General features: G+C 36.1%; 42 protein-coding genes (2 of these 42 only partly in view). 10 read left to right on the forward strand and 32 right to left on the reverse strand.

Annotation, left to right across the window (positions count from 1 at the left end; all coding sequences use genetic code 11):
• Positions 1-375 carry the 3' portion of a Crp/Fnr family transcriptional regulator gene (locus FEU33_RS11995; RefSeq protein WP_244951016.1) on the forward strand. 348 nt of this gene lie to the left of the window's left edge, so the window shows 375 of its 723 coding nt (coding positions 349-723); the start codon falls outside the window, past its left edge; its stop codon occupies positions 373-375.
• Between the two features lie 228 nt (positions 376-603).
• Here FEU33_RS11995 and FEU33_RS12000 read toward each other — a convergent pair whose 3' ends face one another.
• On the reverse strand, positions 604-1272 hold the full coding sequence (locus FEU33_RS12000) for an ABC transporter ATP-binding protein (RefSeq protein WP_208219372.1): 669 nt from the start codon (positions 1270-1272) through the stop codon (positions 604-606).
• Between the two features lie 12 nt (positions 1273-1284).
• The gene (locus FEU33_RS12005) at positions 1285-2841 is read right to left on the reverse strand and encodes an ABC transporter permease (RefSeq protein WP_146549596.1); all 1557 of its coding nucleotides are present in this window, start codon (positions 2839-2841) and stop codon (positions 1285-1287) included.
• A gap of 626 nt (positions 2842-3467) precedes the next feature.
• On the opposite strand from FEU33_RS12005, the gene FEU33_RS12010 reads away from it, so the two are divergent.
• From FEU33_RS12010 to FEU33_RS12025, 4 genes are read left to right on the forward strand one after another with little or no spacing between them, the layout of a single operon-like run.
• Complete coding sequence (locus FEU33_RS12010; protein ID WP_146549597.1) at positions 3468-4592, forward strand: PP2C family protein-serine/threonine phosphatase; 1125 nt, start codon at positions 3468-3470, stop codon at positions 4590-4592.
• A 12-nt stretch (positions 4593-4604) separates the two neighbouring features.
• Positions 4605-5030 (forward strand): ATP-binding protein, encoded by a 426-nt coding sequence (locus tag FEU33_RS12015; RefSeq protein WP_243881093.1) that lies wholly within the window; start codon positions 4605-4607, stop codon positions 5028-5030.
• Between the two features lie 32 nt (positions 5031-5062).
• On the forward strand, positions 5063-6757 hold the full coding sequence (locus FEU33_RS12020; RefSeq protein ID WP_146549598.1) for a methyl-accepting chemotaxis protein: 1695 nt from the start codon (positions 5063-5065) through the stop codon (positions 6755-6757).
• Positions 6758-6807: 50 nt separating this feature from the next.
• A complete protein-coding gene (locus FEU33_RS12025) occupies positions 6808-7197 on the forward strand; it encodes an STAS domain-containing protein (protein WP_146549599.1) in 390 nt (129 codons plus the stop codon).
• 585 nt (positions 7198-7782) lie between these two features.
• On the opposite strand, the gene FEU33_RS12030 is transcribed toward FEU33_RS12025, so the two are convergent.
• Together FEU33_RS12030 and FEU33_RS12035 are read right to left on the reverse strand one after the other, a co-directional pair.
• Positions 7783-8091, reverse strand: a complete 309-nt coding sequence (locus tag FEU33_RS12030) for a metal-sulfur cluster assembly factor (RefSeq protein WP_146549600.1) — start codon at positions 8089-8091, stop codon at positions 7783-7785.
• Between the two features lie 52 nt (positions 8092-8143).
• Complete coding sequence (locus FEU33_RS12035) at positions 8144-8911, reverse strand: prolyl oligopeptidase family serine peptidase (RefSeq protein ID WP_146549601.1); 768 nt, start codon at positions 8909-8911, stop codon at positions 8144-8146.
• Positions 8912-9601: 690 nt separating this feature from the next.
• On the opposite strand from FEU33_RS12035, the gene FEU33_RS12040 reads away from it, so the two are divergent.
• Entirely contained in the window at positions 9602-9973 is a 372-nt protein-coding gene (locus tag FEU33_RS12040; RefSeq protein WP_146549602.1) for a hypothetical protein, read from the forward strand.
• Positions 9974-10054: 81 nt separating this feature from the next.
• Here the strand turns inward: FEU33_RS12040 and FEU33_RS12045 are convergent, their stop codons facing one another.
• The gene (locus FEU33_RS12045; protein ID WP_146549603.1) at positions 10055-10411 is read right to left on the reverse strand and encodes a hypothetical protein; all 357 of its coding nucleotides are present in this window, start codon (positions 10409-10411) and stop codon (positions 10055-10057) included.
• 254 nt (positions 10412-10665) lie between these two features.
• Here FEU33_RS12045 and FEU33_RS12050 point away from each other — a divergent pair, with 254 nt between their 5' ends.
• Both FEU33_RS12050 and FEU33_RS12055 read left to right on the forward strand, forming a co-directional pair.
• Positions 10666-11481 carry a Cof-type HAD-IIB family hydrolase gene (locus tag FEU33_RS12050; RefSeq protein ID WP_146549604.1) on the forward strand — a complete coding sequence of 272 codons (816 nt, stop codon included), beginning with the start codon at positions 10666-10668 and terminating at the stop codon, positions 11479-11481.
• A 144-nt stretch (positions 11482-11625) separates the two neighbouring features.
• A complete protein-coding gene (locus FEU33_RS12055; protein ID WP_146549605.1) occupies positions 11626-12483 on the forward strand; it encodes a DegV family protein in 858 nt (285 codons plus the stop codon).
• 699 nt (positions 12484-13182) lie between these two features.
• On the opposite strand, the gene FEU33_RS12060 is transcribed toward FEU33_RS12055, so the two are convergent.
• The 18 genes from FEU33_RS12060 to uvrB all read right to left on the reverse strand — a co-directional run bounded on the left by FEU33_RS12060 (position 13183) and on the right by uvrB (position 40911).
• Positions 13183-14646, reverse strand: coding sequence for an alpha-amylase family glycosyl hydrolase (locus FEU33_RS12060; protein ID WP_146549606.1), 1464 nt, complete (start codon positions 14644-14646; stop codon positions 13183-13185).
• A gap of 401 nt (positions 14647-15047) precedes the next feature.
• Positions 15048-15389: a DUF1516 family protein gene (locus tag FEU33_RS12065; protein WP_146549607.1), complete on the reverse strand. Its 342-nt coding sequence runs from the start codon at positions 15387-15389 to the stop codon at positions 15048-15050.
• Positions 15390-15846: 457 nt separating this feature from the next.
• Positions 15847-16749 carry a fumarylacetoacetate hydrolase family protein gene (locus tag FEU33_RS12070; RefSeq protein WP_146549608.1) on the reverse strand — a complete coding sequence of 301 codons (903 nt, stop codon included), beginning with the start codon at positions 16747-16749 and terminating at the stop codon, positions 15847-15849.
• A gap of 41 nt (positions 16750-16790) precedes the next feature.
• Positions 16791-17984 carry a DUF418 domain-containing protein gene (locus FEU33_RS12075; protein ID WP_244951017.1) on the reverse strand — a complete coding sequence of 398 codons (1194 nt, stop codon included), beginning with the start codon at positions 17982-17984 and terminating at the stop codon, positions 16791-16793.
• A gap of 13 nt (positions 17985-17997) precedes the next feature.
• Positions 17998-21672 (reverse strand): helicase-exonuclease AddAB subunit AddA, encoded by a 3675-nt coding sequence (gene addA / locus FEU33_RS12080; protein WP_146549609.1) that lies wholly within the window; start codon positions 21670-21672, stop codon positions 17998-18000.
• Entirely contained in the window at positions 21656-25162 is a 3507-nt protein-coding gene (gene addB / locus FEU33_RS12085) for a helicase-exonuclease AddAB subunit AddB (RefSeq protein ID WP_146549610.1), read from the reverse strand. The genes addA and addB overlap by 17 nt, the downstream gene beginning before the upstream one ends.
• A 194-nt stretch (positions 25163-25356) precedes the next feature.
• On the reverse strand, positions 25357-25977 hold the full coding sequence (locus FEU33_RS12090; RefSeq protein WP_146549611.1) for a TVP38/TMEM64 family protein: 621 nt from the start codon (positions 25975-25977) through the stop codon (positions 25357-25359).
• 437 nt (positions 25978-26414) lie between these two features.
• Positions 26415-26645: a CsbA family protein gene (locus FEU33_RS12095; protein WP_146549612.1), complete on the reverse strand. Its 231-nt coding sequence runs from the start codon at positions 26643-26645 to the stop codon at positions 26415-26417.
• 12 nt (positions 26646-26657) lie between these two features.
• On the reverse strand, positions 26658-27827 hold the full coding sequence (locus tag FEU33_RS12100; RefSeq protein ID WP_146549613.1) for a PDZ domain-containing protein: 1170 nt from the start codon (positions 27825-27827) through the stop codon (positions 26658-26660).
• A gap of 195 nt (positions 27828-28022) precedes the next feature.
• Entirely contained in the window at positions 28023-29462 is a 1440-nt protein-coding gene (locus FEU33_RS12105) for a S41 family peptidase (protein ID WP_146549614.1), read from the reverse strand.
• Positions 29463-29539: 77 nt separating this feature from the next.
• A complete protein-coding gene (locus tag FEU33_RS12110; protein WP_146549615.1) occupies positions 29540-30121 on the reverse strand; it encodes a peroxiredoxin family protein in 582 nt (193 codons plus the stop codon).
• Positions 30122-30123: 2 nt separating this feature from the next.
• Positions 30124-30750, reverse strand: a complete 627-nt coding sequence (locus FEU33_RS12115; protein ID WP_146549616.1) for a hypothetical protein — start codon at positions 30748-30750, stop codon at positions 30124-30126.
• A gap of 356 nt (positions 30751-31106) precedes the next feature.
• Complete coding sequence (locus tag FEU33_RS12120) at positions 31107-32393, reverse strand: murein hydrolase activator EnvC family protein (RefSeq protein WP_146549617.1); 1287 nt, start codon at positions 32391-32393, stop codon at positions 31107-31109.
• Between the two features lie 77 nt (positions 32394-32470).
• Complete coding sequence (ftsX, locus tag FEU33_RS12125) at positions 32471-33355, reverse strand: permease-like cell division protein FtsX (protein WP_146549618.1); 885 nt, start codon at positions 33353-33355, stop codon at positions 32471-32473.
• Positions 33345-34031: a cell division ATP-binding protein FtsE gene (ftsE, locus tag FEU33_RS12130; protein ID WP_146549619.1), complete on the reverse strand. Its 687-nt coding sequence runs from the start codon at positions 34029-34031 to the stop codon at positions 33345-33347. Before ftsE ends, ftsX begins: the two co-directional genes overlap by 11 nt.
• 388 nt (positions 34032-34419) lie before the next feature.
• Positions 34420-35628 (reverse strand): DUF4097 family beta strand repeat-containing protein, encoded by a 1209-nt coding sequence (locus tag FEU33_RS12135; RefSeq protein WP_146549620.1) that lies wholly within the window; start codon positions 35626-35628, stop codon positions 34420-34422.
• A 430-nt stretch (positions 35629-36058) separates the two neighbouring features.
• Complete coding sequence (gene uvrA, locus FEU33_RS12140) at positions 36059-38923, reverse strand: excinuclease ABC subunit UvrA (protein ID WP_146549621.1); 2865 nt, start codon at positions 38921-38923, stop codon at positions 36059-36061.
• Positions 38924-38928: 5 nt separating this feature from the next.
• Complete coding sequence (uvrB, locus tag FEU33_RS12145; protein WP_146549622.1) at positions 38929-40911, reverse strand: excinuclease ABC subunit UvrB; 1983 nt, start codon at positions 40909-40911, stop codon at positions 38929-38931.
• A 467-nt stretch (positions 40912-41378) separates the two neighbouring features.
• Between uvrB and FEU33_RS12150 the strand changes: the two genes are divergently transcribed.
• On the forward strand, positions 41379-41951 hold the full coding sequence (locus FEU33_RS12150; RefSeq protein ID WP_186725827.1) for a competence protein ComK: 573 nt from the start codon (positions 41379-41381) through the stop codon (positions 41949-41951).
• Here FEU33_RS12150 and FEU33_RS12155 read toward each other — a convergent pair.
• The 4 genes from FEU33_RS12155 to FEU33_RS12170 all read right to left on the reverse strand — a co-directional run bounded on the left by FEU33_RS12155 (position 41917) and on the right by FEU33_RS12170 (position 48247).
• Positions 41917-42294, reverse strand: coding sequence for a YhjD family protein (locus FEU33_RS12155; RefSeq protein ID WP_146549624.1), 378 nt, complete (start codon positions 42292-42294; stop codon positions 41917-41919). The two genes, FEU33_RS12150 and FEU33_RS12155, sit on opposite strands and share 35 nt — an antisense overlap.
• Before the next feature lie 1318 nt (positions 42295-43612).
• Positions 43613-44711 (reverse strand): peptide chain release factor 2 gene (gene prfB / locus FEU33_RS12160; RefSeq protein WP_146549990.1). Its coding sequence is split into 2 segments (ribosomal slippage): positions 43613-44638 and positions 44640-44711, totalling 1098 coding nucleotides; the frame shifts between segments, so codons are not numbered across the junction.
• A gap of 485 nt (positions 44712-45196) precedes the next feature.
• Entirely contained in the window at positions 45197-47707 is a 2511-nt protein-coding gene (gene secA / locus FEU33_RS12165) for a preprotein translocase subunit SecA (protein WP_146549625.1), read from the reverse strand.
• Positions 47708-47854: 147 nt separating this feature from the next.
• A complete protein-coding gene (locus tag FEU33_RS12170) occupies positions 47855-48247 on the reverse strand; it encodes a hypothetical protein (protein ID WP_146549626.1) in 393 nt (130 codons plus the stop codon).
• 198 nt (positions 48248-48445) lie between these two features.
• Between FEU33_RS12170 and FEU33_RS12175 the strand changes: the two genes are divergently transcribed.
• On the forward strand, positions 48446-49366 hold the full coding sequence (locus FEU33_RS12175; RefSeq protein ID WP_146549627.1) for an LCP family glycopolymer transferase: 921 nt from the start codon (positions 48446-48448) through the stop codon (positions 49364-49366).
• A gap of 204 nt (positions 49367-49570) precedes the next feature.
• Here FEU33_RS12175 and hpf read toward each other — a convergent pair whose 3' ends face one another.
• The 5 genes from hpf to FEU33_RS12200 all read right to left on the reverse strand — a co-directional run.
• A complete protein-coding gene (gene hpf / locus FEU33_RS12180; RefSeq protein WP_146549628.1) occupies positions 49571-50131 on the reverse strand; it encodes a ribosome hibernation-promoting factor, HPF/YfiA family in 561 nt (186 codons plus the stop codon).
• 100 nt (positions 50132-50231) lie between these two features.
• Positions 50232-50606: a PilZ domain-containing protein gene (locus FEU33_RS12185; protein WP_186725828.1), complete on the reverse strand. Its 375-nt coding sequence runs from the start codon at positions 50604-50606 to the stop codon at positions 50232-50234.
• Positions 50607-50908: 302 nt separating this feature from the next.
• Entirely contained in the window at positions 50909-56047 is a 5139-nt protein-coding gene (locus tag FEU33_RS12190) for a hypothetical protein (protein WP_146549630.1), read from the reverse strand.
• 240 nt (positions 56048-56287) lie between these two features.
• Positions 56288-56653: a PilZ domain-containing protein gene (locus tag FEU33_RS12195; RefSeq protein WP_146549631.1), complete on the reverse strand. Its 366-nt coding sequence runs from the start codon at positions 56651-56653 to the stop codon at positions 56288-56290.
• Positions 56654-57161: 508 nt separating this feature from the next.
• Positions 57162-57671, reverse strand: partial view of a phospho-sugar mutase gene (locus tag FEU33_RS12200; RefSeq protein ID WP_146549632.1) — the 3' portion only. Its footprint extends 1200 nt past the window's final position; 510 of the gene's 1710 nt are visible here — the last part of the coding sequence; the start codon falls outside the window, past its right edge — the gene reads right to left on this strand; the stop codon is at positions 57162-57164.

Raw genomic sequence — 57671 nt, forward strand, 5'->3', positions numbered from 1 at the left:
AGTCAAGAACCTGCTTTGTTAATCGAGTGTATAAGCTGGCTGCAATTACAAAATTTGAAAGCGCAAACTAAAATGCGTGATTTACTTTTATATGGTAAAAAAGGTGCTCTATACTCAACCATCATCCGACTAACCAATACTTATGGTATGTTGAAAGAGAATGGCGATATTGTCATCGATTATCCATTAACCAATTCAGATCTTGCCAATTTATGTGCTACTAGCCGTGAAGTCATTAATCGAATGTTAAATGAACTAAAAAAATTAGAAGTAATATCTTTCGATAAAAGTATTATTACCGTCCATAAATTAGATTTTCTAAAACGAGAATGTGAATGTGAAAACTGTCCTTTAAACATTTGCCGTATTGACTAATATTCATCTATTATTATAGGGCTTTCTGCAATAATATATCAAAAAAGCTTGGTACGTTTTATAGCGACCAAGCTTTTTTCTTATAAAGTAAAACTTAGGCAATGGGTTTTCTCAATTCCCACTGTGACTGCGTATTTGCTGAAACAATCAAGCTTTTCATCTCCTGCTTTTCCCTGATTCTTGAAGTGCAGGTCTTGATACTATTCGTGAAAAGCTTGGACTCTTCATCTAATTTTGAAATTGCAGTTCATTGAATTTTTTATGCTTCAACTCGAGTACAATATCACATTCTTTTGCGATTTCTCTTTCATGAGTAATGACGATAACACATTTCCCTTGATCATGCGCTAATTCTTTAAACAATCGAACAATCTCTAAAGAATTTTTTTCATCTAAATTACCAGTTGGTTCATCGGCCACAACAAGTCGAGCTTCACAGCACATCGCCCGTACAATTGCTACACGTTGTTGTTGACCACCTGATAGATGCTGCACATTTTTTTGCGCCAGTTCCTTTGTTATTCCCACTTTTTCCAACATGGAGAACGCATAATCTTTTCGATTTGCCTGATGACTATGAGTAATTTCCATTGCTGATACAATATTATCTACCGCAGACATATATGGCAGCAAATTATAGGATTGAAAGACAATCGATACATATTGATTACGGTAATTCGTCAACCCAATCTTTTTCAATGATTTTCCTTCATATAATATCTCGCCAGTTTTAGGAACATCTAGTCCTGCGATCAAGGAAAGAAATGTTGTCTTTCCTGAACCGCTTGAACCTAAAATGCTATATAATTTTCCCTTTTCGAATGTCAAATTGACATTTTCATAAAGCGCATCAGCTTTATTGTTATACCAATAATTTACGTCTTTTACTTCTAACATCATTTCACCCTCTTATGAGATTAAGATTTTTTTAGGTTGCATACGCATAACACCAATAGATGCGATAATTACTGCTAAAAAGCTAATGGCTAGTCCAAATCCACCTAATTCCACTAGTTCTTTCAGTGATAATGTAATATTCAAATCTTCAATTTGTTTTGCGTTTTTTGCACTGGAAGCACCGAAGTTTGAGAAGGATGATCCTCTGCCAAAATTCCCTGAACGTCCTTGACCTAGATTTTGCCCACCGGCTTGTCCTGGGCCTCCTTGACCAGGTCCGCCTTGATTATTTGAGGTTGAGGCAGTCGTCGTAGCTTGTTGCTCTAATAGTTGTTCGCCAACTATATTGCCAACAAATTTGCCACTCACGCCAGCGATGACAAGGGCAACTATTAAGACGGCAAGTAATTCTGCGAAGAACTGGCCAATAATCTTGAAGCGTTTTTCACCAAGTGATAGTAGTACACCGATCTCATATTTTCGTTCGCGAATCATTAATATAACGATCAGCGCTAAGATAACTGTACCCGCTGCAGATACAAGAATGACGATTTTTTTGGCGAAGCTTTCTACATTTTCTAGCGGTTGAATCATTTGTTGATATACTTGATCATTCGTTCGTAAACTATACGTATCTGTATCAAGACCCGCTTTTTTCGCATCTTTCTCAAATGTATCCATTTTTTCTGGATCAGATAATGTATAAATCACTGAATCTGCACTATCTTTATAGTCATCGCCTTTTACTTTATTGGCAAATGTGTAAGATGTGTAAATGGCATTGTATGGATTTAAAGCGGTCATTCTCATACTTCTTGCATCCGCTGTTTCAGAAGTCTTGTAAATACCTACGACTTTCAATTTATAAACAATGTCTTCATCCTCAGAGTCCGTCACTTTGATCGTATCGCCCACTGAGATATCATTTGCTTTTGCTAAATTGGTCTCAATAACCGCATGATTGCTGTCGACATCATCTTCTGTAATCCCAACACCTTCCGTTATTTTGGCTGTTCCACTTGTAAAATCACTTGCTGTTGCTGTATCATTTGTTCCTTCAATGGTAATATCCCCTGACGACATTCTCATCATTTGCATACCACTATTAGGGCCGCCTTGCTGATTATTTCCTCCATTACTAGAATTGCTAGAAGAAGATTCATCTTCTTCCTCATCTTCAGAAGAAATAGCATCAAAGGATTTGGCATTCACAGAGGTAGATGAGGAAATGCTATAAGACGCTACATTATCCAACTTTGCTAATGTATTGACGGTATCCAGATCAACAGGAGTGATGGAAAAACTTCCTGGATCAGGTCGATCACTTTTATCAGAAGAATCATCACTATCTGACGAACTTGATTTCTTCATCGCATTCTCCATATTTGTAGACAGCGTAACCGTTGCCCCCATGCTTTTCTTGGCATTTTCTGTTGCTTTTAATGAAGCACTTTGTATCGTTAATCCTGCTAAAATGAATATTAAAATGGCTGAGAATACAAAAGTAAGCAAAAGGGTTCTTCCTTTTTTCGCTTTTGTACTATAAAAAGCGCGTTTTATAAAATTCATTTGAAATCCTCCTATTCAATTAAAAGATGTAATATTCTTTTCTCGATCAGTCCAACGTTTCTTCCAATCCGAGCTCGTGATGAATGAAAGATGAATGACTGTATCTCCTTTACAATCAAAGTATATAAATCGAATGTATCAGGAATATGTCAAGGCAAAAAAATACGCTATATTTTTTTAATATAGCGTAGAACGTTGATATCATAAGGATTAAAACTACATAAGAACAAATTTATTTGTATCTTTCAAAGCAATTCATCTGACCAACCAATATCATTTTTAATAGGAACGTCAGAAAAGCACCTATTAATTTCTATATATTTATCAATTCCTCACTTTATAATAATCCCTTTCCCTTTATAAACAGTTCACCAAATATACATATCCTTATCTCTAAACCAATTCTACATTTTATAAGAAGTATTGAAACATGCTTAATATCTATTAAATTTAATACTTATATACTATTTTTCGAATATTCAGCTCCCTGAAACCTGTTCAAAATAATCGTATAGTCCATATATTTTGGAAAATTAAGTAGAAATGAATCTACAGCTATGATAAAATACTCACATGCAAAAGTATGAATATAGTACCTTTTAAGGAGAGGAAGTCGATAGCACAAGATGTCAGTAATCATTATTGGAGAAGTAAAAGAGAATATTCTGCTTTTACGTCGCCAGTTAAATAAGATAGGAATTATAGATATCCATCATGTCCCCACTGTTGAAAGAATGGGTGGACATTTGCCGTATTATTCAAAAAAAACAATTAATTTGATTATTTTGGACTCCATGTTCATAAATAAAAGCCTAAAAGAATTCTATAAAAAAATAGAACTTTTAAATGAGTGGATGGATGTTCCCATAATACTTTTTATTTCCTCTGATCAAGAAAATATGATTGAACAAGCTTTTGATGCTGGCATATTTGATTTCATTTCAACCCCATTAGATTTTATAAATTTTAAAGCAAGAATTCATGCGGCCTTAAAATATCAAAAAGAATTAAGTTTGAGGAAGCTAAAGGAAGAACGTCAACAAATTGATTTATCTATTGCCAAAAAGGTCCAAAAGCATGCATTGACCCCTTCTCTGCATATGGAAAATATTCAGTTTGATGGATTCTACGCTAGATCTAACATATTAGGAGGAGATATGTATAGTTGGTTTAAAATCAATGACAATTTAAGCGCTGTCATTTTATATGATGTTATGGGGCATGGAGTGGCTTCGGCTCTTGTTACAATGTCCATTAGATCATTGTTAAAAGGATTGATCACAAGACTGGTTGACCCAGGTTTAGTAATGAACGAGCTCAATCGTCATGTGTATGAATTATTTGCCGATGAGGAGCATATAAACAGCTTTTTAGTAACAGCTATCTATGTATTAATCGACACTAAAAATGGCACTATCGAATATGCAAACGCTGCGCATCCACCAGGTTTTTTGTTTGATGAATTTGAGAAAACAACTATACTTCCAGCTAATACGCCCATTTTAGGATTATTTCCTACTATCGAAGTACACAAGAAAAAGATGCCTATAGATGGGTGGAATCGATTAATTCTTTACACAGATGGATTATTTACACTAGGGGAAAATCAATCTATTGATGCGAAGCAATTCCAACCATATCTTGAACAGGAAAACATGCATGCCTTGAGGAGCTTTGCACACGATCATGATTTATTTGAAGAGGATCATAGTGACGATATAACAATGGTATCAATGACAATTAAATTATAAGGTAGATGATAGATGATGGAATTTACTCTTAATCTTTTACCCAATCAGAAAGGTATACTGTTTGCTGATCAAATAATGAGTGCCTTTATGAGGCTATATAATCTCCCCTATAATAGGGAATTATGTTTTGTTCTCCATGAACTAATTATTAACGCAGTAGAGGCAATGAAACTAGCTGAAAAAAGTAAAACGGAAAAAATTCAAATTCATGTGGAAAAAGAAATGGAAGAAATTCAAATGACAGTGATCGATACTGCTGGAGGAATACCGCAAGAAAGTTGGAAAGCTATTCTTCTCTACAATAATATAGAAAGTACTTTTTCAGAACGTGGCAGAGGTTTATTTTTTGTAAAAAACATGGTGGATCAAATCTGGTTTGATAATCTGTCAGAAACAAGGTTTTTAGTAGGCGTTTCAAAAAAACTAGGTTGTAGTTAGTCAATAAATCAGTGAAATTTGGAGGAAATGTGATGAAATGGACTATAGGCAAGAAAATAGGAGCACTTATATTTTGTTGTATTTTACTTTTAACAGGGATTCTTTCGGTTGTAAATTTCTACTTAGTAAAAAATAATTTACTAAAAAGTGCGGAATCCAAGCTTGTTTCAGATTCACAATTAAGTTATCAATACTTAGACAAAGTAATTCCTGGCGAATGGGATATAAAAGATGGACATTTATATAAAGGCAATGTAAATATGGTGGGAAATACAGAAGTTGTAGATAAACTTGGAAAGTTAACAGGTGGCGATAAGGTAACCATCTTCCAAAATGACACAAGAATTAGCACAAATGTATTAAAAGATGGAAAAAGAGCTGTTAATACAACAGTAGCTGATAATGTAGGCGATGTTGTATTAAAACAAAAGAAAAGATATACAGGACGCGCTGATGTAGTAGGTAGCTGGTACCAAACTACCTACGAACCTATTTTAAATCAAAAAGGTGATGTCATAGGTATCTGGTTTATGGGTGTATCAGAAAAGCCTTATATAAAAATTGCAGAAAAATCTGCTATAGAGAATATAAGTATTTCATTAGGAATTGCCATTCTAATCATTGTTTTCACTACTTTGTTCCTACATCGTCAAATCGCCGCACCCATCAAAAAATTAAGTATGAATGCGAATGAATTAGCAGATTTAAATTTAAAGACCAAACTTTTGAATCCTAAAGGAAAAGATGAAATTGCTGAATTGGGCAACGCTTTTCAAAAGATGAGGGGACATTTATTAGAAGTCACGAAGAACATAGCGAATAGTGCCAATTCAGTTGCTGAATCTTCTAAAATATTAGCAGAATCAGGTCACTTGACCAGTGAATCTGCCAATCAAATCGCTGTGACCATCAATAATGTGGCAGTAGGCACTACGACCGAAGCAGATCAAGTAGGAAATATCGTAAGAATGATGGAACACACCGTGCAAGAGGTTAAAGATAATTTGCAAATGGTAGAGAACTCGCTAACCAATGCAGTTGACTCGACAGCTATAGCACGCGAGGGAGAAGAAGCCATTAATGAGGCGATTAAACATTTAGGTACACTTACCCAAACTGTTTCTTATGCCACAGACTCCATACAAAAGTTAGGAAAACGATCTGAAGAAATCGGGGGCATTATTACCGTTATTACAGAGATTTCTACTCAAACGAATTTATTAGCGCTAAATGCTGCCATCGAAGCAGCTAGAGCTGGTGAGCAAGGAAAGGGATTCGCTGTTGTTGCAGAAGAAGTTCGAAAACTAGCTGAGCAATCTAGCCTATCTGCTGGACAAATAACGGATTTGATCGAGGATATACAAGCGGAAACATCTGTCACCGTTCGTACAATGGAAAGTAATTTAGTTGCCGTAAAGGAACAAGTAAACATTATTAATAAGGGTGGAGAGGCATTAAAGGAAATCGTCAAAAAAGTAGAAAAAACAGAAATGGGTATTCGACAAATGAAAAATTCATTTGTTCAAGTAAATACGAATTCATTTCATGTCCAACAATCGATTCAAGACATTTCCAATATTATAGAAGATTCAGCTGCCGCTTCAGAAGAAGTAGCCGCAACTGCTGAAGAACAATCAGCGACGATTGAAGAAATTACCTCAAGTTCTGATGAATTAGCCATTATTTCAAACAAGTTGCGCAATGAAGTAAACAAATTTCAATTTTAAAACTGTATAATGACCAATTATACTAGAAAAAAATTTAGGTGGGGAATAGCATGGAAAGCAAACAAGCAACGATAAAAATTGAAAAAAGGTCGGACTATATTTCTACTAGAATAGCAGGCGACTTAGAATATGGGATCATTGAGGATGTAAAAAAAGTACTTCAAAGTCAAAAGCCTGAAACAGAGTATGGTTATATTTTAGATATGCAGAGTGTCACAAATATTGATAGTACAGGGTTTGGGATGATTGTGAATTTTGCCAAAAAGGTACTAAGTAAAGAGAAAAGGATTGTTATTATTGTGGCAGATGAGTTTATAAGGAATCTATTCTCTATTTCTCAATGCGATAAAGTTTTTCCAATCGCGAGGAATGAATCAGAGGCGCTTCATTTGCTAAAGGAAAATAATTGGACTGGAGAGCTATCCATCAATGACTATTGATACTTACCAACTATAAGCTTGTCCTATGTATAAAGCGAAACTTTACGCATGGGGGATTTTCTTCATCCTCCATTTTGCATGAGTTGAATCAACTGGGCTTTTACAAGTAGTAGCCCCTCACTTCTTATTAGATTAGAGTCTTGAAGTGGGGGTCTTGCTGCCTTTTTATGCGGAATAAAAACCACTTTCATTTAAATTTTATAAAATAGGAGTTTGATCAAATCAGAAATAATCCTTCATCGTGTTCACATAATAAAGTGAAACTCCATCAGTGGGGGTTTTCTTCATCCTCCACTGAACTAGAGGAACTCAGGTTAAAAACGCCATGTCCTGTGACAACACCTGAGTGACCAACATCGTGTTGCCCTGAACCACTCGAACTTTTACAGGCAGTTGATCACCCCCATCTATCTTTCTCGTTTCTCTCTAAATTTTGAGATGGTGTCTTACTGCCCGTTAAAGCGGGATAAAATAACTCCTACAGATGTGTTGAAATTTTTGAATCGGCGCAACTGTCAATCCAAAAAACTATAAAAAATCAGCGGAGAAAGATCTTCTCCACTGATAACTGATAGAAATTTTATATTATCGAATCCCTAATGCCATTTTAGCATAGCGAGACATCATATCTTTTGACCAAGGTGGGTTCCATACTACATTGACATCAACATCTTTTACTTCTGGAATGTCAGATAGTACTGTACGTATTTGGTCCACAATCACTGGACCTAATGGACACCCCATAGAAGTCAGTGTCATTGTCACCATGCATATGCCCTCATCATTTAAATCTACATCATATACTAAACCGAGGTTAACGATATCGATACCTATTTCAGGGTCAATAACATTTTCCATAGCACCAAGAATATTTTCTTTTAAATCTTTATCCATGATGTTTCCCCTTTCCGCATGTTGTTTACTTCATCATAACATGCCTATTATCTTATGCCAAATGGTCTGCAAGCCACTTAGTTCCTGCAAGCATACCTTTCCGAGATACTTTATGACCAGCCTTTTTATCAACGATGAAGGTTAGATCCTCAGGGTGTTCCGCATAATCTTGTTGAATGCTTTCATAAAATGCATAAGTAGGCTCGAACGGAACCGTATGATCTTTTTTTCCATGCCAGAATAATACAGGACGTCCTGCCATTGACTCTGGATGTTTACTCATATCAAAGTAACTGATCGTTTTATACATTTTATCTAGTTCTTCTTGACTTAATGGAATCTTGAACCCTTTTTCTTCAAATCCGGCAATCTGCGCTTTTGCCAATTCTACATAGGCTGGTGCACCCATCATGACAGATGCTGTCTTAATCCATGGATACACTTTTAAACATCCCATTGTGACAATGGCCCCCATAGAAGTTCCAGAAAGTCCAATTTGATCGGTTTCTAATAGTCCTCTTTCTTTTAATTGCTTATATAAATAGTCCACTTCTTCAATAGAGGTCAGCACGACTTCCCAAAATCGCAAACTTAGCTGAACTTGATCCAAATCCTCTTCACGTTCACCGTGCAATAAAGCATCCGGCAATAACACTCGAATGCCACGATTGACTAGTTGATATGCATAATGTAGGTTATGCTCTTTTGCACTTTCAAATCCATGTAAAAAAATAACTACAGGTGACTTTGCCGTAACCGTTTCCTCATCATATATATGCAATAAAGGGATGTCCCCCCAAATTTCATGATCTACCTTCATCCTACTCACTCCCTCGTCTCTATACTGTCATGTTATCAAAAAAAAGGAATTGTTACAAAGCTTTGACGAATTACTCATAGAAAGGATAAAGTGAAACTTTCATCAGTGGGGGTTTTCTTCATCCTCCACTTAACTAGAGCAACGGAAGTGAAAAACGCCACGTCCTTTGGCAACACCTGAGGGATCAACATCTTGTTGTGACCCAAACCAATCGGGCATATGCGACAGTCGTTCTCCTTTCTAACTTTTTTACTTTCTGGCTAAATTTTGAGCGAGAAATATTACTGCCGTTCATGCGGGATAAACTCTAAAAAAAGAAAAATTCCTTGAGTGTGGCAAGTTTTTTTTCCAATGTTTTTGAGGGAATGATATTGATAATATGGTTGGAAGGTTGACAGTAAATCACATACTAATTTAGTGTGATTCAAAGTTGTAAAATGATACTATAAGGACATATAAAAAATATAAATAGAGTTGCATATTTTCTAATACATTTTATGTAAATTAATTAGAAATACCTTATAAGCATTGTATTTAATTAGGAGTTCAAGAGAAAGATAATCAAGGGAATCTTTGAAATAAGGCAACCATTTTTTAGAGGAAATTCAAGAGATTCTTCATTCAGCTAACCAGCTTCACTAAAAATTCTTTTGAAAAAAACTCTTACCATGGATAATGAGGAGGGAAAAGATGAAAAAATTATTGAATATTTTATCAATTTCTATTTTGATAACAGTACTTTGTTCAACTACTACTTCTAATGCTAAAACAACTAACGATGATATCGATTTGTTACTCATTCCTTACAATAAAGTAATGACTAAGCTTAGTGCAGAGTACGGGGTCAATATATATGTACCAGAAAAAAACAAAGAAAAATTCTTTAAAAGTGTTCAAGATATGTCTCCAAAAGCATTCGAAAAGTTGCTAAGAGATCAATACAAAGAGTCAGAAAAGTATATGAAAGAATTTTCTTATGATCAGGGAGAGTATAAAAACCCATATCCTAGTTACATTCCGAATGCGGAGAACATGATATCAGCAAGTCTAACGAATCCATAAAATCACATGATCCATCGTTTTTTGTGATAAGGCTGTATGAAAGGTGTTAACCAGCCTTTTCAATGCAGCCTTTTTTGTTGGCTAATTTATCAAATAAAGTGCAACAATCGCTTCTGAATGCTTACTTGCGTTTTGATATACTGTGTCCTGAAAACCTACAAAAGTATTTTTATCCAACAATTTAATTAGCTTTTCAATGTTTTTTTGTGATGCAGCTGGCTTAATAGTTCTATCTGGTTTAATGTTAATATTTTTCCAAAAGTCATCTTCAACCCAGCCATGTTTAAGACATTTAGAAAGCATTGCTTTTAAAGCCCTTAATCTCACTGATTTTGATGTATCTTTTATATTCAGTGAATCCAGATTACTTCCTATTGTAAACAATGAAGCATCTGCTTCCACTGAAAATATGCCATGTTTTCGTGAATCTTTATACATACTGACGATCTCCGATACATAAATTTTTCGAAAGTTAATTGCATCAGAGTAAAATGTGAATATTTCGTTTTGTATAACTCCCCGTACAACTCCCCGTTACAAAATTTTGACGAACACCTAATAGAAAGGATAAACTCTAAAGAGAGATAATTTCCTGATGGATGGCAGTTTTTCAACGCTTCTGTCCTATTCTCTTTCTAGTGACTTTTGGGAATGATACCGATATCAACTTGCGAGCGAAGGGAGTGTTATGAATGGTACAACCCCATTTGATTGTTTTAGATTTAGATGGTACGCTATTAACCGATGAAAAAGTAATTTCTGAAAAGACCAAACGCACGATTTTAAAGGCAAAAGAGGCAGGTCATGAAGTGATGATCGCGACTGGTAGACCTTATCGTGCGAGTAAAATATATTATCATGAACTAGGCTTACATACACCAATCGTAAATTTTAATGGTGCCTTCGTGCATCACCCATTAGATCAGAATTGGCAAACTGTACATAAGCCCATTGATTTAAAAGTTGTCCAAGAGGTTGTTGAATCCTTAAATCGTGATCAATTTGAAAATTTGGTTGCAGAAGTAATGGATGATGTATACGTCCAATACCATGATGAAAAATTACTCAATATTTTTAGTATGGGCGATCCAAAAGTAACAACAGGTGCTCTAAAAGACTATTTAAAAGATAATCCAACAAGTCTACTCATTCAATCTAATGAAAAGAACGTTCCCATTATTCGCAAATACCTAGCCGATACAAAAGCTGAGTTGATGGATCACAGACGCTGGGGAGACCCTTTTCCAGTCATCGAAATTGTAAGACATGGTCTGAATAAAGCTATTGGTCTTTCACATGTTGCCAAAAAATTGGACATTCCTCGCGACCGCATTATTGCTTTTGGGGATGAGGACAACGATTTAGAAATGATCGATTATGCAGGTGTTGGTGTTGCAATGGGAAATGGAATTGGTCAGCTAAAAAATATTGCAAATGAAATTACCACATCTAATAATGAAGATGGGATTGCAGAAGTACTGATCGATCGTCTTCATTTATCACGCTAACGAGCAATAACGTCCCCCACTTTCATATCATTTTGGGATCGACTGCCCGTAAAATATCTAATGGATTCATCTACCACTCAATGAAGAGAATATTCTCCACTTGAGTAAGCTTTCACTTTATCTGAAATATAGGGGGTTTGAAAAATGAAAATTTATGCGGATAGCGCTTCTGATTTGCCAAAATCTTTTTATGAACAAAACAATGTCACCATTATACCACTGCGGGTTCAACTGAAAGGTCAAGAGCATGATGACGTCGTAGGTGTTGATATCCAAGAAGTATATGATGTCATCCGTTCAGGTGAAATGTTAAAAACATCTCAAGTGTCACCTGATCGCTTTTTAAAAGAATTTACAGCGCTCGGTCAGTCTGGAGAGGAAGGCATTTATATTGCCTTCTCGTCTCAACTTTCTGGTACCTACAGCACAGCTATCATGATGGCGGAACAAGCAAAAGAAAAATATCCCGATCTTAAATTATCAATTATCGATTCAAAATGCGCTTCAATGGGGTATGGTCTACTTGTAAAAGAAGCAGTTCGACTTCGTGAAGAAGGCGACACAGTCGATCAAATCACAGAGAAAATTCGTTTCAATGCCGAACATATGGAGCATCTATTTACAGTAGGAGATTTAGATTACTTAGCAAGAGGCGGTCGTTTATCAAAAGCAAGTGCCTTTATCGGTGGCCTTTTAAGTATCAAACCTGTTCTTGATGTTGAAGATGGTAAACTCGTTCCTATTGAAAAATACCGTGGCCGCAAAAAAGTATTTAAACGCATCATCGAGTTAATGGCAGAACGCGGCGATTCTCTTTCTGAACAAGTCATCGCTATCACTCACAGTGACGACTTAGAAGCAGCAGAAGAGATGAAAGCTTTGATTATCCAAAACTTTCATCCAAAAGCCGTAGAAATCCATCTAATAGGTTCAGTTATTGCCGCACACACTGGAACTGGTACCATTGCCGTCTTTTTCTTAAATAAACTATGGAAAGAATAATAGAATCTGTAACTGAATAGAACCTGATCGAAACTCCTGATAAAATATAGTTTGGTTTTATCAGGAGTTTTTGCATGTTCAACAGCTTATTTTCTATTCAATGTTGGAGTGGGATAAACCTTCTAATTGGGGAATGAGCTTCTATATTGCTTGCTGATTTGATTTATTTGCTCTTTCCCATGATTTATTCGCTCCTTCGAAAGCTTTATTCGCTCTCTCCGAAGATTTATTCGCTCTTTCGGAGACTTTATTCGCTCTCTCTGATGATTTATTCACTCCTTCGAAAGCTTTATTCACTCTCTCCAAAGATTTATTTGCTTTTTCAAAGACTTTATTCTCTCTCTGATGATTTATTCACTCCTTCGAAAGCTTTATTCACTCTCTCCAAAGATTTATTTGCTTTTTCAAAGACTTTATTCTCCCTCTGATGATTTATTCGCTCTTTTGAAAACTTTATTTGCTCTCTCCGAAGATTTATTTGCTCTTTCGAAGATTTTATTCTACCCTGATGTTTTATTCGCCCCTTCGAAGGCTTTATTCACACTCTCTCCGATGAGTTTATCCACTCCTTCGAAGACTAATCTTCTCCTCTGACGAAAAAATTCAGTTTCTCATAAAAAAAAGCAGAGCACAGAATATTCTTTTACATCATTCTGTGCTCCGCGTAAAACATATGTGCTTTTTTAAAAGATACTTTCATTATTTTGTGTTTTTATATTTGCGTCCTCTACGTAATATCACTACTATAAATCCGATGAATAGTAGGTAGACGAGACCTAACGCGATCATATAGGGAACATTGAGACCCTTATGATCAGTTACTTGATAAAGCTCTACAATTTCACGTTCTAATACTAAATTATATTTGCCGTTGTCATCTGGGCGGACAATGTCGCTTTCGAAAAGTCCACGTAATTCTTTGTTATTTCCAATCACTGATGAGTCCAGTGCGTACTTTTGTGTTTTATCGGTATTATTGACCATCACAATCCATTTCTCATCATCGGAATAACGTTCATAAATCATTAAGCCATTTTTGTTTTCTAATAATTTATATTTACCCGTACGAAGTGTTTGCGATTTATTGCGAACGGATTGCAGATCATCTAAATAGTCAATAATGTCCTCTTTTGTACGGAAATCCATTGATCCATGCGTTTCTGATGGTTGCACACCATTTTGAGCTATTTCCGTGCCATAAGTAACAATGGGTACACCTGGCATTGTCATTAAAGTACCTAATGCTACTTTAATACGTGTTGGTGGAAACATGTTTGCTTCCGCTGCGGCATGTGTAAAACGAGCGCTATTCAAATCATCGATCATTAATGCTGGCGGCTTATCTGTATCACCATTCGCAAATGCTTTGAATGGCTCTTCTACTTTAGAAGAATCTTCATTAACGTTTTGGAAGATAGATTGATACGTTGCGATCGCTTGTGGATTATAATCCAAATCAAAATTTGCATCGCTTTCTTCATTAGAAATTACATAAAGATGTTTTTGTTGTTTCAAGGCTGCGATCATTTTATTGATAAATGCTGTATCTGCGTCTCCTAATTGTGTTAATCGGATTCCATCAACTTTATACTTTGTGACAAAGTTTACAGCTGCATCTATTAATGCTTGTTGTACCTCTTTTTTATCTGTATTCCAGTTAATCCGATTATCTTGAGCTGCTGTGTACCAATCTTTGCGATTTTCTTCTAATGTCCAAACATTGTCCTTGCTAACATGATTAATAGGGAAATCGACCATTGATTTGATCTTGCTTTTGTGTAGATTACTGATCAATGTTTTCAATTCTTTACTTGTACCAAAATGTTTCTCAATTTTGTTATAATCCACTACTGCACTTCCATCATATGTAGTAGATGAGAAAACGGAGCCTAAAGAAACCATCGTAAAGCCCATATTTTGAATATGGTCTATTTTTACATTGATCCCCTCAAAATCACCACCATGGAATGCTTTCGGATCTTTCGCATTAATATTGTAATCGTTTTCTACACTCTTATTGAAAAAACGGTCAACGAGTACATCATATATACTTTCATTTTCAATTTGAGATGTTTGTTCTTCAGCATGCGCAGTCACCGTTGTAATCGTTGATGCTAACACCGCCGATGCTACTGCCGTACTTATCCATTTTGCAATGTTCACTCTGAAGTCCTCCTCTGCAGAACTTGTCCAAACTAATTTTAACAAACCATTTCAAAACTCTCCATGTTTTCATTCAAGTTTTCATTCAAAAAACAAATAAAACGAAAAAAGTCTACAAAACTGTAAAAAATCCATTTTATAATGAAAGAAATTTTTCCTTTATTTGTTTGGCAACTTATTACTTGTGAATAAAGGATTAAAAAACAGTTGCATCCATTATCCAATTTCATCCATTTAGATATAAGTTTTCGTTATGACTTGCTAGCTTCAATCAACATACATAGAGTTAAAAATAAGGATTTTTTCATTATTAAGACTCACAATCATCCTAGTTAACTCCCAAATAAAAAAACACATTCTAACATTGTGATTGTCAGAATGTGCTGATCTTACAACAAATATTAAAGTGGTAAGCGATAACCCATATAGAGTGTAAAAGCTAGGATAATAATAAATAATATCCATAGAAATCCAATCGCTTTTTCTTTTTCCTTACGCACTAAAATGATTTCCATTAAGCCGATCACTAAAAGACCACCTAGTAATTTTAAACCGTATTCCATCGCTAAAGGACTAGCCATCGTTCCACTAAATACATATCCGCCGGAAAAAAGAATCAAAATGTAGAAAAGACGTAAAATCATATGTGTAATTTTTTGAGCTGTAGATCCTTTTTGCATCATAGCTGACACAAAGAATAGTACGATTGCGACTATAATCGAAGTTAAATGCAAGTGTAACATTTTCTAAAATCCTCCATATCTTTTTTCATTGCCACATTTATCCTATCAAAACAATAAGAACTATACAAATATCAGGTATGCTAGTTAGAAAAATAGAGTAAATATTGTCGATTACAAGACATTAATAACAGACCAATTGAAGAATATTTCCATTGGGCTATAACAAAGATATAAAATAAAACTTCTCGTAGTGAGGGTTTTCCCCATTTTTCCACTGTCTATGAGTGCACCCATACAATTGCTTTTGTAGACAGCTGATTCTCTTCCTCGTATCGGCGAACCACCGCACCAAGAGAACCAATCCAACTCTAAAAATCAACTTTCAAAACCATAAATCCGAAAGAAAAGTTGGATTTCGATCAATAAAAATGGTCATATTATCGTTTTTCAATGTGGCTCTCCTTGAATCTCTTGAGAGTCTTACTGTTTGTCCTATCGAATCAATTCATCAAGTCAATTATTCGAAGCGGTTTACTAAAGTACCGATGCCTTCGATAGAAACTTTGACAATATCGCCGGCTTTCAGAAATTGTGGTGGGTTCATCCCTTTTCCTACACCAGCTGGAGTTCCAGTTAAAATGACATCTCCAGGTTCTAACGTAACAATCTTTGATATTTCTACGATTAACTCTTCCACTGTGTGCATCATATCACCAGTGGAACCGTTTTGTCGTACTTCATCATTGACCTTTGTTACAACTGTTAGATTTTGTGGATTAGGTATTTCATCTTTCGTTACTAAATAAGGACCCATTGGGCATGCACCATCTAAACTTTTTCCTAAGAAGAATTGTTTATGCTTTGTTTGTAAATCACGTGCAGTAATATCATTGGCAATTGTATAGCCAAATACATAGTCAAATGCTAAACTCTTAGGAATGTTTTTGCCCTTTTTCGCGATGACAACAGCTAGCTCACCTTCATAATCTAATGCTGAAGTGATATCAGCATGTACAGATAAAGTTTGTTCATCGGCAGCTATAGATGTTGGTGCTTTCGTAAAGACCACAATATCTTCTGGAGCATGATCCGCTCCCATTTCTTTCGCATGTTCATTATAGTTTTTACCAATACAAATAATATTTTTAGTTGTACGAGGTATTGGTGCTAACCATTCAATTTCTGAAAAATCACGTTTAAATTGTGACGGATCCTCTAATTGTTGCGCCGCTCTTACTAGTTTACGAGTTTGCTCTACAAACTCATAGCCATTGGTCATTCCTTCTACAATCGTCGCCGCATAAGAAGGAAGTACTTGAAGCTCTTTTTGAATGGCTAGTACGTCCCAAACAGCCTCTTCCCTTTTTACTTTTGGCCCAAAGCTTAAAATGTTGTTATAACGAAAAGATAATATTTTCATGAATATCCGGAACTCCTTCTTTTTTTATCATGATACATCATTTATTGATTTATTTCCTCTTTTTTCAGCACAGATTTCCCATAAATTATTCTCTTCCACGCTGCTTCAATCGGTCCTTGCTTAAATAACATGAACCAGATCGTCGCAAAAATAAGTTGGATCGCATAGATACCGACAGCTAACCATGTTGCTGTATCTACCCCAATTTTACCATAAAGACCTAACCCAAAATGATAAAAAATGAGTGTACAAATAATGGATTGTGTTATATATACCGTCAGTGACATTCTTCCAGCCTTTGCTATTGGAGATAGCATCTTTGTTGCATATGGAATACAGCAAAATAAGACCATTACACTCGCATAACCTAACGCTAAAATCGGTCCGCCAAAATATGTTTGAATATAATCTAAAAAAGAATTACGCTCGAATGCGTACGGCAAAAATTTCAAATAAATACCAAGTGGTACCATAACGATTGCGAGTATACTCCACAAAACGTATTTGCTTTTTGCCTTCTCGATCAATTGCCATTTTGAAGCAGCTGCTCCCATTAGCATATAAGGCAAAATCGTGAATAACGCCATTAGCCACATACCGGGTGAAAATTGAATAGATAAATCGACTAAACGCTGCATGAATACATCAGTCCAAGAACCTGCCCCATATGCCTTTACAGCATCTTCCATAGATTCTATATCAATAAATTGAGATGGATCAGTACCTGAAGGATCAGCCAAAGAAGCTAATCCTACTAGCATTGCCATCATTCCATTAATCCCAATATAAAAGATCAACCCAATGGTTAATAAAAATCCCGGTCTTAACCGAATAAGTGCTATGAGTACTAAACCACAAAAAGCATACGTCATTAAAATATCTCCCCACCATATCAAAAAGGCATGGAACATCCCAATGATGAATAGAACAACAAGTCGCTTGATACTAAATTTATAAAAAGAATCTCCTAAACGGGTCGTCTTTGTGTACTGCATCGCAAGCCCATAGCCAAAAAGCATGGAAAACAACGGATAAAAACTTCCCTGTACAAAAACATCTAAAATTTCGTGATATTCCTTATCGATCGGAACCGTAAACCATGTCTTCAAATCTATATGTGGCATAGGCGTACTAAATGCGAACATATTCACTAATAAAATACCAAGTAAACTAACACCTCGCAAAATATCTAACGTATCGATTCTTTGTTTACTCGTTGTCGGTGTACTGTTCAATGAAAATTTCCTCCTACAATTGGACTGGACATCTTGCATCGAAAGAATAAATGATTTTTTCATGTATATCAATCTGCAAAATTTCCTCTAGCGCTTTCTTATACAATGAAAGCTGGACATCATATCGGTGAATCATTTCTTTTTGTAAGCCTTCTATTGTTTTCATATTTGGTTGAATTCGATCCGTTTTATAATCAAGCAGCACCCACAGCCCATTTTGTTCTTGGAATAAACAATCAACAACACCTTGTACAATTTGGGTGTCACCATCATGATCTTCAAGGCTAATCGTAAATGGTAATTCTCGATACATTTCTTTCGCCGTCATAAATCGCTGTCCAATCTCCGTTTCAAAAAACGTGATAATCTTTTCTTCTTGTACAGCGGAGCCTTCTTCTTTCGTTAAAAGTTGACGTTCCACTAATGTCGTAACAAATTGCCGTACTGATTCTTCATCGTGCAGGCCCTCTTGAGGTATATGCTGCATAACGGTGTGCATGGCTGTCCCAACTTCTGCCGCTGTCAATGAGCGCTGTTGCAAAAACGCAGGTCTTGTTGCGACTCGTTGCTGATGGGATGAAGAAGTACTTAAAAATTGTTCTGGTTCTTCTCGTGATTCCAAATTTTGAATACGTTTCAACTCACTTACAGATGTTTTAGAACGTTTAGTAATCGCATGCTCAAATGCATAGGGTGTATCAAAGCGACTTTGGATTTCCTTCAAAATAGCTTCATCAACTGGTTGCGCTTCATATACATCTACATTTTCCTCTATATCCTCATCATTCTTCGCCGTTTTCAACTCGTCCGTATCGATAACCGTTAATTTCCAATGGGATAATTCTGAATCGTTTTCTTCATTCCTTTCAAAATCAGGATGTCTGGCAAAAGCAGGCCCAATCCAATCTAAATAATTTTTCGCCTTTGCTCGAAGAAAGTCTGGAAGTTTGTCCCCTTTTGGTATCTGTTGTGATTCTCTCCATTTCTTCTTCGTCTTTTCCCAGTCTTTTACTGATCCCACCAAATATAATTTTTCTTTTGCGCGCGTCATAGCAACATATAACACACGCATTTCTTCAGATTTCATCTCTAAAGCTTTCTTTTCCACCATTGCTAAAAATGGCAGGGATTTATACTGAAGACGCTTTTCTGGATCAATCATTTTGACAGCCAAACCAAATTGTGGATCAAATAAATATGGTAAATGGAAATCCATCTTATTAAACTCTCTGCCAAGCCCTGCAACAAAAACAAATGGAAATTCCAACCCTTTCGAAGAATGGATCGTCATTAATCGAACAACATTTTCCTTTTCACTAATCGCACGTGCTGCCCCCAAATCATCTCCCCGTAAACGCATCCGTTCTACAAATCTTAAAAAGCGGAATAATCCACGAAATGATGTTTTTTCATAAGCAATGGCTCGGTTATGCAATGCACGTAGATTTGCCTGACGCTGCTTTCCATTAGACATAGCCCCGACCATTTCGTAATAATTCGTATCCGTGTAAACACGCCATATGAGATCCGCTAACGAACCACGTCTAGCTAAATCACGCCAATCTTCTAGTTGCAATAAAAATCGTTGTAGCTTTTCTGCAGTGACTGATTGAAGACCAGATCCTTCATCACGAACAAATTGCTTTAATGCCTCATAAAAAGATGCTTTCGGATTAGCTAAACGAATACTAGCTAATTCATTTTCAGTTAAGCCAACAAATGGAGCCCTTAAGACAGAAGCAAGTGGAATATCCTGAAATGGGTTATCAATGATTTTCAACGTATTGAGCATAATCATGACTTCAAGTGCTTCAAAATAGCCTGTGGAAATTTCCGCGTAAAGAGGAATCCCTGCAGTTTTGAACTCTTCCATGATGTCAACAGACCAAGTCATCGAACGCATCAATATAACAAAATCTCGATATTCAACAGGTCTCTCTTCCTTTGTCCAAGGATCGTATACGACCATATCTGAATCGATAATACGTTGTATTTCTTTGATGATATATCGTGCCTCTTGTTGCGATTTTTTCAGCTCTTCTTCTTCTAAAAGGTCTTGGTCTTTTTCATCTGCTTCTTTTTCAGTTGTGTGTAAAATAACAAACTCAAGCGGCATCTCTTTTGGATCATAAGGAGCCTGTGGTTTTAAAGCCGCAGCTGCGTCATACTCTACTTCCCCAACCTCTTCTCCCATCACTTGTGAGAAAATATAATTCGTCCCATGCAGTACTTCTGGACGACTACGGAAATTGGCATTCAAGTCAATACGTAACCCTGTATCAACTGGATTTTCATGAAAAGTCAAATATTTATGCAAAAATAACGTTGGCTCTGCTAGACGAAAACGATAGATAGATTGTTTCACATCACCAACCATAAACATATTGCCCGTTGAAGTATCACCGCTTTTCACAAGCTGTAAAATCGCTTCTTGTAAACGGTTTGTATCTTGATATTCATCGACCAACACTTCTTTAAAATGCTGACGATAATCAAGAGCTACTGAAGAAGGAACAAGCTCACCATCTACTTCATCTGTTAAAATCGCTAAAGCAAAATGCTCCAAATCTGAAAAATCGACTAAACCTTTTTCATTTTTGGCTTTGCCATATTGTTCACTAAATTGGATAGCTAAATTTACAAGTGTTTCAATAATCGGCTTCATCAAACGAATTTCTTCCAACAATTTTTCTGGAGAGCGTTTAAAAAAAGTATTGATAGGCTCTTCAAACATGGCCTTTGCTTGACTTCTTTTTTCCTTCGCGAGATTTAATAGCTCTTCATCACAGCTTCCCTTTTTTTGTGGTTTCGCACGATCCATTTTGGCCGTTTGAAAAAAGATATAAGCCTCTTCCCAGTTTTTTTCTACAAAACGCCTTGCTTCTCTGAACAAGATTAGATCTTTTTGAGCAGTATCTCCAAAAGCAAAGGGTCCATCTGGTTGTAACGACAACTGATGAACTTCTTCCATTAAGCAGATGGCTCCATCAATATTATGTAAGATAGATTTTTGGATATAGGGTGTAATATCTAAATCATCGATGGTCGTATTTTCTTCCACATCATAGCGCTTTGGCAATGACTTTAGCCATTTCATTGGTTCTGGATTTACTCTAGACGTTTCATATAGCTTATTGAGTAAAACTTCAATCGCTTGGTCATCACGATCAGAAGTAAAACTATCAACTAAGCGATAAATATCTTCTGCGCTTTCACTATCATAGGCAGCTTCCAACACTTCTGCCAAAATATCATCTTTCAACAAAGCCGCTTCGGTATCATCAGCAATCCGAAAACCTGGATCAATATCTAGCAGATAGGCATATTGCCGAACAATATTTAAGCAAAATGAGTGTAATGTCGAAATTTGAGCCTTATTGATGAGGCTAAGTTGTCTACGTAAATGCTTGGATTGTGGATTTTTACGAATTTCTTTTTCCAGTGCATTGGCCATCCGATGACGCATTTCGGCAGCAGATGCATTCGTAAACGTTACAACGAGTAGTTGATCTACATCGATTGGAGCTGTAGTCGAAATAACTTTTTCAATCATTCGATTGATCAGAACAGCCGTTTTTCCTGAGCCTGCTGCAGCCGAGACTAATATGTCTTGTCCAGAAGCCCAAATAGCTTTCCATTGCGCATCCGTCCAAGTTGCATCCTCTGGTTTTTTAGGAATTTGTATCATCTTGTCCACCTTCTTTACGTATTTTTTCGATGATCTCCGTTGGCTTCTCTACGTATAATTGGCGATAATGTTGAGCTGGATCTGTTGTATCAAATTGACAAACACTCTTATATGAGCAAAATTCGCATGCTGTTCGCTGTTTCATCCTAAAAGGACTGATATCTGTATGACCTTCTAAAATTTCTTCTCCTGCTTTTTTATGTTTATTTCGAACAAAATATTGCAATGATTTCATATCATTTGGACTAATGATCGAGGAGAGATTGGGTGAGGTGCTGCCATCCTTTTTCATATACACAGGAACTACTTGAGAATAACCTCCAGATGATGTCAACTGATCATCCATTGCAATAATAGAATCATAATTGTCTAATAGTAAACCACGCATTTTGAAATCCTTTAATCGTTCTTTTTCAGCTTCTTCTACTGTTAAACGATTATCGGGGCTCAGCATTGGATTATGGACGTGGATATATAATATGCCCCCTGCCTCCGCATGAATCGGCAGCCATTCCTCAGAATTAGTAATGGCAACATCTAAATAAGTGAGCATCTGTAATGACAAGCCATAGTACACATCATTTAAATCTAATTTATGTGCAGAAGATTTATAATCCACCACACGAATATAAGGTTTGCCATTGATAGTTGTAGCATCGATTCGATCAATACGCCCCCGCATTTGCATTTTCTTATGATCTTTCAATTGAATAACAAGCGGTGGTAGTGGTTCGTGTGGGCCAAATGCAGCTTCAAGCGCAATAGGCTTAAACCCTGAAACTTTTGCATGTTGGCTCAGAGATTGCAATGTGCGTTGTACGATATGCGTTAATTTACGTGCAATATAACGATAACGTGCCGTACTAAGTAAAATCTGATGATACAGCAATGGTGAAATTTCCTCCACGGCTTTTTTCGCTAATAATGCACATTGCTCATTTGACAATTGTGCCCATGTCAGCTTCATGCGATCTGTTTCTTCCGCAATCCATTTCAACGCTGCATGAAATAAATCACCAATTGTTGGCGTTTCTAAACGATACTCCGCTCTTTCCTCTAGTTGCAAACCATATGTCGAAAAATGGGCAAATGGACAACGATAAAATTTTTCAATACGAGAAATACTAGAGGTCAGTGTCGATCCATACAATGCTTCTGTCATTTCAGGTGTAAGTTTTTCCGCCTTGTTATGCGTTTTTAAAGGCCTCATTAGTCTTTCTAACACTGTTTTCCAATAGGGATCTTCTTCATAATAACGTTGCAACGCAAGCCATTCAGAGCCTATTTGATGGTCTTCTTGATGTAAACGGAGCTGTTTCATCAAATAGGCTAAGGAAGTCCGTGGGTGCATGATATAAGATAATGCACTCTGTTCTTCTAGTGATTCACTAGGATCAAGGAAAGCAATGGTTTTCTTGATGTTTTCCAACTGATCTTCTAAACGTTTTATATAAAGAGATGGCAATAGCGCTTTACTTTCCTCATCTGCCAACGCATAGGATACAATCAGTCGATCAGATGCCATTGTAAAAGCATGGTAAGTAATAAATTCTTCTTCTAGTAATCTTGTCTTTGAGGTTGGAGCAATTTCATATCCAGTTTGCAAAAACCATTCACGTTCGGAATCCGCCAGTAGCCCCTCATAATCCATACGTTTCGGATAAACGCCTTCATTGACACCAATCACAAAAACAGCTTTCATCTTTGACAAACGTGCAGTATCTGCATTGGCAACAGTTACTTGATCTAGAGATGGTGGAATGCGTGAAAACTCTAATGTATCAAAGCCTTCATCCAAAATTTCATAGGCTTCGTCCAATGTCATGGTTTGATCGCCAAATAGCATCACAAACTGATCTAATATCTCTATCCAATGATTCCATGCTTGTTCATGCTCACTCGCTTCTAGTAAACGCCCTTTATCCATTTCGTAATCTTTTAATGCCTGTAATTTATCAAAAACTTCTAAACCCTCTATGAAATTATATAAAGCTGTAACCATTTCTCTTCCTGTTTTTGCTTCTTTTAATTGATCTTCGAGGTCTTTTAATGGTTCGCGGACTTTCGCACGCATGGCTTCAATTTCTTGTTGATAGGCACGTTCTTCATCTGTTTGTCTTTTGGTGAATAACTCTAAACCACGATATTTTTTATAGTACCAGCGCTTTTCTTCAAACCAGCGTTTTCCATAAATCCCTTGTGCAAGCACAAAATTTTCAAGTATATCTGCTCGTTCTCTCCAAACCTGAATATCCGAAGTAACAGGGAAAAACAAATCGGTTTTTATTGCCCGGAAAATAGGCTCATACTTCCAATCAGAGCGAATCGCTTCCAACACAGATCGACTGAACTCAATAAGTGGATGATGAAGCATCGGCTTTTTCTGACTGACAAACACAGGTATATCATATTGAGGAAATATAGTTGCGATCAATGGATCATAGACATCTGTTTGACGATATACGATCGCCATATCTCTGTAACGCATCTTCCCTTTTTGCGTCAGATCTCTCATTTTTCGAGCGATGGCATGAATCTCTGAGCGTCGATTAGCCGCTTCAATGATTTCTACACTGCCATCACTTTCTTGTTGAACTGGCGGGAACACTTCAAATTGACTTTCAATATGCCGTAAATCAGCTGTATGAAATCGATATTGCTCTGTACAATGATCAGTCGGTTCTACTTCTATACCATTTTCAAAAGCTATCTCTTTCAATCTTACATATGTGCGAGCAGATTGATAGAACAACGCCTGTTCATCATCTGCATCCGTTTCTGACTCCATCGGCAATACAACTGTCACTCGATGAGCAACTTTTAATAGTTCCTGAACTAGTTCAAATTCTCGCGTTGTAAAAGCTGTAAATCCATCTATATAAATATCCGCTTGGCGAATCATTTCTGAGTGAACTAGCTGTGCGGTTAATAGCGGATAATATCCTTCACTATCAATATATGTAGTTCCCAAAGTATTTTCGATTGCTTGTACTAATAGATGTAGATCATGGACTTTATCTTGTAACGTTTTTGGTGCGTCTATTTGTTGGAAATTTTCTTCTAATTGTGATAATGCAGCACTGTCTAAACTATATCGGCTAAACTCTTTCAATAAAGATTCCATTTCAGCCGTGAATCCCCGTTTATCCGCTGCTTTACGAAATAGAGCAAATTCTTCTTTATGATTTTCTAATAATTTGCGAATAAGCATACGGTATCCGAAACCATTTATTTCTTTTCGACTGATGCCGCCAGTTTCTTGTAAAATCCGCCACGCTAAACGTTTAAAGGTGGTAACTTGTGCTCTTATGATCCCTTTTACATCATAGTCATGCGTCATATCATACTCTGTTGAAAAAGACATTTGATCTGGGACAATTAAAAAAATGAAGGAGCTAATCGGTTGCTCTTTCACCTTTTTCATGATCTCTTGTTGAATAAATGTCGTTTTTCCAGTACCCGAACGTCCTGTTATCATACGGAGTGACATCTAATCCCCTCCTTTCGTATTTTATTCCTGTATGGGCAGGAAGTATGTCTCTTACTTCAAAACACTAGCAAAAGTAGAGAAACAATTGCCTGCAGCATTTCGATTGGATCAATGACACCCAGTGAAATCGAGCACTCACTGGTTGAAATTTCACTGTATAACCTTATTATATCACCAAAAAAGAACAAATGTTCTTATTTATTTCTACTTTTCGAATACTCCCGCATATTTTTTTCTACTTTTGCATTCATTCTTGCTTCCACTTGTTTACCGCCCCACCATAATAGGATGATAATCAAAACGATTAGGCATGTCCGAATCGGCTTTGTAATTAAAGCGTGTAGATCTGAACCAATCCAACTGATGATGAAAATCATGATGAATTTTGCAAGCATAATCGTGATTAAATAATTCTTTTTCTTTAAATTCGATAAACCGGCTACTATATTGACCAATGCGGATGGCGTAAATGGGAAACAAAGCAATAAAAATAAAGGTGTAAATCCTTGATATTCTACCCAATGGATTAATTTTTGGACCGCATGCTTTTTCGTAATCGCACGAAAAACTTTACTTTTTCCAAATTTGCGTATAATCAAGAAAACGCAATATGACCCTAAAACAGCCCCACTCCACGAAAATAAGAATCCCCACCATAATCCATATGCACTTGCATTAGCTACTACAAAAGCGGCTAATGGCAAAAATGGTAAAAATGATTCCAAAAATGGTAACGCAATGGCTAAGAGAGTACCAATTATGCGATATTGTTGTGCTAATGTTTGAAAATTTTCAATGGATAACCAATCTGGCACTCCTATTGCCTCCTTCAAATCTTCCATCTAATGATTTTTATCACTCTTCTATTAGGAGCGCTTTAAACACCTATAAGTTTCAAAAAATCGCAAGTATATCATACGTTAGTTCTTTCCATCCATTATACAATAGATACAGGATTCTTTAGAGTGCAAAGAACTGTTTTTTCTCCAATTTTTCGTTTCTTTTTTAAGTTGCAACCGTATTGTGAACAAAATCTTCACATATAAAAAAGCACCCCAAAAGTTAGATTGTTTGATCTAACTTTGGAGTGCATATCATGGAGCCACTAAGAAGGGCATTCAGCTCCAAAACATAATACAAATCAGCCTTTTTAGTTCATAAGATAAAAACGAAAGAAAGGACGAAATTTTATCTGTAAAAAGGTGATACTATCGTTTTTTGTAGCCGCCATATTATTTAGATAGCGTATTCTTTAATGCTTATTCCGATTCACCATTTTATTAGCATACCAGAAACCAACCGTTAGAGAAACCGCATCTACAACATACAAAGCGGGTGGGTGGGTGTAACCTGCATAAATGGACACAGCCATTAATGCTACCGAAAGCGCTAGACCTACATAATGTTGAAATGTAATTTGCGTAAATAGTACAACTAATAGACCTGGTAAAATAAGTGCCATCAAAAATTTGATTACCGACATCTTTTTCACTCCTTATCTTACAACGAGCAAACCGATCCTAAAATGATCATGACGATAAATAACATGTTGTCTTAAACGAACTTCACCATCTTGATCAAGTACTTCTAGCCGACAATGAGCAGCATTTACTTGTAACGCCTCATAAAGTTCTTCTTCTGTTTTAACTGAAATACCATTCACTTTACGAATACATTCACCAACTTGAATGCCCATTGCTTCAGCAGGAGAATCCGGTAAAACCCCAACCACCATAACACCTGAATCTTGTGGTGTTACAGCATAGCCGCCATGTCTTTCACTGATCGAATAAATAATGGAGATCAATGCTCGTCCAACAACTGCTACGCAAACGGCAGCAATCCCCATAACAGGGAAGAAATAAGCGATGATTGCTTCGATTAATACAAGTGCCCCTAATAATTGCACGGTTTTGCCCAATTGAGGATAAAAATGTACTGGAAGCATTTTGCGAGAACGTTGTTGGAAACCAATGATTATCGGTACAAGGATCAGTGAAAATGAGTCGCTCCCCAATGTAAACTGTGGCCAATATGGCACAAACTCTTGGATTGCACCTCCTGGTAATACAAAGAAAATAGGAAGCAGCCATAATCGTTTGGCCAAATAAACAGCTGAAGGTAAGCCACGTTCTGTTTTTAATATTTTCGGAGACGCAATTTTAAATGCTTTTTTGGCAATTAAATAACCTTCTGCAATCAATAAAAGACCGATCATACATGGAATCGTGACGAGCATTCCTATATGCATCGATGCACTTGTTACATCCCAACTCAAGAAACGCCATGAACTATCAGTTATATATGTATACCACATCATGATAAATGCAATCCCTAAAGGGTAAGCTGCAGAAGCTAAATGATAATAGAATGTGAGTAAACATAAAACACCTACAGCCGCACTTAACACGATAAATTGAATTGGCACAACTAAGCCAACCACAATACTAATGATCGAAATGACCAGTCCTAATAGCCAACCTTCCTTGAACATTAATATAAAATCAGACCAGCCCCAGAAAATTCGTATATTAAAAGATTTTCTTTCTCCTTTTACCCGGCGATACCCAATTAAAATAGAGAAAATTATAGCGACATATAATAACGGATTTAAAAAGAAACGGCCGATGCCTTTTACTAGTTCCATAATGATGTCCAAAAACATTAATTTGCATCACCTTTCAAATTTTTGCTATATATAGTGTTCTTTTCATTGTACCAAACGACCGTTTGAAAACGAAGTCTTTTCCTCTATATCCGAACTAAATAACTATGTTTGGGTCACTTTCATAAAGCAAAACTTCACACAGTGGGATTTTCCTCATCCCTCACTAGGTGTTAGTTAAATCAAGCAAGCTTTTTACTGATTTATTTTTTGATTTAAAAATCCTACTGCCATTTTTAATTGTAAATCATTATTCAAATCATCTCTATATTTTACCATTTCCTCACGCAATGCAAATAGAAAAGATTCATCCATTTCCTTATTGTTATTCTTTAAATCATGTTTTTTACTATATTCACTAACTGATTCTGCGGTTGTTCGATCAAAATAGCCATCTACTCGATTGATTGGATAACCTTGTGCTTTTAGTACTTCTTGAACAGCTTGAATACTTTCAGAAAAATCTCCCTCCACAAAATGCCCTGCCATTGGTGGTAGGTTCATATGATATAGTGCATTTTGTTCTACCTCTAAAGTTGGTTTAATGCCCTTCCCATGAATCCATTCACGCTGCGGGGTTAACCATTTATGAGTAGAAAGCTTTAGCTCCCCGCCATTTGATAATGGCCATGTTTCTTGTACAGTTCCTTTACCAAAACTTTTTACGCCAACAATAGCCGCTCGATTCAAATCTTTTAAAGCTGCACTCAATACTTCACTGGCAGAGGCACTTCCTTCATCCTGCAATAAAACAGTCGGTAATTTTTTTAGCTGCTCATTATATTTATATGCCATATCCTTTTTCACTAATTGTAAGGGTTCCTGATATCCAACTGCATCTTCCATATAAGCAAATGTTGTATTTGGTTTGACCAAACTACCAATAATTTGCGCGACACTCTTTAAATAACCTCCTGGATTGCTCCGGACATCAATAATGAGTGCAGAAACATTTTGTTTGATCATTTCATTAGTGTTTTTATACCACTCTTCTGCTGTTTTTTCTCCAAATACTGAAATAGAAACATAGCCAATATTTTTCCCTTCAGAAACTAGTACTTTACTGGTAACGGATTTCTGTGCTATTGCAGCCCTTGTTATATTTAGTTCAACATGACGTTCCTCAGAAGGTCTATAAACAGTGATTTTCACATTCGTGCCTGCTTCACCGCGAATAAGAGCTAAGAGTTCTGTTAATGTTTTACCATCCGTACGCTCTTTTCCGACTTGAACAATCTCATCATATGATTTTAACCCCGCCTTTTCAGCTGGTGAATCCTTCATAGGAGATACAATGATAAAACGTCCTTGACTTTCTGTAATTTCCGCACCAATTCCTACCCGTTCATCCGATAATTGCTCCCTATGCATCTTCGCTTCATCCTTCGTATAGTATGTACTATACGGATCTTTCAGCGCCCCTGCCATCCCATTTATAGCACCTTCAACCAGCTGATTTTCAGATGTTTCATGAACAGATTCTTTACGAATTAAATCATATGCCTCCTCAACAGATTGCAAAATACCCTGTTCCTCTTTTACGGCCTTGTCCGTTTTCTGGTACTTCCAAAAGGCAAAAATCCCAATACAAACTAAAAGTATTATACATAAATAAAGCCACCATTTTCTTTTCATCTCGTCCCTCCTATATCCATTTAAATGTATGAATAGAGGACAAAAATTAAAACTTGAAAATGGTGGATACGTCTTTATTATTTTATAGAAGCGATCGTTTTTATCATCATTTCTTGATCCATTGGCCCCTTAATTATCTTTTGGATCACTCCCTTTGTATCTATGATAAATGTAGTGGGAATCGTCATAATTTCATATTGTTTTTGCTGTTCTCCTTTTGTATCTAATAGAACTGGATATGTCATTTCATACGATTTTATAAAATCACGAATATAATCTTCATCTTTGTCCGATTTGGTTAAATTCACAGCAAGGATTTCAACATGATCTTTCTTCGCATGTTTTTTATAATATTTTTCCATATGAGGGATTTCTGCTTTGCACGGTGGACACCAAGTGGCAAAGAAATTTAAGATAACTTTTTGTCCACGATAATCAGAAAGTTTTATTTCTTTTCCATCAAGTGTTTTTAAAGAGAAATCTGGAGCCATTTGATTAATTTCAATCCCGCTTTTGGTTTTATTATTGACCTCGGTTGAAACTTGAGTAGAAGATGTATCCATTTTCTCCCCTTCAGCTACTTTAGATTTCACTAAATTTGTTAACGCAATCGCAATTAACGCTAATATTAATAGTAATCCAAAAATTTTCTTTTTCAACGTTATATCCTCCTAGGTTGCAAAAATATCCTGAATAAGACGAGCAGCAATGTCACCAATACAGATACTTGCCAAATACCCAATGGCTGTAGCGAAGCAATGAACAAATGTGTACAAAAGAATAGAAGTAACAATTGCCTATGCCATATAAAACCTGCTTTACTTTTCCAAAATGCTATCATCATCCAACATGAAAAACTAATGATCGTCAAAGCTTTTTGCCATAATAGAGCATCATTCAAAATAGCCATCCATATTTGATAAAAACTTTGGCTAAGAATACTGGCTAAAAATAGGGATTGTAAATCTTCCTCTATGAAACCTCGTCTTCGTAATTTTTTCCAAAGTGTCAATAGCATATACAACATACCTATTATTAATCCAATCATACCACCATTGAAGTAAAGCATTGTTAACGGATGCTTTATAACTAATGAATAATCTGTGACAATCACGCTAAATTTCCAAATCAATATAAGCTCAAGCATCGCATCAACAAAAATAGATACAACTTCTTTTTTATATAATATACCTAATATCAGACCAACTATGACTATACTAAGAAGAAAAGCAACCCAAGTTGATGGCATTGTAAGTGATTTGATGCTATACCATTCAGTTATCTGCACTTGTTATTCTCCCCCTAGCCTCTCCTTATACCCTATACCGTATATTAAATGATTGCATTTTGCAACAAAAACAACTCATTTAAATTTCTATTTTAATAAAGTGAAGCTTCCATCAGTGAGGGTTTTCTTCATCCTTCGCTGAACTAGAGGAACTTAAGCGAAGACGCCACGTCCTATGGCAACAGCTGAGTAACCAATATCCTGCCCATCCAAACCAATCGGGCGCATGCGGCAGTTGATCCCCAACCTATCTTTCTCGTCTCTCTAAACCCTGAGGTGGGTGTCTTACTGCCCGTTAACGCGGGATAAAAAAGCTATTGAAGATAAACATATCCTATCCTCAATAGCCTCTTTTATTATAATGATATATATCGTAACGGGTTCACTGCACCGACTTGCTGTCCTTGCCATGCCGTTGTATGAATCTCAAAGTGTAGATGGCTTCCATATGCTCTTCCTGTTTGACCCATATAGCCAATGACTTGTCCCTTTTTTACAACCTGTCCGACTTTTGAATTATATCCACTCAAATGTGCATACACAGTGGTGAATGTATGTCCGTTAATAGAATGAGTAATCATGATAACATTTCCGTATGTAGACAATGGACTTGCTCTAAAAACGACACCATCTGCCGCAGCTACAATGGGGGTTCCCTCTTTATTGGCTAGATCGACACCATAATGGAATTCAGGGCCTGCCCCTATATTGCGCCACCCAAACCCTGATGTTAGTCTGCCATTCGTTGGTTTTGTCCATGTACCGCCTGCGACTTCAGGAATATCGCCCGTTTCGCCTGCATTAGATACGGTAGTAGTTGAATTTCTAGCCGCCTCTGCTTGTTTTCGAGCTACCTCTGCTAATCTAGCCTGTTCTTTTGCAATATCTTTTTCAACTTCTTTGCTAATATTCAGTGCCTCTGAATATTCACTTTCCAATAATTTCTTCTCTGATTTTAGTTTGCTTTGCTCATTTTCTAACTTGTCTATCAATAGGTTTTTATCTTGTTTTTGAACATCTAATGTCTTTCGCAGCAAATGAAGCTCATCACGATAAAGCTCCTGCTTTTGTAACTTTTCTTCAAGTGTCCCCTTTTGCTCTTCAAGCTTGTTCTGATCTTTTTGTTGCTCTTGTATGATCAATCGGTCTGCTTCCAGCAATGTATTGACCGCAGATACTCGATCGACAAAATCAGCAAAATTCTTAGCCTTTAGGACAACATCGATATAGCTGACTTTTCCACCATTTTCCTGGATAGCCCTTGCACGTTTTTTGAGGAGTTGGTTACGTTCATCTATTTTTTTTTCTAGATCCGTAATAGACGTTTTAAGAAGATTGATTTCCGATGTTGTTGCATCAATCTTCCCTAAAACATTTGAGATTTTCTTATCTGCTTCTAAAATTTTTGTATCGAGCTTTGAAATCTGCTCCATCATGTCATCCATTTTCGATTCATTATTATCAATCTTTTTTGATTTCTCTTGAATATGAGAATTCAACTCAGATTTTTTTTGGTCCAATTCTTGTTGCTTATTCTTTAAATCATTGATAGATTCTGCATTAACTGTGATAGATGGAATAACTAATGTTAGAGCTAATGTTGCGGTAATTACGCTCGTTAAACTACTTCCTTTTTTGTTCAACTAGTGAACCCCCTAATCTCTATCAAATATTCTATTTTCACAAATCATACGAAAGGTAATAACCGAGCAGCCTTTCATTATACTTTCAAAAATTTTCTTACGGACATGAAACTACCCCAAACACCAATTACAACACCCATCAACAAAATCAATAAATCGATTTCAAAGATAAATGGCATAACATCTAAAATTTGAAAAATTTCTCCTTGTAACCTCGGTGCAACTGCTTTGTGTAGCTGAGCATATAATATCGACACAGCTGTCATTGGAATAATCGATCCTAATAAACCTAACCACATACCTTCCAAAACAAATGGAATACGTACAAACCAGTTTGTAGCACCTACTAATTTCATAATCTCTATTTCTTTTCTTCTTGCTGTAATCGTGATTTTAATCGTATTTGAGATTAAGAATGTTGCCGTTAAAAGTAATGCGATAATCAAAACGATTCCTACATTTCTACTAACATTCAAAAAGTGGAATAGTTTTTCAATTTTGCCTTTTCCATAAAGTACTTCATATGTGTTATCTAATGCATCAATTTTTTTCGCTACTTTTGCTGTTTGTTGCGGATTTTCTGCTTTTACATAAAGGACATTACGTAGCGGATTACTTTGTTTAAATAAACTTAAATCATCACCAAAATCCTTGATCAAACCGTTTAGCTCGTGCTCTTTCGAAGAATATTTGATTGATTCGACACCTGGCATGCCCTTAATCTGCTGTTGCAATGTTTCTTCAGCTGTTGCATCTGCCTGTAAATCAATAAGCACTTTGATTTCGACGTCATTTTCTAAATCATCGGCCACTTTGTTTAAATTCATCATAATGACCATAAACACACCAACTAATAGTAAAGTGACTGTTACAGCACTAACCGAAGCAAAAGTCATCCATCCATTTCTACCTATTGATTTGACACTTTCTCTGATGTGACGACCGACAGTGCTAGATTTCATAACCGTAGTCACCTCCATGTTCATCACGAACAATAAGACCGCCCTCAATAGCTATAACTCGACGTCGCATATTATTGACGATCTCTCTATTATGCGTTGCCATAATGATCGTTGTTCCTCTAGCATTGATCTCTTCGAACAACTTCATGATTTCCCAAGAAGTATCAGGATCCAAGTTACCAGTAGGCTCATCCGCAATGACCACTTTCGGTACATTGATAATAGAACGCGCAATAGAAACTCGTTGTTGTTCTCCACCTGATAATTCATCTGGGAACATTCTTACTTTGCTCTTCAAACCGACTAAATCTAACACGTCCATTACACGTTTTCGGATTTTTGAAGGGTTTTCTTCAATTACTTCTAATGCAAATGCTACATTTTCATATACATTCAACCTTGGCAATAGCTTAAAATCTTGGAAGACAACGCCAATTTGTCTTCTTAAATAAGGCACTTCCTTGTTCTTCAATGTTGATAAATTCATACCATTGACAAAAATCTCCCCAGAAGTTGCTTTTTCCTCACGATACATCATTTTAATAAATGTCGATTTTCCTGCACCGCTAGGTCCAACGATATAGACAAATTCACCTTGGTTAATCTTTATATTAAGTCCATTAATCGCAACTACTCCATTTGGGTATTTCTTGTAGACATTCTTCATTTCTATCATTTTCTGACCACCCATTTTATAGTAAAACATAACCAATTCCATTCAAGCTTATTATATCATTGAACTATTTGTCTATTATTACAGTAATATTTCAAATCAATTTAATATATTTTTTTGTCTTTACTTAGAAGATATTCGATAATTTACAGGAATTCTGTTTAAAAAAGAAAAGAACATATAAAGTGACAGGTGTATTGATTATCTAATTTTCCCCACAAGTATATAGTGTACTCGCCGATTTCCGCTACGGCCTGCCCGTTAAAGCGGGATAAATGGAGCCTAAACAGAAAAAAGTGATTTAAAAGTGTTAGACACTTTTAAATCACTTTATAGAAGACTATATTTCATTGCGATTATTCACCACAGAAAATAATGATCTTCAAATCTTTTATAAATTATATCTAACAACGGCTGAGCCTGTTTTAGTTTCTCCCTCAATGACTAACGTGGCTGTATTTTCAACTTTTTTCGAGAATTGAACAGTTTTTTGTAAAATTTGGCTTTGTTCATTTAATCGTTGAACATCCGGTAACCGAACATCCATTTTTCCTAAATTAGATGACACTTCGCCTTGTAATGAGATGGTGCTAGGAATATAAATTTCTACTGCGCCAGCAACAGTTTGTGCTTTAACACTTCTAGCCTCTTCAGAAGTTGTCGTCACAATAACGTGACCGTTGACAGAATCTGCTTCAATTTCTCCTATCTTTCCGTCAATAAAAATACGACCATTCACTGTTTCCGCCTCTATCTCTTCTCCAGTAGCATCTCTAACTTCAATGGCCCCATTTGCTGTTTCTAAATCCAATCTTCTAAAGTTAAAAGATTTACAACTAATTCCACCATTCAATGTTTTGACCTTCAACTTTTCTAGATCAATATTATGAATAGTAAAACCGCCATTAAATTGATGGATCGTTGCTGTACTATATTGCTTTTCTGGAATATATAAAGTAACGTCAACACGAATTTTCTTGGTTGTACTAATGACACGTAACGTTCCATTATCATTCTTACAAATAAATTGCTCTTGGAATTCCTTCTCAATATTATCACTTAATTTTACAAAAGAAGGTCTTACACGATAGACAGCTTTTGCTGCTCCGTCAAGTGATGGTTTTATATCAATACTGCCGTTTGGAATATCAATGCTAATATTGTTGAAGTCTGTAGAATCAATGATTTCTTCTTTTTCAAAAGTAGTTGGTTCAACAAATGTCTTGTCGAAATCAAAATCTTTTATTTTTGAAAAAGTCGTATTGACCAAATCGACAAATTTAGTACTAAATTGCGTAAAATCCTTTTTCAAATCTTCGAAAAAGGTATCATCAATTTTCGAAGATTGATTTTTTTCAAACGATTGTCCTTGTTGCCCTGTAAATGAATCCTCTTTTGTATGCGAATCTGATGGAGCATCATGATATGACGAAGATTGTTCAGTTGTTGATTGTGAGTCTGTAATATTTGTATCCTGCGCTTGACGATCCACTGCTTGTGTTGAGGGTTGTTCTAGCTTCTCTAATAATACTAGTGCCTCTTGTGCTGAAATGGTGCCTTTTTCAACTAAGTCTAAAATACGTTTACGTTCATCTTGCATCCAAATGGCCTCCTTGTTCGTATTACTAATAGTTACGAATCACTTAGAAAAAAGTTTCATACTATCTTGCAAAATCCAATCACGAACTTTTTTAAAGCAACCCTGTCAATGGCTTTATCATTAATTATCCAAGGAAATTCTCGCGTTGTTCAAACATCCAAATCCAAACTTCTCACTGTGGAGCCTTCTCTTTACAACTGGATGTAATTGAATCAATCAGGCTTTTTCAGACAGTGGATTCCCTTCTACATCTTGATGTGATTGGCAGTGGGCTATGTTCATGCAAGGATAGACTACTGCTGATACTCTCCACTAAAAACAACAAAAATTGCCTCTAGCTTGAATGATTGTTGATCATCCTTGCAATATTCAACATTTTGCGGTTATGTTGCTCCGTTGTTTATCGCATTAAAAATAGTCGCATATACAACTATTTTTTGGCGCTGAGCACTGCCTCTTCTATGCGGCTACGATCTCGTTGTAAAATTTTCTTTAAATAAACGCCGGTGTAAGAGCCTTCCGTTTCAGCTACCTGCTCTGGTGTTCCCTTTGCAATAACAGTCCCACCTTTATCTCCACCTTCAGGCCCCATATCAATAATATAATCTACTGTTTTAATGACATCTAAGTTATGTTCAATAACCAATACCGTATCGCCATTGTCAACTAAACGTTGTAAAACCTTTAATAGGCGAGCAATATCTTCTGTATGAAGTCCTGTAGTCGGTTCGTCTAAAATATAAATGGATTTTCCATTAGAACGCTTATGCAACTCTGAAGCCAATTTTACACGTTGCGCTTCACCACCGGATAATGTGGTAGCAGGTTGCCCCAATTTAATGTATCCCAAACCTACGTCTACAATCGTTTGTAATTTACGAGCGATCTTCGGAATATTTTTGAAGAATTCTAATGCATCTTCAACAGTCATCTCTAGTACATCAGAGATGCTCTTATCTTTGTATTTTACTTCCAAAGTTTCTCGATTATATCGTTTGCCATGACATACTTCACATGGTACGTAAACATCTGGTAAAAAATGCATTTCAATTTTAATAATACCGTCTCCACGGCATGCCTCACATCGGCCACCCTTAACATTAAAACTGAAACGCCCTTTTTTATAGCCGCGTACTTTTGCTTCATTCGTTACGGCAAAAACATCACGTATATCATCAAATACACCTGTATATGTGGCTGGATTAGAGCGTGGGGTACGGCCGATTGGTGATTGGTCTACATCAATTACTTTTTCTAATTGGTCGATTCCTTCAATATCCTTCACTTCACCCGGTTTTATTTTTGCACCATTTAGCTTTTGAGCTAATGTTTTGTAAAGTACTTCATTGACTAATGTACTTTTTCCGGATCCAGAAACACCAGTAACTGCAATAAACACACCTAATGGAAGATCTACTTTCACATTCTTTAAGTTGTTTTCCTTGGCTCCTTTAATCTTTAAGTAACGACCATCTGGTTTTCTTCGTTCTAACGGCAGAGGAATAAATTTTTTTCCACTTAAATATTGACCAGTCAATGATTTTTTATTTTTCATCACTTGTTGTGGTGTACCAGCTGCAACAATTTCACCGCCATGTACGCCCGCTCCTGGACCAACATCGATTAAATAATCTGCCGCAAGCATCGTATCTTCATCATGCTCAACGACAATTAAAGTGTTTCCCAAGTCGCGCATACTTTGTAATGTTGCAATCAATCTATCATTATCACGTTGATGCAAACCGATAGAAGGTTCATCTAAAATATAAAGAACCCCTGTTAAACGCGATCCGATTTGAGTTGCAAGACGAATTCGTTGTGCTTCACCACCAGAAAGAGTTCCCGCTGAACGATTTAACGTCAAATAATCTAACCCTACATTGATTAAAAAGCTAAGGCGTTCTTGGATCTCTCTTAAAATTAGGTGTGCAATCTGCATATCCTTTTCAGATAATTTTAGTTCGCTGAAAAATGTGTAAGCCTCTTTGATTGATAATTCCGTCACTTCACCAATATGTCTATCTGCGATTTTCACTGCTAATGTTTCTTTCTTTAAACGATGCCCATGACAAGATGGACAAGGTTGCTGTGCCATATACTTTTCCATTTGTTCACGAATATAATCGGAAGATGTCTCTTTGTAACGACGTTCTACATTGTGCAAAACACCTTCAAATTGAATATCCTGATCGCGGATATTTCCAAAATCATTTTCATAGTGGAAGTGGATATAATCTTCCCCTGATCCATATAAAATTTTATCCATTTGCTCCTTTGGTATTTCTTTTATAGGTATATCCATATCAATTCCATAATGATTGCAAACAGCCTTTAATAATTGTGGATAAAATTGTGAACTTGTAGGAATCCAAGGCACAATTGCACCTTCGTTTAATGTCACATCCCAATCTGGAATAACAAGCGTCTTATCTACCTCAAGTTTCGTACCAAGGCCATCACATTCAGGGCATGCTCCAAATGGACTGTTAAATGAAAACATACGAGGCTCTAACTCTTCAATCGAAAATCCACAAATGGGGCAAGCATGATGCTCGCTGAATAGTAACTCTTCAATCCCCATTACATCGACCATAACACGACCATCAGCTAATTTTAATGCCGTTTCTAATGAATCGCTTAAACGTGATTCTATTCCTTCTTTTAATACAATACGATCAATGACTACTTCAATATTATGCTTTTTGTTTTTTTCTAATTCGATATGATCATCTAAATCGCGAAGTTCTCCATCTATTCGTGCACGTACATAGCCTTGTTTTTTTAAATCCTCTAATAATTTTACATGCGTTCCCTTTCGTCCTGATACCATAGGCGCTAATAATTGCAATTTCGTTCTTTCTGGATATTGTACGATTCGATCAACCATTTGTTCAATCGTTTGTGAAGTGATCTCAATACCATGTTCCGGGCAAATGGGTTTCCCCACACGCGCAAATAGTAAACGTAAATAATCATAGATTTCCGTCACGGTCCCTACTGTTGAACGAGGGTTTCGGCTCGTCGTTTTTTGGTCAATAGAAATCGCTGGTGACAATCCTTCAATCGCATCTACATCCGGTTTATCCATCTGTCCTAAAAATTGTCGTGCATAGGCAGATAAGGATTCTACATAACGTCTTTGTCCTTCTGCATAAATCGTATCGAATGCAAGTGATGATTTTCCAGAACCTGAAAGCCCAGTCATGACAACTAATTGGTCTCGCGGAATTTTCACATTGATGTTTTTTAAATTATTTGCTCGTGCGCCTTGTACAATGATTTCTTGATTTTTCAACATTCTCATCCTTCCGCTTTCAATTCTAAAATCGTATCCCGAAGTTCAGCTGCACGCTCGAAATCGAGTGCTTTTGCCGCTTCTTTCATTTCTTTTTCTAATGATTCTAGTAATGTTGTCTTTTCAGCTTTCGTTAACTTTTTACCATTTGTTGCTTTCGTTAAGTATGATTCTGATTTTTCTGCCGCCTGTGTTGCACGAATGACATCCCGAATTTCCTTTTGAATGGTTTTCGGTATAATATGATTTTTCTCATTATAAGCCATCTGAATAGTACGTCGGCGATTGGTTTCCTCAATCGCTTTTCTCATTGAGTCTGTTATTTGATCAGCATACATAATAACATGTCCATTCGCATTACGAGCAGCACGTCCAATTGTTTGAATAAGGGAACGTTCTGAACGTAAAAAACCTTCTTTATCTGCATCTAAAATGGTTACCAATGAAACCTCTGGAATATCTAAACCTTCACGCAACAAGTTAATGCCCACTAAAACATCATAAGTGCCTATTCGTAATTCACGAATGATTTCAATTCGTTCCAATGTTTTGATTTCGGAATGCAAATATTGAACTTTGATGCCCATTTCTTTTAAATAATCCGTTAAATCCTCTGACATTTTTTTCGTTAATGTAGTGACGAGTACCCGTTCATTTCGTTCAACACATTGTTGAATTTCATCGATCAGATTGTCAATTTGTCCTTCAATCGGACGTACTTCAATCTCAGGATCTAGCAAACCCGTTGGACGAATGATCTGCTCAACTGTTTCAGGCGTATGTTCTAACTCATAAGGTCCTGGTGTTGCCGATACATAAATGGCATTATGAATATGTTTTTCAAATTCTTCAAATCTTAATGGCCGATTATCCAATGCTGAGGGTAAACGGAATCCATGATCTACTAATACATTTTTCCGCGCCTGGTCGCCATTGTACATCCCTCGAATTTGCGGTAATGTAACATGGCTTTCATCGATAACTAATAAAAAATCTTCAGGGAAATAATCTAGTAATGTATAGGGGGTTACTCCTGGCTCTCGCAATGTTAAATGACGTGAATAGTTTTCAATTCCTGAACAAAAACCCATTTCACGCATCATTTCCAAATCATAATTTGTTCTTTGCTCTAATCGTTGGGCTTCCAATAATTTATCTTCTGCGCGTAGTTTTGCTAATCGATCTTTTAATTCATCTTCTATATTTTCAATGGCTTTTACTAATTTCTCTTCACGTGTAACGAAGTGGGAAGCTGGGAAGATAGCGATATGTTCACGATCACCTAATACTTCACCAGTCAGTGCATCGATTTCACGAATTCGATCGACTTCATCTCCAAAAAACTCAATTCGGATACATCGTTCATCGCGAGAAGCTGGGAAAATCTCAACTACATCTCCTCGAACTCTAAACTTACCACGAGTAAAGTTGATATCATTTCGTTCGTATTGAATATCTACTAATTTTCGTAATAATTGATTTCTTTCAATTTCCATACCTGTTCGAATAGAAACGACCATTTCTCGATATTCTTCCGGATTACCTAAACCATAAATACAAGAAACGGATGCAATAATAATGACATCTTCTCTTTCAAACAATGAAGATGTAGCAGAATGTCTAAGCTTATCAATTTCATCATTAATGCTAGCATCTTTTTCAATGTACGTATCTGTTTGTGGCACATACGCTTCTGGTTGGTAGTAATCATAATAACTGACAAAATACTCTACCGCATTATTGGGGAAAAACTCTTTAAATTCACTGTATAACTGTCCCGCAAGTGTCTTGTTATGTGCGATGACAAGAGTTGGCTTTTTCACTTCTTTTATGACATTCGAAATAGTGAAAGTTTTCCCTGTTCCCGTTGCTCCAAGTAGCGTTTGGTGCTTTTTACCTTGTTGCACACCTTCCACAAGTTGACGAATGGCCGTTGGTTGGTCTCCACTTGGTTTATAGTTCGAATGCAAATCAAATTCTTGCCCCATATTTTCTTCCTCCTCGCACGTTACCATCTAATGGCTATATTTTAACATAGCTGTTACCAAATATCGAGAAAATGACGAACGTACGTTTTAGCATTATACAACTTTCTTACTTGAATCACTTTAATTATCCAAAAACAGGAATATAGGTTATTTCAATATTTATTTCTGGCAAAGTTTTGCGAAAAAACAAATAAAAAACAGTTTATTTAAAGTCTTTCGCTCCAATCAAACTATTCATTTTGTTCAGATAAACCGTCCTTTTTACCAACTAAATGATTACTTTTGTCATTTTTGTGTACCAAATACTGTTTGATAGTATAGGAAAAACATCAAGAATTTGCAAACTTTTTATTTTCTCATCATATTTTCAGGTGAAAGCTGGTGATATCATACACAATTCATATTCAATTAATAGCTATTACATATTTCTTTAGCAAAAGATAAGAATCTCGAAGGAGGAAAGTATGATGGAATACGAAATCGTTAATCTTTATGATTTTTGTTTAACACCGAATATTTGCATGCTGAAACCAATTGTTTTGGATGGTCATAACTATTCGCTCATTTTAGAATTAGAAAAAACATATGTGGTACCCTGCACAATAATACGTTTAATGAATCGGATTTGTGCATCTTTAGGAACTAAATTAGATGCTACTTTAGAATATTCCAACAGTATTTTCAAAAATGTTCATCTCAAAAATAGTAGAGAGGAAAATATGATTAAGCTCCCTATTGTTTTATCGCTTATTAACCAATTTTATATTTTCTTTCCTACAGCTTCTCCTAAAAAGAAGCACAATTCATGGATCTTATGGCAAAATTTCAGAGGGCATTCTATTATTGGTGATCACGACGGTATCGGCCTGCATTTTAAGAACGATGTCTACACGGAAGAACAGATTAGTTTTGTCACTCTTTCGAGACAGCAATACTATGCGTCCATTTTATATTTTCGTCATATGGATGATATACTGCGGAAACATCATCCACTTGAATTACTATTTACTGCTCGCACTGACTTATTTCTTGCGCCTTAGCTAAATAATAGGACAATAATTCTTCTACATGGTTACGCAAACGGATATTCGAATAACGGCGTGAATCTTGTACACGCTGGTGCATAAAAATATATTCTGAAAACAGGTCATCTCGTTCCCCACGTAATACTTGTAGTTGATTTTTTCGCAAATAGCGTTTCGTATTCGCAAGTTCCTTTTGAACATATTGGATCGTCTGCTCAACTAATTTTAGATAGGGCTGTTTCAATTTAAAGGTTCCTTGTTCAAACGCTTGATAGTCTCTTTGGAGAATCTGCAAAACCATTGGTAAATAAATAACCTGTTCTAACATTTGGATTGCTTCTTTTGATAATTTTAACATCATTCCACCTCCAAATAAAGAACAAATGTTCTATTTTATATTTTACAACGATCCTAAATTTTTGACAAGTTAAAAAGAAACAGATGTTCTTAATTGAAGTTTTGCATTAAAATATCAAATATGTTGATGATTCAATTTTCTCCACGAGATATAGTGTATTGGCTGATTTCCGCTATGGCTTGCTCTCTTTCCTGTGGGCGGAACATTGAAGCTTCCTTCGCAAAGCTGAGGTGTCTCAAATGTTCGCTCGTAGGGTTATTTGCTCTTTCTGGGGATTTATTTGCTCTCTCTGAAACTTTATTCACTCTCTCGGAGAGGGTATTTGCTCTTTCCGAGGATTTATTTGCTCTCTGGGGATTTATTTGCTCTTCCCAAGACTTTATTTGCTCTTTCTGAAACTTTATTCGCTCTCTCGGAAAGGGTATTTGCTCTTCCCGAGGATTTATTCGCTCTCTGGGGATTTATTCGCTCTTTCCAAGACTTTATTTGCTCTTTCTGAAACTTTATTTGCTCTCTCGGAAAGGATATTTGCTCTTTCCGAGGATTTATTCGCTCTCTAGGGATTTATTCGCTCTTTCCAAGACTTTATTTACTCTTTCTGAAACTTTATTCGCTCTCTCGGAAAGGGTATTTGCTCTTCCCGAGGATTTATTCGCTCTCTGGGGATTTATTCGCTCTTCCCAAGACTTTATTCGCTCTCTCGGAAAGGGTATTTGCTCTTTCCGAGGATTTATTTGCTCTCTGGGGATTTAATCGCTCTTCCCAAGACTTTATTTGCTCTTTCTGAAACTTTATTCGCTCTCTCGGAAAGGGTATTTGCTCTTTCCACAGGACATTGAATCGTCTTCACCGAGTTAAGCACCGTTCGAAGAAAACAGGTTAGCCGTAACAAGGATCAACATAAATGGAGCTAAAAATACGTGTTTTTTTAGAATTATGCTTAATTTATCATCTGTTTTTTTCTAATCAGCACGCCTGTCAGCTGTAAGAAGATGTCATCCGCATTTATCCGCACGCAAAATAAAAAAAGTACAATTCAAATTGAGATGAAATCTCAAAAGATAGATTTTTCGACCTAACTTTTGGAGTTCACATCACTGAATTGTACTTTTTGTTTATTTGATTGTCGATTTCTACTATCAGCAAAATCTATTTTCTTTATCTCTCATTGTATGTTAGCCAAACCAATTAGGCTTTTACAGACAGTCTCTCCCTCAACTACCCTCTAGCTTATACTTGATTATTGATGTTGGGGACTTACTGTCTGTTAATATAGATCAAAGAAAATTATGAAACATGAGCCTTCTTCATTTTTACATTACAATTGTGAGCGCAAGTAAGCGTTGATGAATTGGTCAATATCTCCATCCATAACCGCTTGGACATTTCCAGTTTCGGTATTAGTACGGTGATCCTTAACCATCGAATATGGGTGAAATACATAGGAGCGGATTTGACTACTCCAACCGATTTCTTTTTGTTCACCACGAATATCATCCAACTGAGCTTGTTGTTCTTCTACTTTTAATTGATATAATTTCGCTTGTAACATGCTCATCGCTTTTTCACGGTTTTTAATTTGTGAACGTTCTGCTTGGCATGCCACTACAACACCTGTTGGTAAATGGTGAATGCGGACCGCTGACTCAGTTTTATTGATATGCTGTCCACCAGCACCTGTTGAACGATACGTATCGACTTTTAAATCCTCTGGGCGAATTTCAACAGCGATCTCATCTGTGAATTCAGGCATCACATCACAAGAAACGAAAGATGTATGGCGACGTCCTGCCGCGTCGAATGGGGATATGCGAACTAACCGGTGAACACCTTTTTCTGCTTTTAAATAGCCATATGCATTATGCCCTCTAATCGCAAGCGTTACAGATTTTAGACCTGCTTCATCCCCTGGTAAATAATCCAATGTTTCCACTTTAAAATCATGTTTTTCAGCCCAACGTGTGTACATGCGTAAAAGCATAGAACCCCAGTCTTGCGATTCTGTACCGCCTGCACCTGGGTGTAATTCCAAAATAGCATTCTTTTGATCATATGGGTCGCTTAAAAGTAATTGCAATTCAAACTCTGCTGTACGATTAGTAAATTCCTCCAACTCATCCCCAAGCTCTTTTTGCAAGCTTTCATCAGGTTCTTCTTTTAAGAGTTCCAATGTCATTTCAAGATTTTCCTGTGTTTCAACTAATGCATAAAATTCGTTGACAATATCTTTTAAACCCTTTGATTCATTAATGATTTTTTGAGCATTGTTTTGATCATCCCAGAAAGAAGGATCAAGCATCAACTCGTCTAACTCTTGGATTCGAGCCTCTTTGTTTTCTAAGTCAAAGAGACCCCCTAAAGTCTGCTAATTTCTTAGCCGTATTATCTAACTCATTTCGAACATCTGATAATTCGATCATTTTTATTCCTCCAAAATTATTCTTGATAGGTTCCGATAAATTTCATATTTCATTAATGCTACAGAAGGAGACGACTTCCGCCGCAAATTAAGTATTAACATTTGCTATAAATATCGTACTTCTAAAAAACATATCCCTGTATAATTAGAGCCCTTCCTACAAAGTAAAGCTTTATACAGTAAGTATTTTCCATTCTCTACTGTATATGAGTTGAATCAATCAGACTTTTACAGTTAATTGATTCCACAATGAGTCTCTGTCTTTCTCTACAGAAAAAATTTATATAGATTGGCAACAATCGTTCATTGCTTATAAAAATTTACTTAGATTTCAAGGTGAGGGCTTACTGCTCGTTATGCGGGATAAAACTACAAAGGAGTTGTCCAAAAATCACATTGGACAGCCCCCTTGTCAGTTACACTTGAAGATACTGAAAATGATAGAGACAAATTGACTTTTTCAGTATCCTCTCTATACTCCATCTAGTGACCAGCACCATGACAGTTTTTATATTTTTTACCGCTACCACAAGGACATAAGTCATTACGACCAATGTTTTGTTTTTTACGGATTGGTTTACGTTTAGGCGTATTTTCATCAACCTTTGGATTGACAGCTTCACCTTTTGCTACTTCTTCACGTTCTAAGTTGCTGCGAATTTCAGCTTTCATCGCATATTTCGCAACATCGGCACGAATGGCATCCACCATGGCTTCAAACATAGAAAAACCTTCTGCTTGATATTCACGAAGAGGATCTGTTTGTGCATATGCACGTAAATGAATTCCTTGACGTAATTGATCCATCGCATCAATGTGGTCAATCCATTTAGAATCGATAGAACGAAGTAAAATAACTTTTTCAAATTCACGCATACGTTCTGGGGAAAGTTCTTCCTCTTTGCGATCATATTCTTTTTTCACTTCAGCACGAAGGAATTCAATGATATCTTCTGGAGATTTACCAGCGAGATTTTCGGCAGTTACAATTCCTTCAGGAAGTAAGTTAGCAGCTACAAAATTGGCTAGCCCTGTTAAATTCCAGTCATTCGCATTTTCTTCAGCAGTGTAGGAATGGACAGCATTCACTAAAACTTCGTCAATCATAGATTCCACTAAACCACGCATATTTTCTGTTTCTAAAACTTCATAACGTTCTTTATAAATGATTTCGCGTTGTTGGCGCAATACATCATCATATTGTAGTAAACGTTTACGTGCATCGAAGTTATTCCCTTCAACACGTTTTTGTGCGGATTCCACAGCTCTTGAAACCATTTTAGATTGAATTGGTTGAGAATCATCCATTCCCAATTTCGTCATCATGTTCTTCATGCTTTCAGAACCGAAACGCTTCATCAATTCATCTTCTAGCGAAAGATAAAATTGTGTAACACCAGGGTCCCCTTGACGACCAGAACGACCACGTAATTGGTTATCGATACGACGAGATTCATGGCGTTCAGTGCCCACTACTGCTAAACCGCCTAATTCTTGAATACCTTCACCTAATTTGATATCCGTACCACGACCAGCCATATTTGTGGCGATGGTAACCGAACCTTTTTGCCCTGCTTCTGCTACAATTTCAGCTTCACGTTCATGATTTTTTGCATTTAAAACATTATGAGGAATGTTACGTTTAGATAATAAATGTGAGATTAACTCTGATGTTTCAATAGCAACCGTACCAACTAGAACAGGTTGTCCTTTTTTATGGCGTTCTGCGATATCATTGGCAACAGCTTCAAATTTACCTTGCATCGTTGCATAGATTAAATCTGGGCGGTCTTCACGAGCAATAGGCTTATTCGTTGGAATGACCACAACATACATATTATAAATATTGCGGAATTCTTCTTCTTCTGTTTTCGCTGTACCTGTCATACCAGCTAATTTTTCGTACATACGGAAATAGTTTTGGAATGTGATGGTCGCCATTGTCATCGACTCATTTTGAATTTCCACGCCTTCTTTTGCTTCAATGGCTTGGTGAAGTCCTTCTGAATAACGACGTCCTTGCATAATACGACCAGTGAATGAATCAACGATTAAGATTTCCCCATCTTGTACAACATAATCTACATCTTTATGCATACTTGCATGTGCTTTTAAAGATTGATTAATCGCATGGTTTAACTCGACATGAGTCAACTCAAACAAGTTATCAATATTGAATGCTCTTTCAGCCTTTTCAATCCCTTGTTCCGTTAACGTAACACCTTTTGTTTCAACATCGTAGTTATAATCTTCATCTTGCTTTAGCGTACGTACAAATGCGTTGGATTGTTTATAAAGGGCCGCTGATTTATTGGCTTGTCCAGAAATGATCAATGGCGTACGCGCTTCATCGATCAAGATGGAGTCAACTTCATCGATTACGGCAAAGTAAAGAGGACGTTGAACTCGTTCTTCTTTATAAAGAACCATATTGTCACGCAAATAGTCAAAACCTAATTCGTTATTCGTACTATAAGTAATATCACATGCATAAGCTTGACGTTTTTCATCTTTGGACATACTATTTAAGTTCAAACCAACTGTTAATCCTAAAAACTCATATAACGGGCGCATCGTTTCAGCATCACGACTAGCCAAATATTCATTGACAGTTACAACGTGAACACCCTTGTGAGTAAGTGCGTTTAGATAAACAGGTAAAGTTGATGTTAACGTTTTACCTTCACCAGTTTTCATCTCTGCTATATTACCTTCATGTAGGGTAGCGCCCCCCATGATTTGTACATAGTATGGATACATGCCTAACACACGTCTTGACGCCTCGCGAACAACTGCGAAAGCTTCAGGACGAATACTGTCCAAATCTTCTCCTTCAGAGTAGCGTTGATAAAATTCTTCCGTTTTTTCTTTTAGCTGTTCATCAGTAAGTTTTTCCATATCTTGAGCGAATGCTTCAACAGTATTTGCAACTTTTTCTAAATGCTTAAGTTCTTTTTTATTTGGATCAAAAATTTTATTCAATAAGCTGGGCATTGATTTTCACATCCTATATAGTCTCAACCCTCATTTTAACACTGTGTAACGATCTGGTGCAAATGAACGATGAATATATTTTATTTCTTCTTCTTGGAGAGGTGTCAATCTTTCAAAAATTGGTTTTATTTCTGAGGATTGGGGTGCTCATTTTTCATGGATTGGACTGGCTTTTTTGTGGATTGGAGGGTTTGTTCCGCGGGTCGAGGCGGCTTTTTCGTGGGTGTGTTCTCTCCTTCCGTGGATGGAACTGGCTCCTTCGTGGATTGGTTCTCTTCTTCCGTGGATGAATCCTTTCTCCGTGGATTGGGCCTCTCCTTCCGTGGATGGAACCCGCTCCTCCGTGGATTGGATTCCATCTTCCGTGGATGAATCCTTTCTTTGTGGATGGAATCCTTCTTCCATGGATGGATCTTTCTTCGTGGATTGGACCTCTCTTCCGTGGATAGAACCCGCTTCTCCATGGATTGGTTCTCTTCTTCCGTGGATGGAACCCACTTCTTCGTGGATTAGATCTCTCCCTCCGTGGATGGAACCCACTTCTCCGTGGATTGGGCTTTTTCCCTCATGAGTGATTCTCTATTTTTATGGAGCGAAAGACTATTGTTTTTTCTCCCCATTTTTATCAATAAAAATATTTTGATGACATTGCATAGATCATTGGCTGAGGTCGTAAATATAAGTAATTTAATGATGTTGATAAAATATCTTAGTACTAGAAACTAGGAGGTCTTATTTTTGAAAATACGTAGGTTATTCAAATGGGGAAGCCTTATCATCATCGTTGTCCTTATTGCGATAGGCATCCTAGCTTATACTTTTTATCATAATGCAGCATCTACTTTTGAAGAAATTCATACCCCCTTAGAGAGAACTTCAGCAATAGAAAGAACTGAACCAGTAAAATTAGCAGAACAACAACCATTTTCCATCTTACTTCTTGGTGTTGATGAACGAAAAAGTGACGTCGGCCGCTCGGATACAATGATTGTCTTGTCTGTGAACCCACAAAAGAACAATACACTAATGATCAGTATTCCACGTGATACGTATACGCAAATTGTTGGCAAAAATATAAAAGATAAAATTAATCATGCCTATGCCTTTGGGGGGATCGAAATGACGATGAGCTCGGTCGAAAACTTATTGAATATCCCGATCGACTATGTAGCGAAAGTGAATATGGAAGGATTCGAACAGATCATTGATACAATTGGAGGGGTAAAAGTCCAAAACGCAATGGCTTTTCAAGAAGGAGATTATCATTTTAAAAAAGGGATGATCACGTTAGATGGAGCAGCGGCATTAGAATATGTGCGTATGCGTAAAGAAGATCCAGAAGGGGACTTCGGAAGACAAAACCGTCAAAAGCAAGTGATTCAGTCTATTATTGAAGAAGGAACGTCATTCAAAACTATATTGAAATACCAAAATATATTCGATATTCTTGGCAAAAATATTTCAACAAACCTCACATTTGCCCAACTAAAAGAATTACAGCAAAACTATCGACCATCTTTTAGTAACATCCAACAAATTTATTTTGAAAAAGGTCAAGGATCGACTGTTAATGGAATTTGGTATTACATCATGGATAAAGGAGAATTAGCTCAAGTTTCCGACACGCTAAAAGAACATCTAGAGATTTCTTCCAAATAAAGTAAAGATTCAGATAATAGGATTTTTTAACATTGTGTATGAGCTGAACTAACCGTTTTTACAAGCAGTAAGCTCACCACTACTTATTTCTTGGCGTGAGGAAATCATAACACCTGTGAATGCAAGAATTTTTCTGTAAATGAAAACCCAGCTGATTTAACAGCTGGGCTTTATATGAGTAACAGATAAAAGTTACACATGAACTTAGTTTGTTTCGATTAGACCATATTTACCGTCTTTTCGTTTATAAACAATATTAGTGGCATCAGACTTTGCATCTGTGAAAATGTAAAAATCATGTCCAAGAAGATTCATTTGCAAAATAGCTTCTTCTTGATCCATTGGTTTTAATGAGAATTGTTTTGTACGAACAATTGAGAAATCATCTTCTGACTCTGCCACTGTGGTTGCTGACTTTTCAGATTGAACATTTGCAAAATATAAACCTACACCTTCGCGATCACGGAATTTTCGGTTCACTTTCGTTTTATGTTTACGAATTTGACGTTCCAATTTAGCAGTTATCAAATCAACGGCTGCATACATATCACTATTACGCTCTTCAGCTCGTAAAGTTAAATTTTTCATTGGAATCGTTACTTCCACTTTTGTCCTTTTATCATTGTAAACCTTAAGATTCACATTAGCAGTTGCATCTAAATCATTATTGAAATAGCGTTCTAATTTTTGAATTTTAGATTCAACATACTTGCGAATTGCTGGAGTTACCTCAATGTTTTCACCACGAATGTTAAATGTTAGCATGTAAACTCCTCCTTTATTCAACCATATATACATATTCTACATTTCCCTAAAAACTCCTTCTTAAAACATAAAAATTTTTTATACTTTTAACCAAAAATTTTCACGAATTTTGTCTTTTCTCCTCAAAAACCTCTTTCTTTCGACGCAATTTTAGCTCTGAAATAATCAATTCTTGATGTTCTTCTACGTTATCCATATCAATACCATAATAATATCCATCACCAGAAGTTTTCTTCCAGCGAACATCGCCTTTTACATTGATTGGTTTTGAATAGAGTATAAATGACAAATCTAATTCAAGTGTCCTTCTCTCATATTGAAGATTCTCCTCTGTAAACAGCTTAAGACCACTTGGACTGATGTCAACGATTTTCCCTTTCTGATAGGTGGTCCTTCCATCCTTTTGGATAGTATAAGTAACTGGTACCTCATGAATTAATACATGTCGAAACGATTCTTTACGGCGATACTCCACTGAAAACACCATCCTGCCTAAATTATGTATATGTATAAAAACGGTTTCTTATCCATTATCGGCTTTTTAGAGCAAATATTTAGTAATTTTATAAGATTGGAACCAATTGTAAAGATAATAAATGGAAATATTTATGATTAAATCAATTTCCTAATAATGCAAAGTCTAGATGGAATAAATTAATGATGGAGGAGAGATCGATTTTCTTATGTTATTAAAACTTTTCATTCAATAAAAAACTTCCCTCTCAATAGGAGAAAGGGAAGTCAATTTAGTATGTTTATGGATCTTTGAATGACTTTTTATAATTGATCAATGACATCATAGATTTCACGGAAATATTGGTAGCGTGCTAGTACTGCTCGGTCGATTAAAGAAGCTAATTTCGTTTCTGCACCGTCAACAATTCTCGGAGTATTTAGTTGGTCGAATAGTGTTTTTAATTCTGTCATTTTTTTAGTAATTGCTGTGTTGCAGGGATCCGTTGTACCCGAACATGTACCTATAATATTTCCACTACTATCTTTTTGGATTTCAGATGTCCATTGTTCTACTTGTTGAACACCTTTTTCAAACTTAGTTAAATCATCGATAGCCTTTGCTGTTTGAGAGCCCGTTTTATCATATCCAGCAAGGATGTCTGCATTTTGGAGATATACTCTTTGTTCTTTTGGCATTACATTTAACGTTTTTTGAGCATCGATGATTCCTTTAACATAGCTTGAAGATTTAGGTTTAATAGCTTCAATTTTTTTATCCAATGCTTGTGCAGCTTTGATGTTGTTAGTTTCGTTTAACAAAGCTTCGTATGAAGCCTCTAACTCATTTTTAACAATGTCTTTTTGATCTGTTCCCAATTTATTATATAACTGAATAGCATTTGAAATTTCAGTGCCTATATCTCTATTCGGATATTGCGTTTTGTAATATCCCGTAGATGCTTCATCATTAGGGAAAATACTCATATTAGCAGGCGTTATATTTTTTAAAGCTTCTACTATTGTTACAATTGGTGCGTATTTGTTATAGATTTTCATTACATCACTATCAACTAATGATTTGGCCTTAGAGCTTAAAGCTTCATAGCTATCAACAGCACCTTTAATTGTACTATAAGGAATTGTATCCCTATTAAGCCATGCATTTGGATCGTTTTCACTACTTCCCACAATTAACTTTTCAAAAGCTTTTGCTGCATCACTTGGTGTTTTATAAATTGCCATATTAACTGCTGTAGTAATATCTGAAGTTACATATTTCTGAGCACCGCTTGGTAAAGCATCATAATCCTTCTTAACTTGTTTTAGTTTCGTTACATATTTATCATCTGTTTTATCGAGTGCTTTGAAGGCTTTGTCAACTTTTTGGGCTGCTTTTATTTCTGTTTCATCATTCAAGAATGGTTTGCTTGGAACAATGTAATTGTCAACAATTGCTTTTGGATCTTTTGTCAATTTTTTATAAATAGCAATAGCTTTTAGCATAGAATCAATATTTGCAACACTATATGTTCCACTTGTCGGAATAGTATCTGCTATAGCCTTAATCTCTGCAATCGGTGCATAGACATTGTATTTGGTGAGAACGCCTTGATCAAGTACAGAGAGTTGTGCTTCATTTAACTTATTGTATTGAGCAACAACACCTGTAACATCCGTCAATAGACTTGTACTCGAAAGCAAATTCACTTTGTTTATAAAACTTTCAATCCCACTAATCAGACTAGCTGTATCATAGCTTGTGCTGAACGCTTTAATATCTTTTTCATGCACAGTATATAACTGAACCGGTCTACCGGCTTTATAAAATTTATAGTACAGTGCAATCGCATCTTGAATATATGTTTTGCTTGATGGACTCAAGGCTTCATATTCTTTATCAATTTCTTGTGCTTTTAGGAAGTTGTTAATTTCTCCCATACTCATTGGGATAGATGGGTGAACATCACCTGATTCTGTATTAGGATCATTATTACCACCATATCGATCCTTATAATATGTGTCATTTAGTGACGATGGTGCTTTTTTCAAAATAGCAATTTGTGGTGTATCTAATTGTTTAAAATAATCAATCGCTTTATAAATCAATTTAATATCGTTTGGATTTGTGATTTTAATAGGATTTCCATCTCGTTTGCCAGAATCAGTATACCCCTTTTTAGAACTGTCATAATAATCTGCAGGATGACAACGAGATGAATCCTTAAGCGAACCAGTAGCATCATTACAATAAAAATCATCTTTTACTTTATCAAATTCTACATTTTCTTCATTAAACAGTTTTCCATATAAAACATATATCGTTTTTGCAATATCTTGAATTTGTAAAACCAATGAATATTTACGATACTCCTCCATCACCTCTGGATCAATGAGTGTGGATAATGGAATATTATATTTAGCATTGATCTTATTATATTTTATGTTATCAAAATAATATTTTTCGAGACTTTGGACACTTGCAATCTTTGGTGTAGCACCGTTTTCACTGACATGCGACATCTGTCTTACTTTCGTTTCGAAATCTCGAACGATGGTCAATTGTGGTGCATAGCGTGTGCCAATCTTATCCAGTTCCGCTTTATTGGCTACATATTTTTGAACAACGGCAGGTGCACGATCATACATTTGGTAGTAAACATCTAAAATCTCTATTTCATATTGATCATCTGTCGGTTTCACTTTTTCATAAGCCTTGTCGATAGCTGCTGCCTCTGTAATATATTTTCCATCATATAAGAATGGGAACTTAGAACGATCCGCATCATCTATGATCATTTTGGGGTCCGTTTTCAAAGCATTATAAGCTATTGTCGATTGTTGTATATATTTCACATCAGTTGGAGTAACAGATGGTGAGCTGACATTTGATTCTTTAATAAGACTCAACAATTTGACAACATTTGAGACAGGTGCATAATCATTGTATTTTTTTAGAACAGCTTTATCGACCAAACTGCTAACTTTAGGGCTCGTGCTGATGTACGTATTATAGTAATCAACCGCACTCTCTACATCTGCAATTTTACTTTTTTTGCTTAATGCATTCACTTTCGTTTCAAAGGTATTAGCAATATTTTGTTCACTTGTAAATGTCGTTAATAGATCTTTTATTTTATTTTTATAGACAACATATGTTTTCACATCATCAGAAGCATCATCATAAGTTTGATAAACTGTTTTAGCCTCTTTAGGATAAGTACTGCTAGATTTCTTTAATTTTAAATAAGCACTATCAATTTTTTGTGCTGCTGTAATATTCGATTCGTCTGCAACAAGATCTGCGAAAGAAGGATATTTTATATCGACAATTTGTTTTTGAGATGTGCCTAGTTTTTTATACGCTTTAGTAGCAGAAGTAATATTAGTAATTTGTTTTGCTGTATACGGATTTTGAACGGTAGTTGGAACATTCGCAACTAATTTTAAAACATCTGGTACTTGTGCGTAATCATTGTACGTTTTTAATACTGTTTTATCGACAAGAGCTAACCACGAAGGTTTAGATGCAACATTGTTGTACTGCGTTACTACTCCATTAATAGCTGTGATAGCACTATTAGCCGTTGTAGTATCTGTAGCGCTTGGTATTGAATTCACAGCATTTGTAAAATTGTCAACAGCTGTTTTTGCATCTTTATATTCTTGAAGATTTGGTATACCATTGATTTTTACTGCATTCACTACAAAGCGTTTTACTTCTGGTGTAGCAGCTTCATATGCGCTATTTACTTTCAATAAATCTGCAAAATAACTGGGTTTCGCTTTATTTTTCAGAGCAGATTCATAGCTTTTATCAATAGCTTGTGCACTTGTAAGATTTTTTCCTTCTGAAAGATAGTCTTTCGCGTTATTGCTATCTGCCGCCAGTTTATTTTGTACGATTGCTTTCTGATTTGCACCAAGTTTATTGTATTGCGGTAACAAATCTGCTAGCTTTGAAATTTTAGTCGATGATAATAAAATTTTACTGGTCTCTTCTCCAGAACCTGCCCATGTTAGTTGGTTTAATGGATCAAGGCTAACATTTTTAAAACCATCAATTATATCTGGTACTGATTCGTATTTTTTATAAGTGGCAACTGCATTCTTGTCTGCCAAATCAATTGGAGCTACTTTTGGATAGCCAAGTGAATTATCTGTAATACTTGGGTTTTTATAATTTTTTAAACTTATAATGGTAGTATAAGGATTTGAATCTGTTCCTGCTTCTAAATTATCCACAAGCGACTTAAAGGTATCTGCATCGATTATTTGTTGGCTATAAGCAGTATTAACTTCCTTAATTTTACCTTCCATATCATCTGGAATATAAGCAGTTACATTATATGTTTTACTATTGTAATTTTTTGAATTGTCCTTAACAGCGGTATAATTTTTATACAAAGCCACTGAATCTTGGGGTTTCGCTTTATTAATCGGTTTCAATGTTTCATATTGCTTTTCAATATCTGCTGCCTCTTTCACAATGTCTTCAATAGCTAAATATTCATCTAGAGTTGCCTCTTTACTTGAATCCACCAAATCTCTTAATAATGATTGTTGTGCACCGGATAATTTTTTGTAAGCATTTATAATATTTAAAATAGTTGTGCCATCTGGTTCCACCGACATCAACAATAATTTATTCGTACTTACAACATCCGAATAATAACTTAATTTTTTAAGAGTTGTGCTTGGAACGGCTGCTTTTGTCGCAGTATTTAAACTAGCATATTGCTTTTGTAACGTGACGGATTTCGTTGTAAAGTTGCTACTGTTTAGTGTTGCGACACTCTTGTTCAATGCATCAATTTTTTTTAGATATGGCTGAATGTTGGTCCAATATTTCTTTAGTGTTGCATAGTTTGTGACTTTCTTTTTATCTGTTTTTGATAATTTTTTGTAAGCACTAACGGCTGCCTTGGTTTTGACAATGTAATCGGACTTTTTGGGATTAATAGCTTTGATGCTTGCAATGACTAAGTTTGCTTTTCGATTGGCATAATAGTTGATTTTTTTAACAGTTGTTTTAGGAACAGCTGCTTTCGTCACTCTATTTAAACTACTATATTGCTTTTTAATCGCTGCTATTTTTGTTGCATAATTTTTCGTATTTAAGGCAGCAACCTTTTTGTTCAGATTGTCGATTTTTTTCAAATAGGCTTTCGTTTTACTCCAATTTTTTTTGAGTGTGGAGTAGTTATAAACCATCTTTTTGTCTTTTTTCGATAGCTTATTGTAAGCACTAACAGCTGCTTTTGTTTTGGAAATATAATTCGTTTTTTTCGGATTAATCGCTTTGATTTTGTAAATTACTGACTTGGCTTTTGCACTAATTTTTTTGGATGAAGCCTTTGAAGATGTTTTGGCATGTGCTAGCTCTGGATTCGCTGCCGTTATAAGTGTTGGCACGATCAACATCGAAGCTAGTCCCATTGATATGAAAGGTTTAATACGCACAAGAATCCTCCCTTTTCGATTGTCTGTTTGTATTGAAATAGTTCATTTTTCATCGCTAATAGTGAATTAGCATTATTTCATCTTGTTAAAATGTATATCAATCATCATCTTATAGTTTATATCGTCTATAGAGATGAAATTTTAAGAGATTTGGTAAATTCATGACATATGAATCGCAACTGAACAAAATAAAGCAAAAAAATTCTCACAAAAAGGGGCGTCCTTTCTGTGAGAACATCTTTAATTATTTTCTTTAACCTCTTGGCGACGGCGTAATTTCAACTCTGAAATAATCAGCTCTTCTACCACTTCATTTTCTTCTAAATCGATGCCATACAAATATCCACCATTCTGTGTCAGTTTCCATTTCACAATTCCTTTCACAGAAATAGGCTTGGCATAAAGCACAAAATTCAATTCGATTTGAAACGTCTGTTTCTCTACAGGTAGATTCATAGGCATCGCGATTTTTGCACCACTCGGGCTCAGATCTACCAAACGACAAAACTCAGATTTTCCTTTCCCTTGCTCAGAAAACACTTTATACTCTACGGTCACATTCCGCTCAAATACATGACGAAAGGATTCTTTTCGCTTATATTTCACTCCTAAGCACCTTCAATCTTCAACAATTTTTAGAGCATGTTAATAGGGAAAAATCTAGATGATAAACAATTCTTCTGTTGTATCCCGATAACAGGTAATAAAAGTAAGATCCTATTTCAAAACGCAAAAAGATACTGCGTGAGGGATCTACTCGCCTATAAAAAGCCTATTGGTTGGTAGATAAACCCCTGATCTGTGAAGTTTCACTTTATATTTTCCCTAGATTTTTTCGAAAAGTATCCTAAAGTTAAATAGGCTTTATCGAATAAGTGAAGTCTCCTTTAGATAATCCAATTTACTGGCGAACCTAAATAGGTAAAAACTACTTCTTTAACAACACTCAAATTTATTTTCTATTATACAGAAGTATTTAATAGGATAAAAGTACTTTACACATGAAAATCATTATTAATTTCAAAAGAATGACATGTCATAAGTCTTATCTAGGCAGAAATATGGAGAAACTCCCCTGCAATTGCTATCAATCCTACGTCTCCCAAATATCGTCTTAACGGATTGCTTCAAATGCCTTTTTAAGTACTTCTAATTTTTTTTCTGCAATGGCCGCGGTTTCACCTACAACGCCAAAATAATACTTACACTTTGGTTCTGTACCTGATGGGCGAACGGCAATCCAAGAATCATCTTCTAATTTAAATTTCAACACATTTTCAGTCGGCAAAGTTAACGTTTCCGTATGTCCATCTGCAAAAATAGCTTTGCTAGTTAAATAATCTTCCACGCAAAGTACATGGACACCAGCAATGATCGACGGAAGATGCTGACGTAAGTTTTCCATAATCGTTGTGATTTGTTGCTGTCCGCTTTGCCCTTCATATACTTTTGCAACAAGTGCCTCTCGATGATAGCCATAGGTTTGATACAAATCTTCTAAAGCCTCTAATAACGTTCGCCCTTCTAATGCAAAATATCCTGCCATTTCTGCGATCAGCACAGCCATTTGTACAGCGTCTTTATCACGCACATAACTTTTGACGAGATAGCCATAGCTCTCTTC

It is taken from the genome of Rummeliibacillus suwonensis (genome assembly GCF_007896435.1).
Taxonomy (GTDB): Bacteria; Bacillota; Bacilli; order Bacillales_A; family Planococcaceae; genus Rummeliibacillus; species Rummeliibacillus suwonensis.

Bases quoted from the DNA above. Each gene is read 5' to 3' on its own strand.
- FEU33_RS12000 (WP_208219372.1), bottom strand. From the start codon at position 1,272: ATGTTAGAAGTAAAAGACGTAAATTATTGGTATAACAATAAAGCTGAT.
- FEU33_RS12005 (WP_146549596.1), bottom strand. From the start codon at position 2,841: ATGAATTTTATAAAACGCGCTTTTTATAGTACAAAAGCGAAAAAAGGA.
- FEU33_RS12010 (WP_146549597.1), top strand. From the start codon at position 3,468: ATGTCAGTAATCATTATTGGAGAAGTAAAAGAGAATATTCTGCTTTTA.
- FEU33_RS12015 (WP_243881093.1), top strand. From the start codon at position 4,605: ATGATGGAATTTACTCTTAATCTTTTACCCAATCAGAAAGGTATACTG.
- FEU33_RS12020 (WP_146549598.1), top strand. From the start codon at position 5,063: ATGAAATGGACTATAGGCAAGAAAATAGGAGCACTTATATTTTGTTGT.
- FEU33_RS12025 (WP_146549599.1), top strand. From the start codon at position 6,808: ATGGAAAGCAAACAAGCAACGATAAAAATTGAAAAAAGGTCGGACTAT.
- FEU33_RS12030 (WP_146549600.1), bottom strand. From the start codon at position 8,091: ATGGATAAAGATTTAAAAGAAAATATTCTTGGTGCTATGGAAAATGTT.
- FEU33_RS12035 (WP_146549601.1), bottom strand. From the start codon at position 8,911: ATGAAGGTAGATCATGAAATTTGGGGGGACATCCCTTTATTGCATATA.
- FEU33_RS12040 (WP_146549602.1), top strand. From the start codon at position 9,602: ATGAAAAAATTATTGAATATTTTATCAATTTCTATTTTGATAACAGTA.
- FEU33_RS12045 (WP_146549603.1), bottom strand. From the start codon at position 10,411: ATGTATAAAGATTCACGAAAACATGGCATATTTTCAGTGGAAGCAGAT.
- FEU33_RS12050 (WP_146549604.1), top strand. From the start codon at position 10,666: ATGGTACAACCCCATTTGATTGTTTTAGATTTAGATGGTACGCTATTA.
- FEU33_RS12055 (WP_146549605.1), top strand. From the start codon at position 11,626: ATGAAAATTTATGCGGATAGCGCTTCTGATTTGCCAAAATCTTTTTAT.
- FEU33_RS12065 (WP_146549607.1), bottom strand. From the start codon at position 15,389: ATGTTACACTTGCATTTAACTTCGATTATAGTCGCAATCGTACTATTC.
- FEU33_RS12070 (WP_146549608.1), bottom strand. From the start codon at position 16,749: ATGAAAATATTATCTTTTCGTTATAACAACATTTTAAGCTTTGGGCCA.
- addA (WP_146549609.1), bottom strand. From the start codon at position 21,672: ATGATACAAATTCCTAAAAAACCAGAGGATGCAACTTGGACGGATGCG.
- addB (WP_146549610.1), bottom strand. From the start codon at position 25,162: ATGTCACTCCGTATGATAACAGGACGTTCGGGTACTGGAAAAACGACA.
- FEU33_RS12095 (WP_146549612.1), bottom strand. From the start codon at position 26,645: ATGTCGGTAATCAAATTTTTGATGGCACTTATTTTACCAGGTCTATTA.
- FEU33_RS12100 (WP_146549613.1), bottom strand. From the start codon at position 27,827: ATGTTTTTGGACATCATTATGGAACTAGTAAAAGGCATCGGCCGTTTC.
- FEU33_RS12105 (WP_146549614.1), bottom strand. From the start codon at position 29,462: ATGAAAAGAAAATGGTGGCTTTATTTATGTATAATACTTTTAGTTTGT.
- ftsX (WP_146549618.1), bottom strand. From the start codon at position 33,355: ATGAAATCTAGCACTGTCGGTCGTCACATCAGAGAAAGTGTCAAATCA.
- ftsE (WP_146549619.1), bottom strand. From the start codon at position 34,031: ATGATAGAAATGAAGAATGTCTACAAGAAATACCCAAATGGAGTAGTT.
- FEU33_RS12135 (WP_146549620.1), bottom strand. From the start codon at position 35,628: ATGCAAGATGAACGTAAACGTATTTTAGACTTAGTTGAAAAAGGCACC.
- uvrB (WP_146549622.1), bottom strand. From the start codon at position 40,911: ATGGGGCAAGAATTTGATTTGCATTCGAACTATAAACCAAGTGGAGAC.
- FEU33_RS12150 (WP_186725827.1), top strand. From the start codon at position 41,379: ATGGAATACGAAATCGTTAATCTTTATGATTTTTGTTTAACACCGAAT.
- FEU33_RS12155 (WP_146549624.1), bottom strand. From the start codon at position 42,294: ATGTTAAAATTATCAAAAGAAGCAATCCAAATGTTAGAACAGGTTATT.
- secA (WP_146549625.1), bottom strand. From the start codon at position 47,707: ATGCCCAGCTTATTGAATAAAATTTTTGATCCAAATAAAAAAGAACTT.
- hpf (WP_146549628.1), bottom strand. From the start codon at position 50,131: ATGCTAACATTTAACATTCGTGGTGAAAACATTGAGGTAACTCCAGCA.